Consider the following 57,671-nt stretch of genomic DNA (forward strand, 5'->3'; position numbering starts at 1 on the left):
GGTCGATGACATGAAGTCTGGAGTCTTCCGGGACGTTGTCGCTAAATTGAGCTATCAAGGACGCCACGGCAAGTGTGGTGATCACATCCAACAGCAAATTTTTCAAGATCACTACAAAACCAATGTGGGAGGGGGCTTGCTCCCACATTTTTACTGCTTTGTGTCAGGCGTATTGCGCGGCTGCGTAGCCCGACGCCCAGGCCCACTGAAAGTTGAACCCGCCCAAGTGACCGGTCACATCCAGCACTTCGCCGATGAAGTACAGGCCAGGGCTTTTCAGTGATTCCATGGTCTTGGACGACACTTCCCGCGTGTCCACTCCACCTAAGGTTACCTCGGCGGTGCGATAGCCCTCGGTGCCGGCCGGTACGAGTTGCCAGCTCCCAAGCTTTTGCGCGATATCGGCAATTTCAGCATGGGTGTACTGCTTCATCGGTTTGGATTCGAACCAGCTTTGGGCCAGCAGGTTGGCCATCTTCTTGGTGAAAATCTCCCCCAGCAGGGTCTTCAGCTCGCTGTTGGGATGCTCGGCCTGTTGCTGTTGCAGCCAGTCATGGGCGTCATGATCGGGCAACAGGTTGATTTCCACCGTGTCGCCGGATTCCCAGTAAGACGAGATCTGCAAAATCGCCGGCCCGCTCAGGCCGCGATGGGTGAACAGCATGTTCTCGCGAAAGCTCTGGCCGTTGCAGCTCACCAGGCAATCCACTGAAGTGCCGGATAACTCACTGCACAATGGCTTGAGCTGGTCGGTGATGGTAAACGGCACCAGCCCGGCGCGGGTTGGCAGCAGTTCGTGGCCAAATTGCTTGGCCACTTGATAGCCAAAACCGGTGGCGCCCAATGTGGGGATCGACAAGCCACCGGTGGCAATCACCAGCGACTCGCAGTGCAACTCGCCGAGCGTGGTCTGCAATTGGTAGCCGCTATCGAGCCTGGCGATTTCCTCGATGGAGGTGTCCAGGTGCAGGCTCACGCCGGTCTGGATGCACTCATCGAGCAACATGCCGAGGATGTCGCTGGACTTGTTATCGCAGAACAGCTGGCCGAGTTTTTTCTCGTGGTACGGCACGCCGTGCTTGGCCACCAGCCCAATGAAATCCCACTGGGTGTAGCGCGCCAGGGCCGACTTGCAGAAGTGCGCGTTATGCGAGAGGAAGTTGGCTGGCTCGGTGTACATATTGGTGAAGTTGCAGCGGCCACCACCGGACATCAGGATCTTTTTGCCGGCCTTGTTGGCGTGGTCGATCAGCATCACTTTGCGCCCACGCCCGGCGGCAGTCAGCGCGCACATCAAGCCTGCCGCGCCGGCGCCAATGATCACAACTTCGGTCGAGCGCAAAACGGTGTCCTCATACAAATTCTGAATTGAAATACAGTCAAATGTGGGAGGGGGCTTGCTCCCGATGGCGGTGGTTCAGTCACATCTATATTGACTGAGACTCCGCTATCGGGAGCAAGCCCCCTCCCACATTTGAATCTCCATTGGTGTGCGAGATATTTACAAGATCCGCACACGCAACGAACGGCCTTTGATCTTGCCGTCATTCAAGCGCTGCAACGCCTGCTTGGCGATCCCGCGTTCCACGGCCACGAATGCCTGGAAGTCAAAGATCGCAATCTTGCCGACCTGGGCGCCCGGAATGCCGGCTTCACCGGTCAATGCACCCAGAATGTCGCCTGGGCGGACTTTGTCTTTACGCCCGGCGGCGATGCACAGGGTGCTCATCTGCGGCAGTAGCGGGCCACCGCTTTGCGGCTTGAGGTTGTCCAGTTGGTCCCAGTTCAGCGGCGACTTCTGCAGTTGCTCGATGGCCTGGGCGCGGTGCGCTTCGGACGGCGCCACCAGGCTGATGGCGATACCGGTCTCGCCAGCACGACCGGTACGGCCAACGCGGTGGATGTGGATTTCCGAGTCGCGGGCCAGTTCGACGTTGATCACCATGTCCAGCGAGTCGATGTCCAGGCCACGGGCAGCCACGTCGGTAGCTACCAGCACCGAGGTGCTGCGGTTGGCGAACATCGCCAGTACCTGGTCACGGTCGCGTTGTTCCAGGTCGCCGTGCAGGCCGACGGCGGAAATGCCTTTGGCTGTCAGGTGGTCGACAGTTTCCTGCACTTGCTGCTTGGTGAAGCAGAACGCCACGCAGGAAGCCGGGCGGAAGTGCGCGAGCACCTTGGTCACCGCGTCCATGCGCTCTTCCGGCGAGATTTCGTAGAAGCGCTGTTCGATCTGGTCATCGGAGTGGAACGCCTCGGCCTTCACCTGCTGCGGCGCACGCATGAACTTGGACGCCAGCTGCTTGATGCTCACCGGGTAGGTGGCCGAGAACAGTAAAGTCTGGCGGCGTGGTGGGGTCTTGCTGATGATGTCTTCGATGGCGTCGTAGAAGCCCATGTCGAGCATACGGTCGGCTTCGTCGAGGATCAGGGTGTTCAGGCCATCCAGTACCAGCGAGCCTTTGCGCAGGTGCTGCTGGATGCGGCCCGGAGTGCCGACGATGACGTGAGCGCCATGCTCCAGGGAGGCGATCTGCGGGCCGAGGGACACGCCGCCGCACAGGGTCAGCACCTTGATGTTGTCTTCGGCACGGGCCAGGCGACGGATTTCCTTGGCGACCTGGTCGGCCAGTTCACGGGTGGGGCACATCACCAGCGCCTGGCAACCGAAGTAACGTGGGTTGATCGGGTTCAACAGGCCGATGCCGAAGGCGGCGGTCTTGCCGCTGCCGGTCTTGGCCTGGGCAATCAGGTCCAGCCCTTTGAGGATCACCGGCAAGCTTTGCGCCTGGATCTGCGTCATCTCGACGTAACCCAGCGAGTCGAGGTTAGCCAGCATGGCGGAGGACAGGGGCAAAGTATTAAAAGCGGTGGCGATGGTAGTCACGGGACTGGCTCTGCAAAACAAAATGTCGCGCAGTGTACCAGCCCTGTGGGATTTTCCCCGCAAGTTCTCGACGAGAAGCCCGTCAGTGCTCGATATCGTGCTCGCGGCTGACCACCCGTTTGCCGTCTTTTGGCGACAATTGCAGGAAGATCGCCGCCGCCAGCATCGCCATGATGCCCACGGTGAGGAAGGTCAACTGGAACGCGCCGAGGACACTCTCCACACCATCATTGCCGGCTTCGGCAGTAAACCCGCCAAGCAACGCGCCGGCACAGGCCACGCCGAGGCTGAGGGACAACTGCGCCACCACCGACAACAAACTGTTGCCGCTGCTGGCCTGGGCGTCGTCGAGGTCGATCAGGGTCACGGTGTTCATCGCGGTGAATTGCAGGGAGTTGATCGCCCCCAGCACCGCCAGCATTGCCAGCAGCAGCGGGTAGGGCGTGTGCTCGCTGACCAGGCCCATGCTCGCCAGCATGATGCCCAGAGCCAAGGTGTTGCCGGTCAGCACGATGCGATAACCGAGGCGCTCGATCAGCGGCCTTGCCACGGACTTGGCAAACATCGCCGCCGCCGCAAGCGGCAACATGCTCATCCCGGCTTCCGATGGCGAGTAACCCAGTGCCACCTGCAACAGCAGCGGTACCAGGAACGGCAGTGCGCCGCTGCCCAGCCGCGCAAACAGGTTGCCCAGAATGCCGACGGCAAAGGTGCGGGTCTTGAACAGCACCGGCGAGAACAATGGGTTATCAATATGCCCGGCGCGCAGCCAGTACGCCGCCAGGCAGGCGAACCCGCCGAACAGCAGCAATATGACCCGCAGGTGCGGCAGGTGCAGTTCGCCCAGGCCCTCCATGGCGATGGTGATCAGCACCATTGCCGCGCCGAACAGCAGGAAACCCAGGCCGTCGAAGCGCGTGCGTTCGCTGCCGCGCAGGTCGGGAATGAATTTCCACACGGCATAGCAGCCGATCATGCCCACCGGCAGGTTGATCAGGAAGATCCAGTGCCAGGTCAGGTATTGCACCATCCAGCCGCCCATGGTCGGGCCCAGTAATGGGCCGAGCAGGCCGGGGATGGTGATGAAGCCCATGATGCGCACCAGCTCGGAGCGTGGATAAGCGCGCAGCACTACTAGCCGCCCGACCGGCAGCATCAGCGCACCGCCCAAGCCCTGGATCACCCGTGCGCCCACCAGCATGGTCAGGCTGCTGGACAACGCGCACAGCAGTGAGCCGAGGCTGAACAGCATGATCGCGCCAAAGAAAATCTTCTTGGTGCCAAAGCGGTCGGCGATCCAGCCCGATGCGGGGATCAGCAGGGCGACGGTGAGCATGTAGGCGATCACCACCCCCTGCATGCGCAGCGGGTTCTCCGCGAGGTCCCGGGCCATGGCCGGCAGAGCCGTGTTGAGGATCGTCCCATCCAGCGATTGCATGAAGAAGGCAATCGCTACCACCCAGGGGAGCCAGCGGGCGGTCTTGGCATCGAGAGGGGCACGATTCGGCATGGGGACCCTTTTATTAGCAGGCTATGTGTTGGCGATTATGCGCCATTCGTCGCTCATTTTCCCACTGGCGGTTCGTCTAAGTCCGACAACGTTGCGTGCTCTCCGACCAGGAAATCCAGCAATGCACGGTGAACTGCCAGCGCCGCCTCCCGAGACTCCAGGTCCAGCAGGTGGCCGGTATGCTCGGCCACCGCAAAGCTGCTGCGGCCTACATATTGTTTGAACAGCTGGGCCTCGGCGGCCGGGGTGTATTCGTCCAGCGCACCGTTGAGAAAGTGCACCGGCGTCTCGATCTGTCGCAGCGCCGGCAAGTAGTTGCCATCGCCCAAGGCCAGGACCTGGTGAATGTGAAAGCGCGCCTGGCGGTACTCGGTAGTGGCCATGGTCGACAGGTGCCGATGGTTGTTGCGCTTGAGGCGCGGCGACAGGTATTTGCCGACCGTCTCGTTGAGCAGGTGGCCGACCGCAGATTTGTCATCGGCCTCGATCAACACGCGCACGCGCTCCACGTATTCGAGCATGGCCTGGTTGAGGTTGGGCGCCAGGGCCATCACCACCGAGCTTTCGATGGAGGGCGGGTTGTGCGCCAGGGTCAGCAGCGTAGAGATGCCGCCCCACGAGGCCGACACCAGATGGTTGACCTCAAAGCGTTCCACCAGGGCACGCAGGATTTGCACCTCGTCGTCCTTGGTGACCAGGTCAAGGTCGTTGTTGTGCTCGCGCGAGTAGCCGGAGAACGGCAAGTCGAACAGCAGCACATTGAAATGCTCGGCCAGGCATTTGCTGGTGCGGGCAAAGGAGCGCGTGGTGGACAGCGCGCCATTGACCATCAATACGGTTTTTCTATGCGGATGGTTACCGAGCTGCTCTACGTGAACGTTGTAGTGTTTGAACAGCTTCTCTATGACAAAACTTCCATGGTTCATCTGAAGGCTCCAGCTTGCCCAGTCCAGGCAAGGTCATGCATCACGTGCGGGCACGTGGGTGGGGTGGCGGGATGCCATCAAGCCTTATAACGAGGAATCAGGGAGGGGACAATAGGCGGATTCGCCAAATGAGAGCACCGCAGAAAGTTTACCAGTGGGAAGGGATTTGCCTGACAGATGAGTCCACTTACAGGCAAGTCAGGCAAAGATTGATTTAAGCCAACACCAATACGGTATTTTCTTTACTGTCGAATGGTGAGTCGCCAAGAGGAACTTTGATACTCCACAAGTCGATATGGCCATCAATGACGGCGACAGAATGGCTGGAGTTGGCAAGGGTACCTATCGCTCCATTTTTTAATTCCTCAAGAGTGCCGCTGCGCATAGAGTGCTTGAGCCCAAGGCGGGTTAACGCTTCACCAGGGTGTTCTCCGTCGTTCAAGGTGTCCATTGCGGTCTTAAAGTTCTGGCTGGCCCGGTGGTCATTGTTTTCGTTCTGCGCCCGCTTTGCGCTGGCCGCATATAGAAAAACGGCATGTCGCAAGACCTTGCCGCTACCAGCGAATCCTGTGTGCTCCATGGCTTGAAGCAGTTCTTGATGGGTCAGGGTGATGCGGACATCGTCGCGCATCACTACGTCATAACCTTCAGGTGTCCGGGTTATCTTTTTATAAATACCCTCTGGATGGCTGCCGAACTTGGCCATCGCCGCCTTGATGGCTGACACCGTGACACAGTTACCTTCGGTGACTTGAAAGAAATCTCGCCATATGTTTTTTGGTCTGATGCCCGAGTCGGTGGTCGAGCAAACAATTGTACGGGCGGGGGCATCATCTTTGCGGGTGTAGGCAGCATTGAATTCGCCTTTTTCCAAGTGGCGATTGTTGATGCGACTATTATCGTAAGGGGTTGGATAGTTGAGGCCATTCAGTGGAGAGAAACCGATATTCATAGTAATTGACTCGGGGTGCATAAAGGGGACTGTCGGTGAACAGGTTGTCTGAGAACTGACGGTGAGGATTTATTATTATGCGAGTTGATATCCGTGGGTGTGTACCTTCTCATCCCCAGGAAGGTTTTTACCTTCCTTTATGAGCCTGCCGTTGTAGAACAGCCCACCAGCGTTACTGCCGATCAACACGGTCAGGCCATCGGCATCGCCTGCTCTTTCCATGTATTTAATAGATGAGCTCACGCCCATCCCTTCCAGAACATTTTTTACCGTACGGCCATCAATGTTGCCAATCAATGCTGCTTCGAAACTCTGCCCAAAGGAACGCACGGGGGGCTGGAGTTGTTGACGTTTGATGTAGGCTGCGAAGATGAAGTTGGCGTCCTTTATCATGCCATCATCGTGCCCGATGAATAAGGAGTGTTGTTGGGCTTGCTCAAGTTCGTCCCGCGAGAGGGTCAATTCAAATCCGTCCCTAAAGGTGACCTGATAGGCGTTATGGGCGAATTTTACATTTGAAAAAACATCGGTTGGGCTCTGCCCGAACTTGGACATCAGCAATTTTATGACATCGGCGTGGGTTGAAGTCTCACCTTGAAAGACAAAAGGTCTTTGCGTGTAAAACCCGGTGACCAGGTTATCTGGTTTCTGTCCATTTCGTTTGGCAGAAAGCTCCGGGAGTTCATGGTCGGCCTGAATATCACCTTCAGGGGGAAGGGGTTCGAGCGTGAAGGTGGAAGGTGTTGATATCTGAGGGACCGCAATAGGCGTCGGCATGGAGGTGTGGGGGGCCTTAAGGACAATAAAGCTTTCTATCCATTGTGGTACCTTTTTCTTGTGCCCGTAGTTTTCCATAAAGCCGTCATTAATCATGCCGCGCTTACTCGAAAATACCTTCATTGCCGGTACGGCTACCTGGTTCCCTACGTCCTGAGACCACACATGCTGTAGTTGGTAGTCAAGCCCTAAAAGCTTTAAACCCTCGTACCCGCTGATCCCGTAATCAGAAGAACTCAGAACAGCACCAAAGCTGTGTTGGTGAATATGGGTGCGATAATCGATTTTTCTGTAGTTGTATTGTGCTTCAAGGTGCTTGCGTTTATTCATGATCGCAAAAATAAAGCGTGCATCTTTTAGCATGCCCTCATCGTCGCCCGCAAACTTGGCATGGTGGGTAGCCAGTGCTAGTTCATCGTTGGATATATGCAGTTTGAAGCCGTCTTTCATGGTGATGTTGTAGCCGTTTCCGGTGTCCTTGACTTCATCAAAAATACTCAAGGGGCTCTGGCCGAGGCCCGACATGGCGGCCTTAATTACCGCCACCCAGTCATCGTGGTCATAACGGCCAAAGTAGGGGTATTTTTCATAGGTGGCATACAAGCCAGTCCACAAGTTACTGGGTGGGGCGCCTCTATCTTTTCCTGACATGACATGTGTTGCGGATGTTTCGGTAGGCACGGCGCGGAGGAGGTGTGAAGACAATAGATTGTTTTCAGCACTCGACGTGTTATTTGCGGATTTGCCCCTTGTTTGTGAATAGCTATTTACGCTCGACCGATGACTGCCGGTGGGCGTCGAAATGCTCAGGCTCATAAGTATGCTCCGCAGTTGATAGTGGGTTGCCCGCAAATGAATCACTGTTGTAAGTGTCCTGTTGCTGCAATGCGTTCCCGCTATAGGTGAGAGGATAGGTTACAGAGAGTGACCTCGATTGGTTTTGGATGCAGGATAAATCCGGCCTTGGGTCGGTTTGTACGCAGGAAGGGAAATAGCCGGACACTTATATAACTAATGGCAGCCGGAGCGGCTGCCATTAGTTTTTACGCGGGCTGTGAAAGTTTCACAGCGTCAAGGTCAGGCGCTTGACCAAGGCACCCGGCAGCAGGTTGGAGGCGGTATTGCGCTGGCTGTAAGTGCTGGCCGAGAGCAGTAACTCCCGGTCAGCGGTCAGGGCCTCAAGTTGCGAGCCGAGCAACTGATAGACACTGTCATCAAAACGCATGGTGCTGACCGGCGCCTTGATTTCGCCGTTTTCCACCCAGAACGTGGCGAAGCGCGTCATGCCGGTCAGGCGCGCCGCTGGCAGGTCGGAATAGTTCAGGTACCAGAGGTTGCTGATATATAACCCGGTGCCCAACTGCTTGAGGATATCGGCCTGGGCCAGGCTGCCTGCCGCCATTTGCAAGGCGCTGGGCGACTCGTCGCTGCTGGCGCCGTTGGTGCTCAAACCGTATTCGGCGGCGCTGCGAGAGTTGATCAACTGACCCTCGGCCTTGCCTGCCCGGATCAGGGGCACATCCCCGCGCGGGTAGCCTTCGGTGGAAAACGCCTGGCTCAGGGAACCGCTGATCTGTTCATTGATTGTCACCAGCGGGCTCAGTGATTGTTCACCGGCATACAGGCGCTGCAACGAACTGCCTTTGCTGGCGATGGCCTGGGCCGAAAAACCACCCCAGGTAATGATGCTGATGATTTCTTCCAGCGCTGGCGGTGCAAGGTAGGCACGGTATTGGCCGGGCGCCAGCTTGTGCAGCGGCCGCCCCAGAAACGCCAGTTGCTCGCGGGCCTGTTGAAAGCGTGCGGCAAATTCGGCGCTGTCCCAGGTGTGCCCTGCGTAGCTGGCCTTGACCGCTTCGCCATTGGCGTGGAACAGGCTGAAATCGAAGTTGAAGCTGTTGGCGCAATGCCAGCCGAACGCGCCCGAGGAACTGGCGAAACCACGGCTGATGGGGCCGGCGGCGTAGAAACCGACCAGGTCGACGCCGTCGGCAGCCTGGCTGATATCGTCCAGCACCTGGGCCAGCGCCGGCAGCGGCCGTCGCTGTTCGTTGCTGCTTTGCCAGGCGTTGTGGTTGAGCAGCAGGTACGGATCACGTGGCAGCAGCGGCAAGGTTTCACGCAGCTGTTGCAGGGCATCGGCCAGACGCTGGCGATCCAGTGCCGCCTCGCCGGACAGGGTGATGCCCAGGTCGGCGTGGCGGCCATCGTTGATCAGCTTGAGGTTCAGGCTGGCCTGTTGCACTTGGCCGGCCTGGCGCACCTGTGCGTGGTTAAAACGCACGAACTCGGACGATTCATCCGCGTAACCCAGGTGGAACTGCTCCTTGTCGGTGACGGCCTGCTTGAGCCAGTCCACCAGTGCCTTGAAGTGGTTCATCAGGCATCGCCCCCAAATACGTCAATGTTACTGAATACACAGGCCGGCGACGCATGGCCAACGCGGATCACCTGGTTGGGCTCGCCCTTGCCGCAGTTGGGCGTGCCCAATACCTTGAAGGTGCTGGCGTCGCCGACCGCGCTGAGGTTGCGCCAGAATTGCGCGGAAATTGCCCGATAGTTGGGGTTCTTCACCACGCCCTTGAGTTCGCCGTTTTCAATCAACTGGCCCCACTCGCAACCGAACTGGAACTTGTTGCGCGCATCGTCGATGGACCACGAACGGTTGGTCGACATCAGGATGCCGTTTTCAATGCCACCCACCAGTTGCTCCATGCTTTTATCGCCGGCCTCGATATTCAGGTTGGCCATGCGGTCGATGGGCGGGCGGTTCCAGCCGCAGGCGCGGCTGTTGGCAACGCCTGGCAAGTCGGCGCGAAATTGCGACAACGCACCGCCCAGGGGCTTGAGCAGCAGGCCATCGCGGATCAGGAATTGCTTGCTGGCGCGGGTGCCGTCGTCGTCATGGCTGTAGCTGGCGAGCTGTTCGGGGATGTCCGGGTCGAAGGTCACGTTAAGCAGCGGTGAGCCGTATTGCAGATGGCCGAAGTCGCTGGTCTTCACAAAACTGGTGCCGGCGTAGTTACGCTCGTCACCCAGGATGCGGTCGAGTTCCAGCGGATGGCCGATGGACTCGTGGATCTGCAGGATCATCTGGTCGGGCATCAGCAGCAGGTCACGTTGGCCGTGGGGCGTATTGGGTGCGAGCAGCAATTGCAGGGCTTCGTCGGCCACCTTGCGGGCGGCGCCCACCAGGCCAAAGCGCTGGATCACACCGGCACTGCCTTGCTGGCCGAAGTTGGTACCGCCCAGGGTGCGGGTCTGGCTGTCGTTGCCGTCGAAGGCGGTGACACTCAGGCCAGGAAAGACGAAGCGCTGGGCCTGACGTAGTTGCGCGCCGGCGCTGTTGAGGTAGATCTGCTCAACATGGGTGGTGCCCAGGCTGACTTCCCAAGTCACCAGGCGTTCATCCTTGGGCACGGCGGCAGATTCATCGCCGAGCAATTGGTAGCAGTCGCTCAGGGACGGGAAGGGCTGATCAAGGTCCGGAGACAGGTAGTCGGCGACTTCATTGGAAACCGGCTGCTGGTGCAGGTCGAGCAGGGTGTGGGGCTGGATCAGCCGGGCTTGCTGTTCGGCGCGCTCAAGGGCCGCTTGCAGGCCGGTAAGGGAAATGTCGTTGGTCGCGGCATAGGCTTCCACGCCATTGAGACGCACGGTAAGCATGGCGCCTTCATCGTGGCTCAGGTGTGGTGGTTCGGCGACGTTCTTGCGTACCGACAGGTACTGACCGGATTCGCGTACGTAGCGCAGGGAGAAGAATTCGGCACGGGTGCGCAGGGCACTGAAGTGCTGTTTGAGGGTGGCGTGGTGTTCGAACATGGGGCCTTCCTTGTGGGCGGCTCGGCGCGCGGCAGGCCAACAGAGTAGGCCGGGGCTGGGAGCTGATCAAGGAAAGTGTAGAGGGGGAGGTTTTGTGGTGTCTGTCAGGGCCTCATCGGGGGCAAGCCCCCTCCCACACTGACTGTGTTCACAAATTCAGATGTGCAAATACAGTCAAATGTGGGAGCTGGCTTGCCTGCGATATCAGGCGCCGCGGTGTATCAGTTACTGCGCAGTAGGCCCTACTTCACGCATCGGCTTGCCACGAACCGGCGCATCGCCTGCCACGTAGTAGTCGGCGGTGCTGCGCGGCAGTGGCTTGCGGCCACGGATCTTGTCGGCGATTTTTTCGGCGATCATGATCGTCGGCGCGTTCAGGTTACCGGTGGTGATGATCGGCATGATCGACGCATCGACTACACGCAGACCCTGCATGCCATGCACGCGGCCTTCGCCATCCACTACGGCCATCTCGTCGGTGCCCATCTTGCACGAGCAGGACGGGTGGAACGCGGTTTCGGCGTGCTCGCGGATGAACTTGTCGAGCTGCTCATCGGTTTGCACTTCAATACCCGGGCTGATTTCGCGGCCACGGTATTGATCCAGTGCCGGCTGCTGCATGATTTCACGGGTCAGGCGGATGCCATCGCGAAACTCCTGCCAGTCCTGCTCGGTGGCCATGTAGTTGAAGAGGATGCTCGGGTAGTCCCGTGGGTTCTTCGACTTCAGTTGCACGCGGCCACGGCTTGGCGAACGCATGGAGCCCATGTGTGCCTGGAAACCGTGCTCTTTCACACCGTTGCTGCCGTTGTAGTTAATCGCGACCGGCAGGAAGTGGTACTGGATGTTCGGCCATTCGAATTCCGGACGCGAACGGATAAAACCGCCGGCTTCGAACTGGTTGCTGGCGCCAATGCCAGTGCCGTTGAACAGCCACTCGGCACCGATGGCTGGCTGGTTGTACCAGAGCAGCGACGGGTACAGCGACACCGGCTGGGTGCACGCATATTGCAGGTACAGCTCAAGGTGATCCTGCAGGTTTTCGCCGACGCCCGGCAGGTCGTGGACCACCGGGATGTCGAGGCTTTCCAGCAGCTTGGCCGGGCCGACACCGGAGCGTTGCAACAACTGCGGCGAAGCGATTGCACCGCTGCACACCAATACTTCTTTACGCGCACGGGCTTCAACGCGCTCTTCGGCGGCACCGATCAGGTAGCGCACGCCAACGGCACGCTTGCCTTCGAACAACACTTTGTCGGTAAGGGCATGGGTGACGATGGTCAGGGTCGAACGCTTTTTAGCCGTGTCCAGGTAACCGCGTGCGGTGCTGGCGCGACGGCCATTCGGCGTGACGGTACGGTCCATCGGGCCGAAGCCTTCTTGCTGGTAACCGTTCAAGTCTTCGGTACGCGGGTAACCGGCTTGTACGCCGGCTTCGACCATGGCGTGGAACAACGGGTTGTTGCCCGCTTTCGGCGTAGTCACGCTGACCGGGCCTTCGCCACCGTGGTAGTCGTTCGGGCCAATATCGCGGGTTTCTGCCTTGCGGAAATACGGCAGGCAATCGAGGTACGTCCAGTCTTCCAGACCGGGCAGCTTCGACCAGTTGTCATAGTCCATGGCATTGCCACGGATATAGCACATGCCGTTGATCAGCGAAGAACCACCCAGGCCCTTGCCGCGACCGCACTCCATCCGGCGACCGTCCATGTGTGGCTCTGGATCGGTTTCGTAGGCCCAGTTGTAGCGGCGGCCTTGCAGCGGGAAAGCCAGGGCGGCGGGCATCTGGGTACGGAAGTCGAGGCGGTAGTCCGGGCCACCGGCCTCCAGCAGCAGGACGGTGACGCCTTCGTCTTCGGTCAGACGGGTCGCCAGGGTGTTACCGGCGGAGCCGGCACCCACAATGATGTAATCGTATTCTTGGGACATTGGATGCACCCTCTTTGAAGTCTAGTCAGGTCGGGCCTCATCGGGAGCAAGCCCCCTCCCACATTTGATCGGGTTCACACAGTCAAAGGTGGGAGGGGGCTTGCCCCCGATGGCGGCCTTACAGGCAATACAAGGCTCGGGTGTTAGAACACCGAGGCGTAATCGCCCAGCTCAACCTGTACCGATTTGATGCGGGTGAAGTTGTTCAGCGAGCTGATCCCGTTCTCACGGCCCACACCGGATTGCTTGTAGCCACCGACCGGCATCTTGGCGTCGGACTCGCCCCAGGCGTTGATCCAGCAGATACCCGCTTCCAGTTGATGAATCACGCGGTGGGCGCGGTTCAGGTCCTTGGTCACCAGGCCGGCAGCCAGACCGAAGTCGGTGTCGTTGGCGCGACGGATCACTTCTTCTTCGGTCTCGTAGGTGAGGATGCTCATCACTGGGCCGAAGATTTCTTCACGCACGATGGTCATCTCATCGGTGCAGTCGGTGAACACGGTCGGAGCCACGAAGGCGCCTTTGGCGAAGTCGCCGTCGGTCAGGCGATCGCCGCCGCACAGCAGGCGGGCGCCTTCTTCCTTACCTTTGGCGATGTAGCCCAGCACGCTTTCCATGTGGGCGAAGCTGACCAGCGGGCCGAAGTTGGTGTTGTCGTCCTGCGGGTCGCCGACACGGATGCGCGCAACGCGCCCGACAATCTTGGCTTCAAACGCAGCTTGCAGATGCTTGGGCACGAACACACGAGTGCCGTTGGTGCAGACCTGGCCGGAGCTGTAGAAGTTGGCCATCATCGCGATATCGGCGGCGCGATCCAGGTCGGCGTCTTCGAACACGATCAGTGGCGACTTGCCGCCCAGTTCCATGGTCACTTCCTTGAGCGACGAGCTCGAGGCGCTGGCCATGACTTTCTTGCCGGTGTCGGTGCCGCCGGTGAACGAGACTTTCTCGATGCGCGGGTGCTCGGTCAACCAGGTGCCGACTTCACGGCCGCTGCCGGTCAGTACGTTGAACACGCCAGCCGGAACGCCGGCTTCGGTGTAGATCTCGGCCAGTTTCAGGGTGGTCAGCGAGGTGACTTCGCTTGGCTTGAAGATCATCGCGTTGCCTGCGGCCAGGGCCGGGGCGGATTTCCACAGGGCGATCTGGATCGGGTAGTTCCACGCGCCGATACCGGCGACTACACCCAGCGGCTCGCGGCGAGTGTAGACGAAGGAGGTGTCGCGCAGCGGGATCTGCTCGCCTTCGATGGCTGGCACCAGGCCTGCGTAGTATTCCAGCACGTCGGCGCCGGTGACGATGTCGACGTACTTGGTTTCGGAGAAGGCTTTACCGGTGTCCAGTGTTTCCAGGGCGGCCAGTTCATCGTTGCGCTCGCGCAGGATGTCGACAGCACGACGCAGGATGCGCGAACGCTCCATGGCGGTCATGGCAGCCCAGATTTTCTGGCCCTTTTCAGCGCTGACCACGGCACGCTCGACGTCTTCTTTCGTGGCGCGTTGCACTTGGGCGAGAACTTCACCGTTAGCCGGGTTGATGGCTTCGAAGGTGGCATCGCTGCCAGCGTCGCTGTAGCCGCCGTCAATGTAGAGTTTTTGCAGGTCGAAACGGGCCATAAAGTCCTCGCAAGTGCATAAGTGGTTGGCGTTACCCGCCGTACAGTGGGCCATGGAGTTGTGGCAACACTGAGCGGCGGACGTTCAGGGGTTGAGCGTTTATAAGTGCTCTAACTCACCTGCTTGGCCAATTGGAAATCCATGTATTCGTAAGCGATCCGTTGCGCTTGCTCCGTGTCGAAAGCGTCTCCCGACAGGGCGCCGCGCAACCACAAACCGTCGATCAAAGCCGCCAGGCCGCGGGCTGCGCTGCGTGCCTCGGGTAACGGCATCGCACGGCGGAACTGGCAACACAGGTTGGAATACAGACGGTGATCGTTGATCCGCTGCAACCTGTGCAATGACGGGTGGTGCATGCTGGTGGCCCAGAAGGCCAGCCAGGTTTTCATTGCCGGGCCATTGACCTGGCTGGCGTCGAAGTTGCCTTCGATGATCACCTGAAGGTGTGCCCGTGGGCTGTCTTCCTTCAAGGCACGCCTGCGTTCGTGGACGTTCTCGATCAACGCATTCATCAGGTAGCGCATGGTCGCTGCGATCAGGCCGTTCTTGTCCTGAAAGTAGTGACTGATGATGCCGTTCGAGACGCCGGCCAGCCGCGCAATCAGCGCAATGCTGGCATCTCCCATTCCGACCTGATCGATGGCCGTCAAGGTGGCTTCGATCAACTGCTGGCGGCGTATGGGTTGCATACCGACCTTGGGCATGTAGCACCTCTCCTTAGGCCTGCCGATGGACGATCCACGTCCGTCGGCTTGAGGGCCAGTCTATTTTGTTTTGATTGAACGTTCAATCAACAAAGAATAAGATCTGCGACAAATGGTCGCTGCCTACAGATATTTCCTACCTGCGAGCTGCAACCTCTGACACCTGCAAAAACCCTTGAAACAGGCCACTTCAGAGCCTGATCACCGCTTCGGCGGGCTCAAGAATTTTCGGGGTGTCTTTATAACACCCGTCCGTCGACTGCCGAAAAATCGATGTCCCGGGATAACCGTTGCCTTGTGTTTCTCTCTCGCACTGCCTGGAGCATCTGCGCCATGAGTTCTGCCTCTCTTATAAAGACCCCGCCGGAAAAGGTCCGGGTCAACGGTTGGGTGTTCTACACCTCCACCGCGCTGATTCTGATATTGACCGCCATTCTGATCATCGCCCCGCAGGAGGCCGGGCGCCTGCTCGGCGTAGCCCAGGCGTGGCTGTCGAAAAGCTTCGGCTGGTACTACATGGTGGTTATCGCCGCCTACCTGGTGTTTGTGGTCGGCCTGGCGTTTTCGTCCTACGGGAAATTGAAACTGGGTAGTAAGGACGACACCCCGGACTTCAGCTACGGCGCCTGGGCCGGCATGTTGTTCTCGTCGGGCATCGGCATTTCGCTGTTGTATTTCGGTGCGTCCGAGCCGCTGGACCACTACTTCAACCCGCCCGAAGGCGCAGCGGCCAGCAATGGCGCGGCACGCCAGGCGCTGCAACTGACCTTTCTGCACTGGGGCCTGCACGGCTGGGCGATCTATGCCCTGGTCGGTTTGGCCGTGGCGTACTTTGCCTACCGCCATAACCAGCCGCTGGCCTTGCGTTCGGCGCTGTACCCATTGGTGGGCGAGCGTTGGGTGAAGGGCGCGGCCGGCCATGCGGTAGACGGTTTCGGCATGTTCGTCACCTTGCTGGGGCTGGTGACCAACCTGGGTATCGGCTCGATGCAGGTGTCGTCGGGGTTGGAAAACCTGTTCGGCATGGAGCACAGCAACACTAACTTGCTGATCGTGATCATCGTGATGAGCACCGTAGCGACCATCGCTGCTGTATCGGGCGTGGAGAACGGCATTCGCCGCCTGTCCAACCTCAATATCGTGCTGTTCAGCGGCTTGCTGATCTTCGTGCTGCTGTTCGGCCCGACCCTGCACCTGCTCAACGGCCTGGTGCAGAACACCGGCGATTACCTCAACGGCATCATTCTGAAAACCTTCGACCTGTATGTGTACGAAGGCGACGCCGACAAGACCGAGCGCTGGATGGGCCTGTGGACCCTGTTCTACTGGGCCTGGTGGATTTCCTGGGCGCCATTTGTGGGCATGTTCATCGCGCGTATTTCCCGTGGCCGTACCGTGCGTGAACTGGTGGCGGGCGTACTGCTTATCCCGCTGGGCTTTACCCTGGCGTGGCTGTCGATCTTCGGTAACTCGGCCCTGGACCTGGTGTTGAACCACGGGGCGGTGGAGTTGGGCAAGACGGCTCTGGAGCAGCCGTCCATGGCCATCTACCAACTGCTTGAGCATTACCCGGCATCGAAAATTGTCATCGGCGTATCGATCTTCGTGGGCTTTGTGTTGTTCCTGACCCCGGCGGATTCCGGCGCGGTGATGATGGCCAACCTGTCCTGCAAAGGCGGCAATGTGGACGAAGATGCGCCGCACTGGTTGCGGATCTTCTGGTCGGCGGTCATTACGCTGGTGACGATCGGCCTGTTGTTTGCCGGCAACTTCGAAGCCATGCAAACCATGGTAGTGCTGGCAGGGCTGCCGTTCTCGGTGGTGCTGATCTTCTTTATGTTCGGTTTGCACAAGGCGATGCGCCAGGACGTGGCCATCGAACAGGAGCAGGCGCAACTGGCTGAACGCGGGCGTCGTGGGTTCAGCGAGCGCTTGACGGCGCTGGACCTTCAACCGAGCCAGGCCACCGTGCAACGCTTTATGGACAAGCACGTAACGCCGGCGCTGGAAGAAGCGGCGGTTGCGCTGCGTGAGCAAGGTTTGGAAGTGCAGACACTGCTGGGCAAATCCAAGCGCTGCATTGGTGTGCGTATCGAGATGGAAGAGGGCAACCCGTTTGTCTACGAAGTGAGCCTGGATGCTTACTCGTCGGCGCCGGCTGACTTGCCTGAAGAAGAGCGCACCCGTTATTACCGTGCCGAGGTGTACCTGCACAACGGGCCTCAGGAATACGACCTGATGGGCTTCACCCAGGAACAGATCACCCGGGATGTGCTCGATCAGTTTGAAAGCCATCGGCAGCTCCTTGGCCGTGTCTATAGCTGATAGTCGAGGCCTGGTGGTGCTTTGAATGTGGGAGGGGGCAAGCCCCCTTCCACATTTTGCTTTGCAGTGTTTGCTAGCCCAGGTTCTTGCCTAAGAGGGCATGGTAGAGCTCACTGTCACCCAAGATCCCCACCACCTGGTTGTTGTCATGCAACACCAGCTTGTTCCCCGTCTGGTAGCGAATCTGTAACGCATCGCGCATACCGATGTTGGAGTCCACCAGCGTCGGCACCCGGCCCAGACCTTCCACCGCTTGCCCCGGCGCCCAATTCTGCAGGTTCATCGCCACGCCATTCTGGCGTGCGCCCTGGATGGTGTTGCCTTCGGCCAGGTCCAGCCACGAGTCACCACCCGGATCAAGGCACACCGAACCGTTCACGCGCTTGCAGTTGTCCAGCGTGCGCATCAGGCTGCGTCCGCACAGCACGTTCAGTGGGTTGGTGTGGGCGACGAAGGTGCGCACATAGTCGTCCGCCGGGTTCAGCACGATCTCTTCCGGCACGCTGTACTGGATGATCTTGCCGTCTTTCATGATCGCGATACGGCTGCCCAGTTTCAGCGCTTCATCCAGGTCGTGGCTGACGAACACGATGGTCTTGCTCAACTTGCGTTGCAGCTCCAGCAGCTCATCCTGCAAACCTTGGCGAATCAGCGGGTCGAGGGCCGAGAAGGGTTCGTCCATCAGCAGGATATCGGCGTCCATCGCCAGGGCGCGGGCCAGGCCGACGCGTTGCTGCATACCGCCGGACAGCTCATCGGGCTTCTTGTTGCGCCATTGGCTCAGGCCCACCAGTTCAAGCTTTTCATCCACCAGCGTGCGCCGTTCCTTCTCCGGACGGCCCTGCATTTCCAGGCCGAAGCTGATGTTCTCGCGTACCGTCAGCCAAGGCATCAGGGCGAACTTCTGGAACACCATGGCGATGCGTTTGGTGCGCATCATTTTCAACTCGGCGGGGGTGCAGGAGGCGATGTCGATCTGGCGACCTTCATGCTCTACAAACAGTTGGCCACGGCTGACGGTGTTGAGGCCGTTGATGCAGCGCAGCAGGCTTGACTTGCCGGAACCCGACAAGCCCATCAGCACACAGATCTCGCCTTTCTCGATATCCAGGCTGGCCTTTTCAACGCCGACAATCTGCCCGGTCTTCTTCAGAATTTCGTTACGGCTCATGCCCTGGTCCAGCAGCTTGAGCGCTTCGCGTGGGTCTTTGGAAAAGATCACGTCGACATTGTCGAATCGGATAATGCTCATGCATCACCCCCTACTTTAGCGTCGGGTTGTTTGCAGATACGGTCGAGCATGATGGCCAGCAAGACGATCGCCAGGCCCGCTTCAAAGCCCAGGGCGATGTCAGCGGTGTTCAGTGCGTTGACCACCGGCTTGCCGAGGCCGTCGGCACCCACCAGGGCGGCGATCACCACCATCGACAACGACAGCATGATGCATTGGGTAATGCCGGCGGCGATGCTCGGCATGGCGTGGGGCAACTCGATGCGCGAGAGTAACTGGCGGCGCGAGCAGCCAAAGGCTTTACCGGCGTCCATCAGCTCTTGCGGCACATCGCGGATACCTAGGTAGGTCAGGCGGATCGGCGCGGCAATCGCGAACACCACCGTGGAAATCAGCCCGGGCACCACACCCAGCCCGAAGAGGGTCAGGGTAGGGATGAGGTAGACGAAGGTCGGTACGGTCTGCATCAGATCGAGCACCGGCCGCATCATGGTGTAGAACATCGGCTTGTGCGCGGCAACAATACCCAGCGGCACGCCGATGACCACGCAGACCAGGGTGGCGAACAGCACCTGCGCGAGGGTTTCCATGGTTTCCTGCCAGTACCCCAGGTTGAGGATCAGCAGGAAGGAGGCAATGACAAACACCGTCAGGCCCCATTTGCGTTGAATAAAGTGAGCCAGCAGCGCAATCAGACCGATCAATGCCAGCGGATTGAACCAGGTCAGCGCAAACGTCACGCCGTGGATCATCGTTTCCAGTGTCGATGCGATTGCGTCGAAATAGTTGGCACCGTGTTGGGTCAACCAGTCGACGAAGGCAGCGATGTACTGGCCTAGAGGGATTTTCTGTTCAGTCAGCATGGTAGTGAATGTCCACATGCGAAGGGGAAAACATCCCGGGCCAGCGCACCGGCCCGGGGTCAGCGGGTGCTATTTGGCGAGGTAAGCTTTGACGGCATCGAGCCCTGGTTTGCCATCGACGGTGGTGACACCGGCGAGCCAGGTGTCGAGCACTTGCGGGTTCTTCTGCAGCCAGGCCTTGGCGGCGGCGTCGGCCTTCATCTTGTCGTCCAGGACGTTACCCATCAGGGTGCTTTCCATGTCCAGCGTGAACACCAGGTTTTTCAGCAACTGGCCGACGTTGCTGCATTCCTGGGTGTAGCCCTTGCGGGTGTTGGTGTAGATGGTGGCCTGGCCATAGTTGGGGCCGAACGAATCGTCGCCGCCGGTCAGGTACTTCATCTTGAAGCGGGTGTTCATCGGGTGCGGTTCCCAGCCGAGGAACACAATGGCCTGGTTGCGCTTGGAGGCGCGTTCAACCTGGGAGAGCATCCCGGCTTCGCTGGACTCGACCACCTTGAAGCCGGCGGTCTTGAGGCCGAAGGCGTCTTTGTCGATCAGTGTCTGGATAGTGCGGTTGCCGTCGTTGCCCGGCTCGATGCCGTAGATCTTGCCGCCCAGCTCATCCTTGAATTTGGCGATATCGGCGAAGTCTTTCAGGCCCTTGTCGTACAGCGCCTGTGGGACCGCCAGGGTGTACTTGGCGTTTTCCAGGTTGGCGCGCACGGTTTCCACGGTGCCGGCATCACGGTACTGCTTGATGTCGTTTTCCATGGTCGGCATCCAGTTGCCGAGGAAGATGTCCATGTTCTTGCCGTCGGCCAGGGACTTGTAGGTCACCGGTACCGAAATCATCGTGGTGCGCGGCTTATAGCCCAGGCCCTTGAGGATTTCGCTGGTGGTCGCGGTGGTGACGGTGATGTCGGTCCAGCCGACATCGGAGAAGTTGACGGTCTTGCACTGTTCCGGTTCTGCGGCGTGTGCCATGACGGGCAGACTCAGCATGGCGGCCAACAACAACGAGGGTGAACCTTTCATCGGGGTAGACTCCTGTGTCTTTTCTGGCGGCATTCGCCGCGCTTTATAAGTGTTGCGGTTGGAGCGTGCGACAACAGCTCTGGCGCGATGCCTTGCAAACGAGTCGAGACTGATCATGTACCAGTGAAAATCTGACGCCTACAGGGGGCGTCGTATCCAGTACAGGGAGGGTCGCATCCAGTACCGATGACGTCGCTTACAGCTTTTTCCCAAGGTAAAACTGCTGTTTTTACCCATCTGCACCGCAAAAAACGGCCAAAACAGGCGTTCGCACGCGAGCGACGCTGGTGAGCATGGATGCGTCGGTGTGAGACGCCGAGGCGAGCAACAAAAGCTTGATGATGCCGCCATCTGGGCGATCTGAGCGTAGCACCTCGTTCAAGCCCGACCCGCGCTTATCGAGGAGTTACACGTTAATGGCTATCAGCGTTTTCGACCTGTTCAAGATCGGCATCGGGCCTTCGAGTTCTCACACTGTGGGCCCCATGCGCGCCGCGGCGTTGTTCGTGCAGGCGTTGCGTGAGCGTGAACTGTTGGAACGGGTTCGGCGTGTCGAAGTGCAACTGTACGGCTCGTTGTCTGCCACTGGCATCGGCCATGGCAGTGACACCGCAACCATCATGGGCCTGATGGGCGAGTGGCCGGACGCAATCGACCCCTCGCAAATCGGCGTACGCATTCAGACCTTGCGTGAAACCGACACCCTGTTGCTGGACAGCCGTTTGCCGGTGCCATTTGTGTGGGCGCGGGACATGCGCTTGCTCGACGAGAACCTGCCGTTCCACCCCAACGCCATGACCCTGGTGGTATGGGGCGATGACGGCGAACTGCATCGCGATACCTACTATTCGGTCGGCGGTGGCTTTGTGGTGGATGAGGCCCAGGCCCAAAGCGGCGTGGCCGATATGGACCGCACCGAATTGCCTTACGATTTTTCCAGTGCGGTGGAGCTGTTGCAGTTGTGCAAGACCCACAACCTGCGCGTCGCCGAACTGATGCTGGCGAACGAAAAGACTTGGCGCTCCGAAGAAGAAATCCGCAGCGGCCTGATGAAACTCTGGCGCGCCATGCAGGATTGCGTGGAGCAGGGCCTCAAGCACGAAGGCATCCTGCCCGGCGGCCTCAATGTGCGCCGTCGCGCCGCCAAGTTGCATCGCAGTTTGCAAGAGCTGGGCAAACCCAATGTGATCGGCTCGACCTTGAGCGCCATGGAGTGGGTCAACCTGTTCGCCCTTGCGGTCAACGAAGAAAACGCCGCCGGTGGGCGCATGGTGACGGCGCCGACCAATGGCGCGGCGGGGATCATCCCGGCAGTGCTGCACTACTTCATGAAGTTCAGTGAGGAGGTCACCGAAGCCAACGTGGTCGACTATATGCTCGGCGCGGCGGCGGTAGGTATCTTGTGCAAGAAGAACGCTTCGATCTCCGGTGCTGAAGTCGGCTGTCAGGGTGAAGTAGGCTCGGCTTGCGCGATGGCCGCAGCTGGCTTGGCGGAGATTCTAGGTGCCACGCCGGAGCAGGTGTGCAACGCCGCTGAAATCGGCCTGGAACATAACCTCGGCCTGACCTGCGACCCGGTCGGCGGCCTGGTACAGGTGCCGTGTATCGAGCGCAATGCGATTGCGGCGGTGAAGGCCATCAACGCGGCGCAAATGGCCCTGCGTGGCGACGGCCAGCACTTTATCTCCCTGGACCGGGTGATCCGCACCATGCGTGATACCGGGGCCGATATGCATGACAAGTACAAAGAGACATCACGCGGTGGGTTGGCGGTGAGTGCGGTTGAGTGCTGAGACCCAGTCGCCTGCATCGGGGCTTGCCCCCTCCCACACTTGATTTGTGAACACCTTCAAAATGTGGGAGGGGGCTTGCCCCCGATAGCAATAGTGCAGACACAATTGCTCATAAAGTGAACACCAGATTAAAAAACGCCACCTTTTAGCGCGTCGCAAACAGATAAGTAGCTACCAAACGATTTCCCTCTCGTCACCTGCGCATTGTGCTTTGGGTGACAGACATGTCCTATGCCCGCAAAGCGCCTTCCCACAAGTGCTACCGATTTGCTCACACGCTTTGAGTAGCACCCTTCTCACTTCATATCCCGCACCCCACGCGCGGGCTTATATAGACGCATCAACAGGTCGTTTTCAGGAGTTATTGAATAGCCATTCAATTTTAGGCACGGCATTTGCTCTATCAATTCAAAGCCTCTCCTTTTCAGGGAGCGCGCAATAACAAGAGCCTCGCCTGAGGCCATCACCCGCTTTGTGTGAGGAGATACCGCGATGACGTCGTTCAACTCCGGGGGCCAACCCCAGAACCGTGCGCCTCAATCCATCGGCTTTCTGCTGCTGGACAATTTCACGCTGATTTCCCTGGCTTCGGCAGTGGAACCGCTGCGTATGGCCAACCAGTTGTCCGGCCGCGAGCTGTATCGCTGGACCACTCTGAGTGTCGACGGTAACCAAGTGTGGGCCAGCGACGGTCTGCAGATCACTCCCGATGCCTCCATGCACAAAGCCCCGGCCCTGGACACCGTCATCGTGTGCGGCGGCGTGGGTATCCAACGCACTGTCACTCGTGAGCATGTGTCGTGGCTGCAAGGCCAGGCGCGCCAGTCCCGGCACCTAGGCGCGGTGTGTACCGGCAGTTGGGCCTTGGCCTGCGCGGGTTTGCTCGATGGTTTTGATTGCAGCGTGCACTGGGAATGCCTGGCGTCGATGCAGGAAGCCTTTCCGCGCGTCGCGATGAGCACGCGTCTGTTCACGCTCGACCGCAACCGCTCCACCAGCTCCGGCGGCACTGCGCCGTTGGACATGATGCTGCACCTGATCAGCCGCGACCACGGCCGTGAATTGTCGGCTGCCATCTCCGAGATGTTCGTCTACGAACGCATCCGCAACGAACAGGATCACCAGCGCGTGCCGCTCAAGCACATGCTCGGCACCAACCAGCCGAAGCTGCAGGAAATCGTCGCGCTGATGGAAGCCAACCTGGAAGAGCCGATCGACCTGGATGAACTGGCGGTGTATGTCGCCGTGTCGCGCCGCCAGTTGGAGCGGCTGTTCCAGAAATACCTGCACTGCTCGCCGTCGCGTTATTACCTCAAGCTGCGCCTGATCCGTGCACGGCAGTTGCTCAAGCAAACACCGATGTCGATCATCGAAGTGGCGTCGGTGTGCGGGTTCGTGTCGACGCCGCACTTCTCCAAGTGCTACCGCGAATACTTCGGCATACCGCCACGCGATGAACGTGTTGGCTCCAACACCACCCAGCAAGTAGCGATGATGTCGATTCCGCAGGCACTGGTGTTGTCACCGTTGTCGGGGCCGATGTCGGCGTTGAGCCAGGCCAGGAACGAGTCGACGTTTGCCAGTGTAAGGCTCTAAACCGAGTCGTCTGCATCGCAGGCAAGCCAGCTCCCACCTTGGAATGCGTTCTCCTGTGGGAGCTGGCTTGCCTGCGATAGCGGTATTTTCAGGCGCCGGAGTTCTGTTTGAATTGCATCAGCGCCGGCAACAACTGCTTGTCGATCGCCTGGCGTACCGCCGGCAAAATCGTCGCACTGCCGCTGTACATTTTTTCAACCATGCCCTTGAGCGCCTTGGCCCGCGCCTCGCTCAAACCGCGCACCGCACATTCACACGCCTGCTCGGCGGTGGTACCGCTGGATACTTCAAAACCCAGCGAGCGCAGTTGGCTCAGCAGGTCATCCTGGTCAATCAAATCCGCGTGCATCATGACGTTTATCCTGGTGTAGGGAACAGGGATTGACCTGGATTCTGGTTGGCCCCCGCTGGGTGGGCAAGAGCAGAATCGAGCAATGGCTTGGATGGCTATGAACAGGTCGTTTTCGGGTCACTTGGCAATACGGTTAATAGGCACACTGATCCCAGGCACGCAGCTTGACGGTTTGGTCACCCTCCAGATGCACAGCTCACACAAGGCCCCTCTGCCCCGATCCAGTCACGGCTGGCTCGGGGCTTTTTTTGCCGGCAAACCGATGACACGGCCAAGCAGGGCGGGCCTTGGCAGCTCGGCCTGTGCAGCGCTGATCGCGTCGAGCCGTTGCAGCGTGGCCTCGGTGAACGGTGTAGCTTGCGGCCCGGCCAGATCGACGTGCAGCAGCATCTGTTCATTGCCGGCCAGTTCCTTGTCATCGCCCACCCGGTGCAGGCTGTGATACAGGTGCAGGCGCTTGGCGTCATGGGCGATCAGTTGGGTGTGCACTTCAACCTCGGCGCCCAGTTTCACTTCGTGCAGGTAGTTCAGATGCAGCTCCAGGGTGAACAATGAGTGGCCGCTGGCTTCACGGTTGTCGCTGTCCAGGCCCAGGGTGTCCATCAGCGCGTCGGTGGCGTAGCTGAAGATCAGCAGGTAGAACGCGTCGCGCAGGTGGCCGTTGTAGTCCACCCAGTCGGGAAGGACTCGGGTGGTATAGGTGGTCAATGCGGGCATTATCGGTTCCCTTTATTCGGCGAAGGTCATGCCGTGCCGGGCCTTGGTGGTTTTCACCGCCTCAAGCACTGCCAACAGGCAATCATCACGATAGCGTTCCAGCGCCGAAATGCTGTGTTGGCCTAACTGATCGCTAGTGCCATCGACGACGTCGTCAATCAGCTTGTCGGTCAGCTCCGGTGCTGGCAGGTAGGTCCATGGTAACTGCAACGCCGGGCCGAATTGCGCCATGAAGTGCCGCATACCGGCATCACCGCCTGCCAGGGTGTAGGTGAGGAAGGTACCCATGAACGACCAGCGCAAGCCGGCGCCAAAGCGAATCGCGTCATCGATTTCGCCGGTGGTGGCCACGCCGTCATTGACCAGGTGCAGCGCCTCGCGCCACAACGCTTCGAGCAGCCGGTCGGCAATAAAACCGGGCACTTCCTTGCGCACATGCAGCGGGCGCATACCGAGGGATTCATACACCTTGATGGCCGCCTGGATCGCTTCAGGCGCAGTGCGCTTGCCGCCCACCACCTCCACCAAGGGCAGCAGGTAAACCGGGTTGAACGGGTGGCCGACCACGCAGCGTTCCGGGTGGGTCGAACCTTCATAGAATTCGCTTGGCAACAGCCCGGACGTGCTCGAACCGATCAACGCATTCGGCTTGGCCGCCGCGCTGATCTGGCTGTGTAACTGCAGCTTGAGCTCCAGGCGTTCCGGGGCGCTTTCCTGAATGAAGTCGGCGTCCTTGACGCACTCCTCGATGGTGCTGACAAAGCGCAGCCGATGCTGGGAGGCACCCGCTGCCAGGCCTTGTTTTTCCAGCGCGCCCCAGGCATTGGCGACGCGTTTGCGCAAGGCTGCTTCGGCACCGGGGGCAGGGTCCCAGGCGACCACATCCAGGCCGTGGGCGAGGGCACGGGATACCCAACCGCTGCCGATAACACCGCTGCCCAAGGCAGCGAAGGTTTTGATGTCAGTGATAAAGCTCATTGGCACATTCCTAAAGAGTTCGGGGATCCCCTCCCACATGTTTAACCGCGTTTGGTCAGGCCCATCTTGATTCGGCCCTCGGCCGGGGTCATGACCCGCGCACCCAGCCGGCTGAGGATTTCACGGGCGCGTTCCACCAACTGGCCGTTGGTGGCGAGCACGCCTTTGTCCAGCCACAGGTTGTCTTCCAGGCCCACCCGTACATTGCCGCCCAGCAGCACCGCTTGCGCGGCCATCGGCATTTGCATGCGACCAATCCCGAACCCTGCCCACACCGCGTCGGCGGGCAGGTTGTCGACCATGGCTTTCATGGTGGTGGTGTCGGCCGGCGCGCCCCAGGGAATGCCCAGGCACAGTTGGAACAGCGGGTTATCGAGCAGCCCTTCCTTGATCATCTGCTTGGCGAACCACAGGTGGCCGGTGTCGAAAATTTCCAGCTCGGCCTTTACGCCCAGGGCCTGGATACGCTTGGCGCCGGCCCGCAGTTGCGCCGGGGTGGACACGTAAATGGTGTCGCCGTCGCCGAAGTTGAGGGTGCCGCAGTCCAGGGTGCAGATCTCCGGCAGCAGTTCCTCCACATGCGCCAGGCGGGTCAGTGGGCCGACCAGGTCAGTGTTGGGGCCGAAGTCCATCGGGTTCTCGCCGCCACCGATTTCCAGGTCGCCGCCCATGCCGGCGGTGAGGTTGACGATGATGTCGATGTCGGCCTCGCGGATGCGTTCCATCACTTCACGGTACAGGGCTACATCGCGGCTGAATTTGCCGGTGTGCGGGTCGCGCACATGGCAGTGCACCACGGTGGCGCCGGCCTTGGCGGCTTCTACTGCGGCGGCGGCAATTTGTTTGGGGGTGACCGGCACGTGCGGGCTTCTGGCGGTCGTGTCGCCAGCACCGGTGAGTGCGCAGGTGATGATGACGTCGTGGTTCATGAGGCGGTTCCTTACAGGCGTGGTGGTGCCGTTCGCGGTCGCAAGTGGCCGCGAAACGGTGATTCGGAGAAGGTTATTTGCTGGTGAGTTTCAGGTTGGCGGCCGCGGGTTTGCCATCGAACGTGGTCACGCCCTCCAGCCAGCGCTGCTGGTCTTGAGGGTGATCCTTGAGCCACTGCCTGGCGGATTCCAGGGCATCCTTGTGATCGAGCAGCGGCTGCATCATGCGGCTCTCGTCGGCGGCGGTGAACGTCAGGTTGGTCAGCAGCGTGTGCACGTTGGGGCACTGCTCGGCGTAGGTTGGCGACGTGACGGTCCATACGCTGGCCCGGCCTTCGTTCGGCCCCAGGGCGTCTTCGCTGCCGGTGAGGTAGGTCATCGCCACATTCACGTTCATCGGGTGCGGCGCCCAACCAAAGAACACCACGGCTTCCTTGCGGCGCACGGCGCGGTCCACGGCGGCCAACATGCCGGCTTCGCTGGACTCCACCAGTTGGAACTTGCCCAGGCCAAACTGGTTCTTGGCAATCATCGCCTTGATCTGGGTATTGGCACCCGAGCCAGGCTCGATGCCGTAGATCTTGCCGCCCAGCTCTTTCTGGAACCTGGCGATGTCAGCGAAGGTCTTCAGGCCCTTGTCCGCCAGATAAGTCGGCACCGCCAGGGTGGCGCGCGCGTCTTCCAGGCTGGGTTTATCCAGGACCTTGACCTGCCCGGCCTCGACAAACGGCGTGATGGTCTGGGTCATCAGCGGGTTCCAGTAGCCCAGGAACAGGTCCAGGCGTTGGTCGCGGATACCGGCGAAGATGATTTGCTGGGAGGCGCTGGTTTGTTTGGTCTTGTAGCCGAGGCCGTCGAGCAGCACTTGAGTCATGGCGCTGGTGGCGATCACGTCGGTCCAGTTCACCACGCCCATGCGTACGTTCTGGCATGAAGCGGCATCCGCTGCCATGGCGTTAGTGCTCAAAACGGCGCTGGCGCTGAGTGCAAGTACGCAACGGCGGATCAGTCGGTTCATGGTGGGTCCCTCGGCAGGTCGTTATTGTGGGGGCCGGTGTCTTTGTGCACCGTGACGCCACGTTACGCAGCTTGGCGAACCACAAAGCGCACGACGGCGACCGGCTCTTGCACTGCAGCGACCTGTCCCCTTGAATCCGTGCATGAACGGGAGTATCACAGTGCCACGCTGCCCGCCCCACGAGAGCGCCACCATGTCCCAGGATTTCTACTTCTTGCTGATGCCGGGTTTTTCGGCCATCGGTTTTATCTCGGCCTTGGAACCGTTACGGGTCGCCAACCGCTTTCGTGGCGAGTTGTACCGCTGGCACATATTGAGTGCAGATGGCGGTGCGGTGCTGGCGAGCAACGGTATGTCGGTCAACGCCGACGCCGCGCTGGAGCCGCTGGAAAAAGGCGCCACATTATTAGTGGTGGCCGGTTTCGAGCCTTTGCAATGCTCCACCCCGGCGCTGGAGCATTGGCTGCGTCGCCTCGATCACGACGGCGTGACCTTGGGCGCCATCGACACCGGCGCCTGTGTGCTGGCCGAAGCGGGCCTGCTTGACGGCCATCGCCTGACCCTGCATTGGGAAGCCATCGACGCCTTCAAGGAAGCCTATCCGCAGTTGAGCGTGACTCAGGAACTGTTCGAAATCGACCGCCGCCGCATCACCTGCGCCGGTGGCACCGCGTCCATCGACCTGATGCTCGATCTGATCGCCCAGGCCCACGGCTCGGAACTGGCGGTCCAGGTCTCGGAGCAATTTGTGCTTGGCCGTATACGCCCACGCAAAGACCACCAGCGCATGCAGATCGCCACGCGCTACGGCATCAACAACAAGAAACTGGTGCACGTGATCGGCGAAATGGAGCAACACACCGAACCGCCCCTGAGCACCCTGGCCCTGGCCGACGCGATCAAGGTCACCCGGCGTCAACTGGAGCGGTTGTTTCGCCTGCACCTGAACGACACGCCAAGCAACTTCTACCTCGGCCTGCGCCTGGAAAAAGCCCGCAAACTATTGCGCCAAAGCGATATGAGCGTGCTGGAAGTGAGTATTGCGTGCGGGTTTGAGTCCCCTTCGTATTTCACCAGGAGCTATCGCGCAAGGTTTGCCAAATGCCCGCGGGAGGATCGCCGGCGGGAGGTGGTTTGACGGGTAATTAGAGTCAATTATGCTGGGAACTATAATTTATAGTTCGTTCAATAATTGAGTATAAAACCATGTTCGCGCACAGCGGTTTTGTGTTCCGTCGTCCCGTCCCGTCCCGTCCCGTCCCGCCGAGCTGATTGCCAATGCCATTGCCACACACTTCCAATGTGGGAGGGGGCTTGCCCGCGAAGACGTCGGCCCAGCAAACATTGAGGTGTGGTGTGGCTTACTTTTTCAGCAGCGCCGAGCACGCTGCCTTGTAAGCCTCATGCTGATATTTGTTCAGCGTGGCCGGCAATTCAACGTTGTGCTTCTTGTTCTGCGCATTGATGGTTTGCGGCGACAGCAGCGTCACCTCCACCCCGTCCAGCAACTGAAAGATCCCCTCAATCTTGAACGTCGTCGGGCCCCCGGCGAACTCGCCTTTTTTACTGCGCTTTTTGATCGCGATACGGGTAATGGCGTTCGCCTGCACGAACGCCTTCACCTGGGCGGCGAAGGCTTTTACGTTGGCTGCTTCGTCGTCGTCTTCAAGGGCGATTTTCTTGGTGGCCAGGGCGATGTGGGTCAGTGCCTGGTTGTCCAGAGCGGCGAGGGCGATGATGGCTTCGCTGCCTTTGATTTCGATGCCGCAAGTAGTCATGGAATGCTCCGCGCCCCAGAAAATGCTCATGGGTAAGTTATTTATCGGGGCACATGATACCGCCAAGCTCAAACAGCTTCTTTACGGTTTCGCTCATGGGCTGCATTTGAGAGATCTCAATGTGCAATTTCAACAAACTGGCTTTCTTGATTTCTTCGTCGAGTTCATTCTGACGCTCGTTTGACTCGTGGATTTTTTTGCGCCAGCCGCTTAGGCCAAATACGGTTAGCGATGATGCGACGATGGCGTATATGACGAGGGCGATCAATGAAAGCGCCTCTCGAGCACTTACGAAGTTAAATACAAGATCGAGCGTGTCAGGATCAGCAGGTTTGTAGCCGGCCTTCAGCTCTGACTGGATTTTCAATGCCGCTGCTAAAAAATCCGGATCGCTATTTAATTTCTTTGAAAGCTGCGGGATATAGTCTTTCTCGGTGTCACCCTCTTTCAGAGCGCTGATGCGGTTTTCGAATAATCTCTGATTATGCTGGCTTGAAAAGTTGTCCAGAGACGCGTTGGTCTGTACCTCGATTCGATAATCCAGGTAAACCAATGACAGGATGGCAAACAGCGCACCGCCGAGCATCAGCAAGCCGCAAACAGCGGCAAATTTGTACAGGTTGTCGGTGGGAGGGGTAGGAAACCATTGCATTGTTCAGTACTCATCCTTGAGAGGGAAAGCATCGTTAAATTTGACGAGCGCGCAAAAGCAGCGTGGGACTTGCTTGGCCAATAGGGTGCGCAAATCACTCCTGCCCAATCGACTCCAAAAACTCCGACCGCTCATCACTCATCCGCGCCAGGCAATCATTCTGCGCAATCGCATACTCCTTGCTGCCATTGACCGCCGGGAAGGTGTCCACCGCGCAATCGGCATCGCGCAGTTTTTCCCATTTCTGCTGGGCGTCCTTCAGACGGGCGGTAATGTCGGCCAGTTTGGTCTTGTCGCTGCCGTAGGTTGAAGCCATGCGCTCCAGCAGGCCCTGATAGTTATCCTTGAGCAATTGCTCGGCGGTGGTTTTGTTGTAGGCGGCGCAGGCCAGGGTCTGTTTGTCGTTTTCGATGCCGTCGCACGGCGTGCTGTCGGTGTCTTCGGCTGCGTGAACGCCGGTTGCGATGAGTGCCAAAGCCAGGAAAATCGATTTCATTGCGCCGTCTCATATCACGTGATGCGCAATTCTGGCTCAAGCGTAAGACAAAGAACAGTCGCCCGTCAGGCATGTCTGCACAGCCTTTGTCGTGGATTGACGCTTTCGGCAATTCCCCTGTCGTTTTTGCACCCGGCTCGGGTTGTCCCTGGGCATATGCTGGCCCCAAAGCGCCGGCAGACGATTCGGCGCATGAATCGCCAATAAGGGGACGCCTGATGAGCCCAGCCGAGTTGCACGCCGACAGCATCGTTATCGACGGTCTGATTATTGCCAAGTGGAACCGCGACCTGTTCGAAGACATGCGCAAAGGCGGCCTCACCGCCGCCAACTGCACGGTGTCGGTGTGGGAAGGCTTCCAGGCCACGATCAATAACATCGTCGCCAGCCAGACCCTGATCCGCGAGAACAGTGACCTGGTGATCCCGGTGAAAACCACCGCCGACATCCGCCGTGCCAAGGAACAGGGCAAGACCGGCATCATCTTCGGCTTCCAGAATGCCCATGCGTTTGAAGACCAGCTCGGCTATGTCGAGATCTTCAAGCAGCTCGGCGTTGGCGTGGTGCAGATGTGCTACAACACCCAGAACCTGGTGGGCACCGGCTGCTACGAGCGCGATGGCGGGTTGTCGGGCTTCGGGCGCGAAATCGTCGCCGAGATGAACCGTGTCGGCATCATGTGCGACCTGTCTCACGTCGGTTCCAAGACCAGCGAAGAAGTCATCCTCGAATCGAAAAAGCCGGTGTGCTATTCACACTGCCTGCCGTCCGGGCTCAAGGAACACCCGCGCAACAAGTCCGATGAAGAACTCAAGTTCATCGCCGACCACGGTGGGTTTGTCGGCGTGACCATGTTCGCGCCGTTCCTGGCCAAGGGCATCGATTCGACCATCGACGACTACGCCGAAGCCATCGAATACACCATGAATATCGTCGGTGAAGACGCCATCGGCATCGGCACCGACTTCACTCAGGGCCATGGTCAGGATTTCTTCGAAATGCTGACCCATGACAAGGGCTACGCCCGCCGCCTGACCAGCTTCGGCAAGATCATCAACCCGCTGGGCATCCGCACCGTGGGTGAATTCCCCAACCTCACCGAGACCCTGCTCAAGCGTGGCCACCCCGCGCGCGTGGTACGCAAGATCATGGGCGAGAACTGGGTCAACGTCTTGAAGGACGTCTGGGGCGAATAAGCCAGACACCTATCGGCAACACCACAACGAATTTTTCTGGAGTTAAGTTTCCATGGCCAAGATCGCCCCGCAATTGCCAATCGAAGTCGACAGCGAAACCGGTGTCTGGACCTCCGACGCCCTGCCCATGCTGTACGTGCCGCGCCATTTCTTCGTCAACAACCACATGGGTATCGAAGAAGTGCTGGGCGCTGATGCCTACGCCGAGATCCTCTACAAGGCCGGCTACAAATCCGCCTGGCACTGGTGTGAAAAGGAAGCCGAGTGCCACGGCCTGGAAGGCGTCGCGGTGTTCGAGCACTACATGAAGCGCCTGTCGCAGCGCGGCTGGGGCCTGTTCAAGATCCAGGACATCGACCTGGATAAAGGCACCGCCAGCGTCAAGCTTGAGCACTCGGCGTTCGTCTACGTGTACGGCAAGGTCGGGCGCAAAGTCGACTACATGTTCACCGGCTGGTTTGCCGGTGCCATGGACCAGATTCTTGAGGCCCGTGGCAGCAAGATCCGCACTGTCGCCGAACAAGTCTACGGAGGCTCCGAAGAGGGCCACGACGATGGCCTGTTCACCGTCAAACCGTTGTAAGCCGAGGACCGTGCCATGGCTTTCGAAGCAATGTTTGCGCCGATCCAGATCGGCAAGCTGACCATCCGCAACCGCGTGCTCAGTACCGCCCACGCCGAGGTGTATGCCACCGACGGCGGCATGACCACCGACCGCTATGTGAAGTACTACGAAGAGAAAGCCAAGGGCGGTATCGGCCTGGCGATCTGCGGCGGCTCCTCGGTGGTGGCCATCGACAGCCCCCAGGAGTGGTGGAGCTCGGTGAACCTGTCCACCGACCGCATCATCCCGCACTTTCAGAACCTGGCCGACGCCATGCACAAGCATGGCGCCAAGATCATGATCCAGATTACCCACATGGGCCGTCGCTCACGCTGGGACGGCTTTAACTGGCCGACCCTGATGTCGCCGTCCGGCGTGCGTGAGCCGGTGCACCGTGCCACCTGCAAGACCATCGAGCCGGAAGAAATCTGGCGCGTGATCGGCAACTACGCCCAGGCGGCGCGTCGTGCCAAGGCCGGTGGCCTGGATGGCGTCGAGCTGTCTGCCGTGCACCAGCACATGATCGATCAGTTCTGGAGCCCGCGGGTCAACAAGCGTACCGACGAATGGGGCGGCAGCTTTGAAGGCCGCATGAAGTTCGGCCTGGAAGTACTCAAGGCCGTGCGTGCCGAAGTGGGCGATGACTTCTGCGTGGGCATGCGCCTGTGCGGTGACGAGTTCCACCCGGACGGCTTGTCCCATGAGGACATGAAGCAGATCGCCAAGTATTACGACGACACCGGTATGCTCGACTTCATCGGCGTGGTGGGCTCGGGGTGCGACACCCACAACACCCTGGCCAACGTGATCCCGAACATGAGTTACCCACCGGAGCCGTTCCTGCACCTGGCAGCCGGGATCAAGGAAGTGGTCAAGGTTCCGGTGCTGCACGCGCAGAACATCAAGGACCCGAACCAGGCCACGCGCATCCTCGAAGGCGGCTATGTGGACATGGTCGGCATGACCCGTGCGCACATCGCCGACCCGCACCTGATCGCCAAGATCAAGATGGGCCAGATCGACCAGATCAAGCAATGCGTGGGCGCCAACTACTGCATCGACCGCCAGTATCAGGGCCTGGACGTGCTGTGCATCCAGAACGCCGCGACCTCCCGTGAATACATGGGCGTGCCGCACATCATCGAGAAAACCACCGGGGCCAAGCGCAAAGTGGTCGTGGTGGGCGCAGGCCCCGCTGGTATGGAGGCTGCACGTGTCGCCGCCGAACGCGGCCACGACGTGACCCTGTTGGAGAAAAAAGAGTTCATCGGCGGGCAGATCACTACCGCTTCGAAAGCGCCGCAGCGCGACCAGATCGCTGGTATCACTCGCTGGTACCAGCTGGAGTTGGCGCGCTTGAAAGTTGACCTGCGCCTGGGCGTGGCGGCGGATGCCGAGACCATTCTGGACCTGCGTCCGGACGTGGTGGTGCTGGCGGTGGGCGGGCATCCGTTCATCGAACAGAACGAACATTGGGGCGCCGCCGAAGGCTTGGTGGTGAGCAGTTGGGATGTGCTCGACGGCAAAGTCGCGCCGGGCAAGAACGTGCTGGTGTACGACACCATTTGCGAGTTCACCGGCATGTCGGTGGCGGACTTCCTGGCGGACAAAGGCTGCCAGGTGGAAATCGTCACCGACGACATCAAGCCCGGTGTGGCAATTGGCGGTACGTCGTTCCCGACTTACTACCGCAGCATGTACCCCAAGGAAGTGATCATGACCGGCGACATGATGCTGGAAAAGGTCTATCGCGAGGGCGACAAGCTGGTGGCAGTGCTGGAAAACGAATACACCGGCGCCAAAGAAGAGCGGGTGGTCGACCAGGTGGTGGTGGAGAACGGTGTACGCCCGGACGAGGCCCTTTACTACGGGCTCAAGGAAGGCTCACGCAACAAGGGCCAGATCGACGTCGAAGCCTTGTTTGCGATCAAACCGCAGCCGTGCTTGAGCGAGGCGGGCGAAGGGTACTTGCTGTTCCGCATTGGTGACTGTGTGGCCCAGCGCAACACCCACGCCGCAATCTACGACGCCCTGCGCTTGTGCAAGGATTTCTAAGCCGACACCGAACCAAAAAGTGGACTCGGTTCAAATGTGGGAGGGGGCTTGCCCCCGATAGCGGTGGGTCAGCTACAACAGTATCAACTGACACTCCGCCATCGGGAGCAAGCCCCCTCCCACATTCAAGGCCAGTTTCACAGTAGACCTGTGTGGTCTGTGGGAGCTTCATCATGTTGAACACCTTGTTGCCAATTCTCTTGTTTGCCGCTTTGGGGCTCGCCGTCCTCGGCGCCTTGCGCCGCATGAGCATGTGGCGCCGTGGGCGTGCATCCAAAGTCGACTTGCTTGGCGGTCTTTTGGCCATGCCCAAGCGCTACATGGTCGACTTGCACCACGTGGTCGCCCGCGACAAATACATTGCCAATACCCACGTCGCCACGGCGCTGGGCTTTGTGCTGTCGGCGCTGCTGGCTGTTGCGGTGCACGGCTTCGGCCTGCAGAACCGCATTCTCGGCTATGCCTTGCTGCTGGCTTCGGCGTTGATGTTTGTGGGCGCGATCTTCATGTACCTGCGCCGCCGCAATCCGCCTGCGCGCCTGTCCAAGGGCCCATGGATGCGCCTGCCGAAAAGCCTGATGGCGTTCTCGGTGAGCTTTTTCCTGGTGACCTTGCCGGTGGCCGGGATTCTGCCCGCTGACTTTGGCGGCTGGCTGCTCGCTGCGCTGCTGAGCGTGGGCGTGCTGTGGGGCGTATCGGAAATGTTTTTCGGCATGACCTGGGGCGGGCCGATGAAGCACGCCTTCGCGGGTGCCCTGCACCTGGCCTGGCACCGCCGCGCCGAGCGCTTCGGCGGTGGCCGCTCCACTGGTTTGAAGCCGCTGGACCTCAGTGATAAAACCGCGCCGCTTGGCGTGGAAAAGCCCAAGGATTTCACCTGGAACCAGTTGCTCGGCTTCGACGCCTGCGTGCAATGCGGCAAGTGCGAAGCAGCGTGCCCGGCGTTCGCTGCCGGCCAGCCCCTGAACCCGAAAAAGCTTATCCAAGACATGGTCGTCGGCCTGGCCGGTGGCACCGATGCCAAGTTCGCCGGTAGCCCATACCCAGGCAAACCGGTGGGCGAACACGGCGGTAACCCGCATCAGCCGATCGTCAATGGCCTGGTGGATGCCGAGACGTTGTGGTCGTGCACCACATGCCGCGCCTGCGTGGAAGAGTGCCCGATGATGATCGAGCACGTTGACGCCATCGTCGACATGCGCCGCCACCTCACCCTGGAAAAAGGTGCCACGCCGAACAAGGGCGCCGAAGTCCTGGAAAACCTGATTGCCACCGACAACCCTGGCGGTTTCGCACCGGGCGGTCGCCTCAACTGGGCGGCGGACCTGAACCTGCCGTTGCTCAGTGACAAGGGCAGCTGCGAGGTGCTGTTCTGGGTCGGCGACGGTGCCTTCGACATGCGCAACCAACGCACCCTGCGGGCGTTTGTCAAAGTGCTCAAGGCGGCGGGGGTGGACTTTGCGGTACTTGGCCTGGAGGAACGCGACAGCGGTGACGTAGCGCGGCGTCTGGGCGATGAAGCAACTTTCCAATTGTTGGCCTCGCGCAATATCCAGACGTTGGGCAAATATAGCTTCAAGCGCATTGTTACCTGCGACCCGCACAGTTTCCATGTGCTGAAAAACGAGTACGGCGCCTTCAACGGCAATTACGTCGTACAGCATCACAGCACCTTCATGGCCGAGTTGATCGGCGACGGCGCGCTCAACCTGGGCCAGCACAAAGGCAGCAGCGTGACCTACCACGACCCTTGTTACCTGGGCCGCTACAACGGCGAATACGAGGCACCGCGCCAAGTGCTGCGGGCGTTGGGCATCAAGGTCAAGGAAATGCAACGCTCAGGCTTCCGTTCGCGCTGCTGCGGCGGTGGCGGCGGCGCGCCGATCACTGACATTCCCGGCAAGCAACGTATCCCCGACATGCGCATGGAAGACATCCGCGAAACCGGTGCCGAACTGGTGGCCGTGGGCTGCCCGCAATGTACGGCGATGCTTGAAGGTGTGGTCGAGCCGCGGCCATTGATCAAGGATATTGCCGAGCTTGTGGCCGACGCTTTGCTTGAAGACCCCGTGCCGGCAAAAGCGCCTAAACGTGAACCCGCGGAGGTGCATTGATGAGCGACATTATTCGCCGTGACCCTCGGGCCGAATGGATCGCCCGTAACCGTCTTCACCCCTTGCACGCGGCCATGCAGCCCGTGCAGCAGAGCTGGATGGGGCCCAACGGCATCATTCGTAAAAACGTGCACGGTGTCGGTTTTATCGGCCCCAACGGCATCAAGCGTATTGACCGCAGCGGTGCCCAGCAGGGCGGTGCGGCCAAGCGTACGGCGGCGGTGGAGGTACAGTTGCCACTGCATCAGGTGCCAACGCCCGCGTTCTACATCAGTGTGGTGCCGGACATGGTCGGTGGCCGCTTGAGCAGCCACGACCGTGACTTGCTTGGCCTGGCCAGGCAACTGGCTGGCAGCGACGGCGCGGTGCTGGCCGTGGTGTTTGGTGAACACAAGGAAAACGCCTTCGCCACTGCCGGTGTCGATCGCCTGCTGGTACTGGACGGCCACGCGTTCGACGGTTATTCACCGGAGCAACGCGTACAAGGCCTGCGCGCTGTGGATAACCAGTTCAATCCGCGCCACTGGCTACTGCCGGACAGCCGCAGCGGCGGCGGTGAATTGGGTCGGCGCTTTGCCGCCAGCCTCAAGGAACGCCCGGCGACACGCGTTTGGCAAATCAAGGGCGATGAGTGCATCGGCCGTGCGGGGGCGGGCCAGCAAGATTTGGCCCGGCCGCTGCCGCGCCTGATCCTGGCGGCCGTTGAGTGTGCCGACCCGGTCAGCGAGACCCGGCATGAGGTACTGCCCGTAGAGTTATCCACAAGCCTGGCGCGCAGTTTGTCGCGTATCGAGGACCTGGGGGCGGTGGCGGTGGATCCTGCGGCGATTCCCATGGCCGAAGCGGAATTCATTTTCTCCGGTGGCAATGGCGTGAAGGACTGGGCGCTGTTCCACCAGACCGCCGCAGCCCTGGGCGCCACCGAGGGCGCGTCGCGGGTGGCGGTGGACGATGGCTTCATGGCGCGTGATCGTCAGGTCGGCGCCAGCGGCACCTGGGTCACGGCGCGGGTGTACGTGGCCGTGGGTATTTCCGGGGCGATCCAGCACCTGCAAGGCATCGGGGCCTGCGACAAGGTGGTGGCGATCAACCTCGACCCGACCTGCGACATGATCAAGCGTGCCGACCTGTCGGTGATCGGCGAAAGCGCCGCGATTCTGCAAGCCTTGATCGATGCGGTGCAGGCCTACCGCAACGGCGCCAAGCGCGATGCAGCTTAGGGACATGACCATGACAACCACTGTAATCAGCTTGGTATCCATCGGCGCCCACCCCACTTCCGGGCGCCCGCGCCGTGCGGAGCAGGACGCCCGCGCTGTCGAGCTGGGCCTGCAAATGGCTGGGGATAAGTTGCAGGTGCTGCACGCCGGCGATATCAACGAGCCGACCTTGCGCAGCTACCTTGGGATGGGGCTGGCGCAACTGCATGTACTGGAACAACCGCCCGGCGCCGATGCCTTGCCGGTACTCAGTGAATACCTGCATGACGCCGGCGCCCAGGTGGTACTCACCGGCAGTCAGGCGGAAACCGGTGAAGGCTCGGGCATGTTGCCGTTTCTGCTGGCAGAACAATTGGGCTGGCCCCTGGTTGTAGGGTTGGCCCAGGTGGAATCCATCGACGCCGGCGTGGCCCATGTACTGCAAGCCTTGCCTCGCGGCCAGCGGCGGCGCCTGAAAGTGCGCCTGCCGTTTCTGGCCACCGTGGATAACGCTGCGCCCAAACCGCGCCAGAGTGCATACGGCCCGGCGCAACGTGGCGAACTGGCGGCCCATGAGGTGGAGATCGAACAGGACGAGTTATTCACAGGCGCCCTGCTGCAACCGGCCAAGCCAAGGCCCAAGCGTCTCAAGGTGATCAAGGCCAAGAGCGGCGCCGACCGTATGAAGGCTGCCACGGCCAAGGCCAGTGGCGGTGGTGGGCAGGTGCTCAAGGGTGTGAGTGCTGAAGAGGGCGCTCAGGCGATTCTCAAGCTGTTGATTGAAGAGGGTGTCGTACGCTGATCCGCTGTGGGAGGGGGCGTGCTCCCTCCCGCATGAGTTCTGCGGTTTACCCACAATCGCTGTTGATCCGCTTGTGGATAACCTGTTCGCGGTTGTCCACACCCCCTATGTATCAAGCCTTGCAGCCCTCTGTACGAAAAATAGCCAGCCTAAACTGCGGTTTTTCCAGGAGTTTTCCCGGTTGGCAGTACTGACTTGCCCCCAAAGTCTGTTGGCGCATCTGTGGATAAGATGTTCGCTATCTTCTGTAAGCCATGTAAACAAAGGCTTTCAGGAGGTTGATCGAAATTCGATCAGTTTCGGCTTTTTTCTGCATTGAAACCCCGGGAAGCCCGATTTATGCAGGGTTTGTGCGCTTTTCCACAGGTTGGATAAAGTTGCCCCCAAAGTCTGTTGGTGCATCTGTGGATAAGGTGTTCGCTTAGTGCTGTAGGCCATATGAATCAAGGTCTGCACAGATATGATCAATAAATGATCAGGTAAGGATGGATCCCTTGGTTTCAAATAAGTCACGGATTTTCTTGATTTAATTTAAGCCGCACACCGACTTGCCCACAATTGCTGTGGGTGGCTTTGTGGATAAGTTGTTGGACAAAGGCTGGAGGGCAGGGTGTTAGCGGTCTGCGCGAGAGTTGATCAAATAGTAGGCAGCGTCTGCTTGAAGTGTGGGAGGGGGGGCTTGCTCCCGATAGGGATGGCTCAGCTTGCACATGCATTGGCTGATACTCCGTTATCGGGAGCAAGCCCCCTCCCACATTTTTGATCCATAGGGCGTCAGTTACTCGTGTGCAGCCACACCTTTGAGGTACGGAGCAGGCGCGGCACCCAAGTTGTTCAACATGCGCTCGCTGTACCAGTCCACAAAGTTCACCACGCCAAACTCATAGGTCTTGGAGTACGGGCCAGGCTGGTAGGCTGTTGAGTTGATGCCGCGCTGGTTCTCCTCGGCCAGGCGACGGTCCTGGTCGTTGGTCGCGTCCCACACCTGGCGCATGCGCTCCACATCGTAGTCCACGCCTTCCACGGCATCTTTGTGCACGATCCACTTGGTGGTGACCATGGTTTCCTGGGCGCTGATCGGCCACACGGTGAACACGATGATGTGATCGCCCATGCAGTGGTTCCACGAATGAGGCAGGTGCAGGATGCGCATCGAGCCCAGGTCCGGGTTCTTGATGCGGCCCATCAGTTTGGCGCAGCCCTGCTTGCCGTCCAGGGTCATCGACACTGTGCCCTTGAGCAGCGGCATACGCACGATGCGGTTACGCAGGCCGAAGCTGGCGTGGGCGTAAGGGATCTTCTCGGCATCCCAGGCGGCGGCGGAGGCGGCTACGTGGTCCTTGAACGCCTGGTCGGCGCGCGGGTCGGTGACGTCGTCCCATTCCAGCAGGGTTTTGAGCAGTTCCGGGTGCGACGCGTTGCAGTGGTAGCACTCGCGGTTGTTTTCCAGCACCAGCTTCCAGTTGGCTTTTTCGAACAAGGTGGTCTGGATCGCCACCTTGGTGTTTTCCATGTCGTAGGGTTCCATGTAATGGCTGAGCGTCGACAGGAAGTCATCGATGGCCGGCGGGGTCTCGGCCAGACTGATGAAAATGTAGCCGCCGGCGGTCTTCACGTTTACCGGTTTCAAGCCGTACTGCTTCATGTCGAAGTCGGCGCCCATCTCGGTACCGGCGAACAACAGGCGACCGTCCAGTTCGTAGGTCCATTGGTGGTAGTGGCAAACCAGTTTGGCGACCTTGCCCTTTTCGCTGGTGCACAAGCGCGAACCACGGTGGCGGCAGACGTTGTGGAATGCATGCACCACGCCTTCGGCGCCACGGATCACGATGATCGGGTTCTTGCCCACTTGCAGGGTCAGGTAGTTGCCCTTGGTGGGAATTTCGCAGGTCATGCCGGCAATCAACCACTCTTTCTGGAAGATCTCCTGCATGTCGATATCAAACAGCCGCTCATCAGAGTAGAACGGCTGCGGCAGCGAAAAGGTGCGCTCGCGCTCGTGCAGCATTTGCGCGGTGGCCTTGCGTGCGGGTTCCAGCGGATCGCCCAAGCTTAAGGTTGCGGTGACGTCCATCGTGTGTGTCCTCATGGCCATTCTGTGTGGCCGGCGAATAGTGGCTGATCAGGTTTGCAGCAAGGCGTAAAGAACGCGTCTTTGTTGGGAGCGAGTGTGGGCCCGGCGTTGGGTCGAACCTTATCCATGGGCGACATGGCCCAATCTGATCCCGACGCGCAAGGCCCTGTCTTTGGGGGCTGGTCGCCGTAAGTATGTGAATGTCGCAGATAGGTAAATGGGTGGCCCCGGCGTTACGCAGAATCGCCACCATAAGGCCGACGTCGGCGGTGGAGAACAACATGTCTAGCAATTTCCTGAATCCGGTAACCACCCAGACCTGGGCCAATGGTCGGCACATCGTCCGTTGCGTCAAAGTCATCCAGGAAACCTGGGACGTGCGCACCTTCTGTTTTATGGCTGACCAGCCGATTCTGTTCTTCTTCAAGCCCGGGCAATTCGTCACCCTGGAGCTGGAAATCGAAGGCCAGCCGATCATGCGCTCCTACACGATCTCCAGTTCACCGTCGGTGCCTTACAGCTTTTCGGTAACCATCAAGCGTGTACCGGGCGGGCGTGTGTCCAACTGGCTGCATGACACGCTGCACGAGGGCCAGGAGCTGGCGGTGCACGGACCTGTCGGGCTGTTCAACGCGATCGACTTCCCCAGCCCGAAAGTGCTGTACCTGAGCGGCGGGGTGGGGATCACCCCAGTCATGTCCATGGCGCGCTGGTTCTACGACACCAACGCTAATGTGGACATGACGTTTGTTCATAGCGCGCGTTCACCCAAGGACATCATCTACCACCGCGAGCTGGAGCACATGGCGTCGCGGATCGACAACTTCAGCTTGCACCTGATTTGCGAAAAGCATGGCCTGGGTGAACCCTGGGCCGGCTACCGCGGTTATCTGAATCACAAGATGCTGGAACTGATGGTGCCGGACTTCCTGGAGCGCGAAGTATTCTGTTGCGGCCCGACGCCTTACATGAGCGCAGTGAAACGCCTGCTGGAAACCGCCGGTTTCGATATGGCGCGTTATCACGAAGAATCCTTTGGTGCGACGCCGCCGGAAGCGCGGGCTGACGCCGTGGAGCAGGCCGAGCAAGCGGCGGATGCGCCGGAAATCGACCTCGCGGATCTGCACCAGGTGGAGTTCATCGCATCGGGCAAAAGCATTCGGGTGGCCCCCGGCGAGACTGTCCACGCAGCAGCTGCCAAGCTTGGCCTGTTGATCCCCAAAGCCTGCGGCATGGGTATCTGCGGCACGTGCAAGGTGATGAAGCTGGGCGGGGAGGTGGAGATGGAACACAACGGCGGGATCACCGAGGAAGACGAAGCCGAAGGTTACATCCTGTCGTGCTGCAGCGTGCCGAAGGGCGATGTGCGCATCGAGTTCTAATACCTCGCACATTCCCACGCAGGAGCGTGGGAATGTGCGGTCGGCTGTGCGCCGAGGGTCATGAGTCTTCGGCGCGGGCTTCCAGGAGTAACGGTTACTGCGCGTAGATATGCACGACGAAATGCTGGCCTGATGCTGTCAATTCATAGGCTTTATCGTAGATCCTCAACGTCCTCGAAGGTTCGCGGATGGTGTCCCCGACTTTGGCGTACTTCCTGAACTCATCCCAGTCAATCACCGTGGTGCTGATAGTGCCATCGCTTTGCAGGGTGTTGCCGTTGCTTTGATATTCCATGATTAAGCTCTCCATTGGATTTACGCTTCCAGCCGATTATTCAGCGGGTAGCGAACCCGGAAAGTGGCGGTTATGACTGCGTTTTCCTTCCGGGTACCAAGAGGCTAGTCAACGAATATCCAGCGCGCAGCTGTCAGAAATATCAAAAAACAGACTCGGCAATCGGCCAGTATTCGCTGGCCGAATTCCCACGTTAAGCCCTCATGACTTCCCTGATATCGGCGGCTAATTCTCGTACACGCTCTTCTTCTGTGTCCCACGCACACATGAATCGCGCCCCACCTTTACCGATAAAGGTGTAGAAGCGCCAACCCTTGGCTGTAAGCCCCGCAATGGCTGGCTCCGAGAGTTGCAGAAATACGCCGTTGGCTTGCACAGGGAACATCAATTCCACGCCGGGGATGTCCGCAACCAGGCTGCTGAGCAATTGCGCGCAGTGGTTGGCGTGGCGTGCGTGCTTGAGCCAGGCATCGTTTTCCAGCAAGCCTACCCACGGGGCGGACAGGAAGCGCATCTTTGATGCCAACTGGCCAGCCTGTTTGCAGCGGTAGTCGAAGTCTTCGGCCAGCTTGTGATTGAAGAACAGGATGGCTTCACCCACCGCCATGCCGTTCTTGGTGCCGCCAAAGCACAGCACGTCCACCCCGGCTTTCCAGGTCAGGTCGGCCGGTGAGCAACCCAGGAACGCACAGGCGTTGGAGAAGCGGGCACCGTCCATGTGCAGGTTCAGGCCCAGCTCTTTGCAGGTGGCGCTGATGGCGCGGATTTCTTCCGGGGTGTACACGCTGCCGACTTCGGTGGCCTGGGTCAGGGTGACCACGCGCGGTTTGGGGTAGTGGATGTCCTGGCGCTTGAGGGCGATCTCGCGGATCGATTCCGGGGTCAGCTTGCCGTTCTCGGTGCGTGCAGTGAGCAGCTTGGAGCCATTGGAGAAAAACTCCGGTGCGCCGCATTCGTCGGTTTCAACGTGGGCGGTTTCCGAGCAAATCACGCTATGGTAGCTCTGGCACAGCGAGGACAGTGCCAGGGAGTTGGCGGCGGTGCCGTTGAAGGCGAAGAACACTTCGCAGTCGGTTTCGAACAAATTACGGAAACCGTCGGCGGCGCGGTGGGTCCACTCGTCATCACCGTAGGCGCGTTGATGGCCGTGGTTGGCTTGTTCCATGGCGGCCCAGGCTTCCGGGCAGATGCCGGAATAGTTGTCGCTGGCGAATTGTTGGCTCTTGTCGGTCATGGCCCATTCCTGTGGTCGATGTTGGTGCGCACTTTAACCAAGATTGTCAGGGGCGCGCACGCTCTGTAAATGCAAAGTCGTTGGGGAATTATGCACGGTACTCACACCTTGCCTGTCGGACGTGTCCGAGATGGCGCTTTGGACTTACTCAAGTGGCTGGCGCTGCTGAGCATGGTGCTCGATCACCTGCGCTATGTGGGGTTGAGCCTGGATGGGCTGTATGTGCCTGGGCGCCTGGCGTTCCCGTGGTTTTGCCTGGCGATTGCGGCCAATTTGCACAGGGCCCGGACCGCTCCGGTGACCGGCCATTGGCGCTACCTGGGGTGGTTGCTGCTGTTCAGCGTGATCAGCGAAGTGCCTTATCGGATGTTCATCGAAGATGCCGATACCTTGAACGTGTTGCCGACTCTGGCGCTGGGCCTGCTGGTTGCCCGAGGTTGGCAGCAGAAGGCGTTGGTTGATCGAGGATTGGCGCTGATCGCTGTCACAATAGCAGCTGTGTTTTCAACCCAGTTGATGTTCGGTTTCTTTGGTGTATTGCTGCCACTGGCGATGCTGTTGGTGTTTCGCCGGCCTTGGTATTTCAGCGTGCTGCCGGGGCTGGTCTGTGTCGCCGCGAATCAATGGCAGATTCTGCTGAATAGCGGCACGCCTGTGGCGCAGTTGGGGTTGGCTGCATGTCTGATTGCGCCGCTGGCAGGATTGGTCTTGTTGCGACATGGCAAAAACGCCAAGCCACCCGCCATGCGGCGCTGGGCCTATGCCCTGTATCCCATGCATTTTCTTCTGTTGCTACTCGTTCGCAAGCTCATCGCCTGACCCCTGTGGGAGTTGGCTTTGCACATTCTTCAGTCCATGTCGTAAACGCACCTTTGCGTGGCGTGCGCAGGCATTTGACCTGTACGCGCCAGCCCTACCATCGCATCAAAGGGCCCTGCGAGGGCTTCAACAATACGAAAGGCTGGGAGAGACGCGATGTTCAGCAAACAAGACCAGATCCAGGGATATGACGACGCACTGCTGGCAGCCATGAATGCCGAGGAGCAGCGTCAGGAAGATCATATCGAGCTGATCGCGTCGGAGAACTACACCAGCAAACGCGTGATGCAAGCCCAAGGCAGCGGCCTGACCAACAAGTACGCCGAAGGCTACCCGGGCAAGCGCTACTACGGTGGCTGCGAGCACGTGGATAAAGTCGAGGCCCTGGCCATCGAGCGCGCCAAGCAGCTGTTCGGCGCCGATTACGCCAACGTGCAGCCGCACTCCGGTTCGTCCGCCAACAGCGCGGTGTACCTGGCGCTGATCAATGCCGGCGACACCATTCTGGGCATGAGCCTGGCCCACGGCGGTCACCTGACTCACGGTGCCAAAGTGTCGTCCTCGGGCAAGCTGTACAACGCAGTGCAATACGGCATCAACACCGACACCGGCCTGATCGACTACGACGAAGTCGAGCGCCTGGCGGTCGAGCACCAGCCGAAGATGGTGGTGGCCGGTTTCTCTGCCTACTCCAAAACCCTGGATTTCCCACGCTTCCGTCAGATTGCCGACAAAGTGGGCGCGCTGCTGTTCGTCGACATGGCCCACGTCGCCGGCCTGGTGGCTGCCGGCCTGTACCCGAACCCGCTGCCCTACGCCGACGTGGTCACTACCACTACCCACAAGACCCTGCGCGGTCCACGGGGCGGCCTGATTCTGGCCAAGGCCAACGAAGCGATTGAAAAGAAGCTCAATGCTGCGGTGTTCCCCGGTGCCCAGGGCGGCCCGCTGATGCATGTGATCGCCGGCAAGGCGGTGTGCTTCAAGGAAGCGCTGGAGCCCGGCTTCAAGGCGTATCAGCAACAAGTGATCGACAACGCCCAGGCGATGGCCGAGGTGTTCATCAAGCGTGGCTACGATGTGGTCTCCGGCGGCACCGATAACCACTTGTTCCTGGTCAGCCTGATCCGTCAGGGCCTCACCGGCAAAGACGCGGACGCCGCCCTCGGTCGCGCCCACATCACCGTCAACAAGAACGCCGTGCCGAATGACCCGCAGTCGCCGTTCGTGACCTCGGGCCTGCGCATCGGCACTCCGGCGGTGACCACCCGTGGTTTCAAGGTGCCGCAGTGCATCGAGTTGGCTGGCTGGATCTGCGACATCCTCGACAACCTCGGCGACGCCGATGTCGAGGCCAACGTGGCCAAACACGTGTCTGCCCTGTGCGCTGATTTTCCGGTTTATCGCTGAGCGCGGTTTTGGAGTAATGACTATGCAACGCTACTCAGGCTTCGGCCTCTTCAAGCACTCCCTCAGCCATCACGAAAACTGGCAGAAAATGTGGCGCACGCCCACCCCGAAAAAAGTCTACGACGTGGTCATCGTCGGTGGCGGCGGGCATGGTCTGGCGACCGCCTACTACTTGGCCAAGGAGCACGGCATCACCAACGTGGCCGTGGTCGAGAAAGGCTGGCTGGGCGGCGGTAACACTGCGCGCAATACCACCATCGTGCGTTCCAACTACCTGTGGGACGAGTCCGCGCATTTGTACGAACATGCGATGAAACTATGGGAAGGTTTGTCTCAGGACCTCAACTACAACGTGATGTTCTCCCAGCGCGGCGTGTACAACCTGTGCCACACCCTGCAAGACATCCGCGACTCCGAACGCCGTGTGAGCGCCAACCGCCTCAACGGCGTGGACGGCGAACTGCTCAATGCCCAGCAAGTAGCTGACGAGATTCCATACCTGGACTGCTCGAAAAACACCCGCTACCCCGTGCTGGGCGCCACCGTGCAACGTCGCGGCGGCGTGGCCCGTCACGATGCCGTAGCCTGGGGCTTTGCCCGTGCTGCCGATGCCTTGGGCGTGGACTTGATCCAGCAAACCGAAGTGATCGGGTTCCGCAAGGAAAACGGCGTGTGCATCGGTGTGGAAACCAACAAGGGCTTTATCGGCGCCAAGCGCGTCGGCGTCGTCACTGCCGGTAACTCCGGGCACATGGCCTCGCTGGCCGGTTTCCGCCTGCCGATCGAATCTCACCCGTTGCAAGCGTTGGTGTCGGAGCCGATCAAGCCGATTATCGACAGCGTGATCATGTCTAACGCCGTGCACGGCTACATCAGCCAGTCCGACAAGGGCGACCTGGTGATCGGTGCCGGTATCGACGGCTACAACGGCTACGGCCAGCGTGGTTCGTACCCGGTCATTGAGCACACCATTCAGGCCATCGTCGAGATGTTCCCGGTGCTGTCGCGGGTGCGCATGAACCGCCAGTGGGGCGGCATCGTCGACACCACACCGGATGCCTGCCCGATCATCTCCAAGACCCCGGTACCGAACATGTTCTTCAACTGCGGTTGGGGCACCGGTGGCTTCAAGGCCACGCCGGGCTCAGGCAACGTCTTTGCTGCCAGCCTGGCCAAAGGTGAAATGCACCCATTGGCCGCGCCTTTCTCCATCGACCGTTTCCACAACGGTGCGCTGATCGACGAACACGGCGCTGCGGCCGTCGCCCACTAACAGGAGAAATTCCCTATGTTGCATATCTTCTGTCCTCACTGTGGCGAACTGCGCTCTGAAGAGGAATTCCACGCGTCCGGCCAAGCGCATATCCCGCGCCCACTGGATCCGAATGCCTGCACCGATGAAGAGTGGGGCGACTACATGTTCTTCCGCGACAACCCTCGCGGCCTGCACCACGAACTGTGGATCCATGCCGCCGGTTGCCGCCAGTACTTCAATGCCACCCGCGACACCGTCACCTACGAAATTCTTGAAACCTACAAGATTGGCGAAAAACCCCAGTTCACCGCCAAGGCTTCTGGAGAGAAGGTATGAGCCAGATCAATCGCCTGTCCAACGGTGGCCGCATCGATCGCAACAAAGTCCTGACGTTTACGTTCAACGGCCAGAGCTACAAAGGCTTTGAAGGCGACACCCTGGCTGCGGCCTTGCTGGCCAACGGCGTCGACATCATCGGCCGCAGTTTCAAGTACTCGCGCCCTCGCGGCATCTTTGCCGCCGGCGCCGAAGAGCCGAACGCAGTGCTGCAGATCGGCGCCACCGAAGCCACCCAGATTCCCAACGTGCGCGCCACTCAACAGGCGCTGTACCAGGGCCTGGTTGCCACCAGCACCAACGGCTGGCCGAACGTTAACAACGACGTGATGGGCATTCTCGGCAAGGTCGGCGGCAAGCTGATGCCGCCGGGTTTCTACTACAAAACGTTCATGTACCCGCAGTCGTTCTGGATGACCTACGAGAAGTACATCCGCAAGGCCGCAGGCTTAGGCCGCTCGCCGACCGAGAACGACCCGGACACCTACGACAACTTCAACCGTCATTGCGACGTGCTGGTCGTGGGCGCAGGCCCTGCCGGCCTCGCGGCTGCATTGGCCGCTGCGCGCAGCGGTGCGCGGGTGATCATCGCCGACGAGCAGGAAGAGTTCGGTGGCTCGCTGCTCGATTCCCGTGAAAGCCTCGACGGCAAGCCGGCCACTGAGTGGGTTGCCAGCGTCATTGCCGAATTGAAAGCCCTGCCGGACGTGGTACTGCTGCCCCGCGCCACCGTCAACGGCTACCACGACCATAACTTCCTGACCATTCACGAGCGCCTCACCGATCACCTCGGTGACCGTGCGCCGATTGGCGTGGTGCGTCAGCGTATCCACCGTGTGCGTGCCAAGCGCGTGGTGCTGGCCACCGGTGCGTGCGAGCGTCCGCTGGTGTACGGCAACAACGATGTGCCGGGCAATATGCTGGCCGGAGCGGTCTCTACCTATGTGCGCCGCTACGGTGTGGCGCCGGGCAAAAAACTGCTGCTGTCGACCAATAACGATCATGCCTATCGCGTCGCGCTGGACTGGTTTGATGCGGGCCTTTCGGTGGTGGCGGTGGCTGATGCCCGTCACAACCCACGTGGCGCGCTGGTGGAAGAAGCCCGCGCCAAAGGCATTCGCATCCTCACCGGCAGCGCCGTGATCGAAGCGCGTGGCAGCAAGCATGTGACCGCTGCCCGCGTGGCCGCGATCGATGTGAAAGCGCATAAAGTCACCAGCCCCGGCGAGTGGCTGGACTGCGACCTGGTCGCCAGTTCAGGCGGTTACAGCCCGGTGGTCCACTTGGCCTCGCACCTGGGCGGCAAGCCGACCTGGCGTGAAGATATCCTCGGGTTTGTACCGGGCGAAGCACCGCAGAAACGCGTGTGCGTGGGCGGTATCAACGGTGTTTACGGCCTTGGCGATTCCCTCGCCGATGGTTTTGAAGGTGGCGTGCGTGCGGCCAGTGAAGCTGGTTTTGCGCCGGTGGAAGGTGTGCTGCCTAAAGCCTTGAGCCGTCTGGAAGAGCCGACGCTGGCGCTGTTCCAGGTGCCCCACGAAAAAGCCACTGCACGGGCGCCGAAGCAATTTGTCGACCTGCAAAATGACGTCACCGCAGCCGCCATCGAACTGGCCACCCGCGAAGGTTTCGAATCGGTCGAGCACGTCAAACGCTACACCGCGCTGGGCTTCGGTACTGACCAGGGCAAGCTGGGTAACGTCAACGGCCTGGCCATCGCCGCCCGTTCGCTGAACGTGACCATCCCGCAGATGGGCACCACCATGTTCCGTCCCAACTACACGCCAGTGACGTTCGGCGCGGTGGCGGGCCGTCACTGTGGGCACATTTTCGAACCGGTGCGCTACACCGCGCTGCAAGCCTGGCACGTGAAGAACGGCGCCGAGTTTGAGGATGTCGGCCAGTGGAAACGCCCATGGTATTTCCCGCGTAACGGTGAAGATCTGCACGCCGCGGTGAAGCGCGAATGCCTGGCGGTGCGTGACAGCGTCGGCCTGCTGGATGCCTCCACCCTCGGCAAGATCGATATCCAGGGCCCGGATGCGCGTGAGTTCCTCAACCGCATCTACAGCAACGCCTGGACCAAGCTCGATGTGGGCAAGGCGCGCTACGGTCTGATGTGCAAGGAAGACGGCATGGTCTTCGACGACGGCGTCACTGCCTGTCTGGCCGACAACCACTTCCTGATGACCACCACCACCGGCGGCGCCGCCCGCGTTCTCCAGTGGCTGGAAATCTACCAACAGACCGAATGGCCTGACCTCAAGGTGTACTTCACCTCGGTCACGGACCATTGGGCGACCATGACCCTGTCTGGCCCCAACAGCCGCAAGCTGCTGGCGGAAGTCACCGACATCGACCTGGACAAGGATGGCTTCCCGTTCATGACCTGGAAGGAAGGTTTGGTCGGCGGTGTACCGGCGCGGGTGTTCCGTATCTCGTTTACCGGTGAGCTGTCGTACGAAGTCAACGTGCAGGCCGACTACGCCATGGGCGTGCTGGAGAAGATCGTCGAGGCCGGCAAAAAGTACAACCTGACCCCGTACGGCACCGAGACCATGCACGTTCTGCGCGCCGAAAAGGGCTTCATCATCGTCGGTCAGGATACCGACGGCTCGATGACCCCGGACGACCTGAACATGGGCTGGTGCGTAGGCCGTACCAAACCGTTCTCGTGGATCGGCTGGCGCGGCATGAATCGCGAAGACTGTGTGCGTGAAGAGCGTAAGCAACTGGTGGGCTTGAAGCCGATTGATCCAAACGTATGGCTGCCGGAAGGCGCGCAGTTGGTGTTCGATCCAAAGCAGACGATTCCGATGAAGATGGTCGGTCACGTCACTTCAAGCTATGCGCACAACTCCCTGGGTTATTCGTTTGCCATGGGCGTGGTGAAGGGCGGCTTGAAGCGCATCGGTGAGCGGGTGTTCTCACCGCAGGCCGATGGCAGCGTGATCGAGGCGGAGATTGTGTCCTCGGTGTTCTTTGACCCGAAAGGTGATCGCCAGAACATTTGATAGACCGCGTCGCGGCCATCGGGAGCAAGCCCCCTCCCACATTTTGATTTGTGAATATCTTCCAATGTGGGAGGGGGCTTGCTCCCGATGAGGCCATCAGCCTCACAACAGAATTCAGGAAAGGTGCTTTATGACAGCAGCCAATGTTTACCAACAACGCCCCACCACCAGCGCCAAGGCCGAGTCGTCGCTGCACCATGCAGACCTCGCCAGCCTGGTCGGCAAGGGCCGCAAGAACGCCGGCGTGACCGTGCGTGAAAAGAAACTCCTCGGCCACCTGACTATCCGTGGCGATGGCCATGATGCCGCCTTCGCCGCTGGCGTACTCCAGGCCGTCGGCATTGAACTGCCCGGCCCGCTAAGCGTGACCGTCAACGGCGAGACCAGCCTGCAATGGCTCGGCCCGGACGAGTGGCTGCTGATCGTGCCGAGCGGCGATGAATTCGCCGCTGAACAAAACCTGCGTGCCGCCTTGGGGGATTTGCACATCCAGATCGTCAACGTCAGCGGCGGCCAGCAGATTCTCGAACTCAGCGGCCCTAACGTGCGCGATGTGCTGATGAAGTCCACCAGCTACGACGTACACCCCAATAATTTCCCGGTGGGCAAGGCGGTGGGCACGGTGTTCGCCAAGTCGCAATTGGTGATCCGCCATACCGCTGAAGACACCTGGGAACTGCTGATCCGTCGCAGCTTCTCCGATTACTGGTGGTTGTGGCTGCAGGATGCCTCGGCCGAATTCGGTCTGAGCGTTCAAGCCTGAGGAATCGCCCATGAGCCGCGCACCCGATACATGGATTTTGACTGCCGACTGCCCCAGCGTGCTCGGCACGGTGGACGCGGTCACCCGCTACCTGTTCGAGCAGGGCTGCTATGTCACTGAGCACCACTCGTTTGATGATCGTCTCTCGGGCCGGTTTTTCATTCGTGTGGAGTTTCGTCAGCCTGACGGTTTTGACGAGCAGGCGTTCCGCGATGGCCTGGCGACCCGTGGTGAAGCCTTCGGCATGATCTTCGAGCTGACGGCGCCGAACTATCGGCCGAAAGTGGTGATCATGGTCTCCAAGGCCGATCACTGCCTCAACGACCTGCTGTACCGCCAGCGTATCGGCCAACTGTCGATGGACGTGGTCGCGGTGGTGTCCAACCACCCCGATCTCAAGCCGTTGGCCGACTGGCACCAGATTCCCTACTACCATTTCCCGCTCGACCCCAACGACAAACCGTCCCAGGAGCGGCAGGTGTGGCAAGTGGTGGAAGACACCGGCGCCGAACTGGTGATCCTTGCGCGCTACATGCAGGTGCTGTCGCCGGAGCTGTGCCGCAAGCTGGATGGCAAGGCCATCAACATTCATCACTCGTTGCTGCCGGGGTTCAAGGGCGCCAAGCCGTATCACCAGGCGTACAACAAGGGCGTGAAACTGGTGGGAGCCACGGCGCATTACATCAACAACGATTTAGATGAGGGGCCGATCATCGCCCAGGGTGTGGAGGTGGTTGATCACAGCCACTATCCCGAGGATTTGATCGCCAAGGGGCGCGATATCGAAGGGCTCACATTGGCGCGTGCGGTGGGGTATCACATTGAGCGGCGGGTGTTCTTGAATGCCAATCGCACCGTCGTTCTTTAGATCGCTATCGCAGGCAAGCCAGCTCCCACATTCCAGGATGTGTGAACCCGATCCACTGTGGGAGCTGGCTTGCCTGCGATGAGGCCCTTACAAGCAACACAAGAAACAGCATCTGTACCCGAGCACTAACGCGCTGCCCACCCAAACGGCAACGCAGTTCCATAAAAACAACAGCGAGGTGAAAGCATGTCTGGTAATCGTGGTGTCGTGTATCTCGGCAACGGCAAGGTCGAAGTACAGAAAATCGACTATCCCAAAATGCAGGACCCGCGCGGCAGGAAGATTGAGCACGGCGTCATCCTGCGCGTGGTCTCCACCAACATCTGCGGCTCCGACCAACACATGGTGCGTGGCCGCACTACTGCCCAGACCGGCCTGGTGCTGGGGCATGAAATCACCGGCGAAGTGATCGAGAAGGGCAGCGATGTCGAGAACCTGAAAATCGGTGATTTGGTTTCCGTACCGTTCAACGTCGCGTGCGGGCGCTGCCGCTCGTGCAAGGAGCAACACACCGGCGTGTGCCTGACCGTCAACCCGGCGCGTGCCGGTGGTGCCTACGGCTACGTCGACATGGGCGACTGGACCGGCGGCCAGGCCGAGTACGTGCTGGTGCCGTACGCCGACTTCAACCTGCTCAAACTGCCGGACCGCGACAAGGCCATGGAGAAAATCCGTGACCTGACCTGCCTCTCCGACATCTTGCCCACCGGCTACCACGGCGCCGTCACTGCCGGCGTTGGCCCGGGCAGCACCGTTTACATTGCTGGTGCCGGCCCGGTCGGTCTGGCCGCTGCTGCCTCGGCTCGGCTGTTGGGTGCAGCCGTTGTAATCATTGGCGACGTCAATTCCATCCGCCTGGCCCACGCCAAGGCCCAGGGTTTTGAAATCGTCGACCTGTCCACCGATACGCCGCTGCACGAACAGATTGCTGCGTTGCTGGGCGAACCGGAAGTGGATTGCGCCGTCGACTGTGTAGGCTTTGAAGCACGCGGCCATGGCCACGACGGCGTCAAGGCCGAAGCCCCGGCCACCGTGCTCAACTCACTGATGGGCGTGGTGCGTGTGGCAGGCAAGATCGGTATCCCTGGCCTCTACGTCACCGAAGATCCGGGTGCTGTCGATGCCGCCGCGAAAATGGGCAGCCTGAGCATTCGCTTCGGTCTGGGTTGGGCCAAATCCCACAGCTTCCACACCGGGCAGACGCCGGTGATGAAGTACAACCGCCAGTTGATGCAGGCGATCATGTGGGATCGGATCAATATCGCCGAAATCGTCGGTGTGCAGGTGATCAGCCTGGACGATGCGCCACGCGGGTATGGCGAGTTCGACGCGGGTGTACCGAAGAAGTTTGTGATTGATCCGCATAAGTTGTTCAGTGCGGCGTAAGTGGAAAATGAACGGCGACCTTCAGGTCGTCGTTCTTGTTTGATATTCCAGGCATTCGGTGCAATTACACTATTGCTGCACCACGCTGATCAATTGAAGGTGCAGCCTGACGGTTCCTTGGCCTGGCAATCAACAGTCCAATTGCCTTCAACTGGGAGCAGTGCTTTACCTGTCTTTAGCACCATGACGGTGTTGGCTTCGCCATCCCTGCTGTTTTCTCCGGTTCCCTCGTATCGGCAGATGACAGCTGAGTCTTTGCTCTTCTTAGTGACCGGGTCGAAGCTTGCTTTTTGAAGGCGTACCGATGTGAAGACGTAGCTTGATAGATCGTTTTTTTCAGTCCATTTATCTCCGCCCACCCACTCGTTTCCGTCTGGCCCTGCGGCGGTGTAGCTGAAACCACCTCCGACCATCGGCGTTTGCTCAATTTTGGAAACTTCCGGGCAGGTAGTGGCGTACGCGGTGTTCGCAAGGAGAAAAAGTGTCATCAGACAAAGGGTGTTGTAGGTGTTCATTTTTCATACTCCTTTATGTCGTTTCGGAAAGAGTATGAGAAAGAGAAGGAGGAGGATACTGTGAAAGATGACAGTTTTTAGAAGTCGTTCTGATTAACCAATCCGAGGTTATTTCGAAGGATGATAAAAGTCGCCCTATTTGTTTTTGGAATTTACGCCTGCAAACGTCGGCTGATCACATCCAGCAAATCACACCATCATGCAACGGAAAGTTTTCCCATCGAGCTTCGCAAACAGCGCGCGGTGTTTGACCAGGAATTCATTTCTCGCAGTTGTGGTGCCCTTGCTCAAGTACTGCTATGCAAATCATCGATTTCCTTGAGGGCTGTTTCGATTTGCGTCAAGTGCCTGCTCCAGGCGCTGCTTGCACCACCAATGCCAAGCGAAGCAAGGGACATGATGGCCTTCAACTGATCATAACGTACGGTGGTGTGAGAGGACGACGGATCTGAATCCACCTCCTTCTATATACTTCCGCTCTCTACAAGGAGACCGGTGATGCAGAGGCCTATAATGGCGAGGAAGGTGACGAGTGTGGGTATGACCATCCAGTACTTGAGATTCCTTGGTATTTTCTCAACGTCCTCAACAAGTACCATGCCCCTCCATTGAATGACTTTTGGGATGAGAATAACGGTTGCCATGGCAAATACGCGTTGAGGTCTTCCTTCAAAGTGAAAATGACGAAAAGTGTGCCGGCATCCGACTATATAGGTACTGTATTGCATATAGCGCTCAGCGGCATCGAGCTTTTTGTACATGGCAGAAAAGAGGATAGGGAAACTTAATAGCAGGAGGGAGAATGAGCCCACCGCAAAATATTCCAAGTACATTCAACCCTCCACAGCTTGATAGAGCGCGTCACCTACCCATTCCCCACCCTTGCTTCCGAGCTTGCCAACGGCGAGTCCGCCCGCAGCACCGCCGATGATGGCGCATGCCAAAGCTCCGGCACCCGCCGTGGGTAGGCCGAAAGCAATCATGCAGGCAGCGGTACTGACATAGACGCCTGCAAGACCGCCCGCAGATGCGCCACCCACGGCACCCACTAACTTCCCTCCTTCGACATATTTCGCTTGCGTACATTGTTGCTCACGCCCTGTGGAGCATGCCTCCACTATCTCCAGCGCTGTCGCGCCTACATCCAGCGCGATTCCAATGTAAGTGCCTTTCTTCAACATCTGCGCAGTCTTGGCTACGCGCTTGACGTTTGCTTCGTATCCCCGGATTTCCCCATGTTGCCAGTAACTCTTACTGGAAATTCCTAACATCTTTTTGATCGAACCTTCGTTTTTCAGTCCCGTACCAAAACGCGCCATTCCTGACAGTTGCCCATCCAGTTTCGCAAACAGCGCCCGGCGTTTGATGAGGAACTCATCTCTCGCAGCCGTGGTGCCCTTGCTCAAGTACTGCTTATGCAAATCATCGATTTTCTTGAGGGTTGTCTCGATTTGCGTCAAGTGCGTGGTCCAAGCGCTGCTGGCACTACCAATGCCAAGCGAAGTATGGGACATGATGGCCTGCAACTGATCATAGTTTTTGATCAGGAATTGATCGGCAGCAGATTGCGCCATCAGGTCATGTTTGACGCTCTGCGCTGAACGCATCAGCCAGGCCTCTTCAGTGGTGCAAGATGCTGTGCGTGGGTCAGGGATGATCACCAACTGCCCAGGCAACACCACGGTGTTGCGGATATGCTGGTTAAGGGTGTCGAATTTGGTTTGCGTATGAGGATTGAGAGAAAGGCTTTGCTTGAGTGTCGGATAAGGCTGCTGTTGATCGTTGATAAATGCATAGGGTCCCTGCATCGCGTACACCTCCTAAGTAGCTGAGTCGCTCGACTATAAGAAGGCGCTACAAGCGAGGTAAGACGCGTGCAGGGGCGTTTTTAACGTTTCAGAAATGGACTACTTAAGTCCAGGCTCATGCCTACGACTGTAACCGCCTGCTGATCACATCCAGCAAATCGCATCCATCGCGTAATGGAATGGCGCACAGCAGGGCGAAGTCCTGGAGGACGATGTTGTCGGTTTGCAGGCCCTCGCGAAACGCCAGGTTTTCCATGACTTGGGTGACCGCGCGGATGCGGTAGACGGCGGCGTCGTGGAGCACGTCGAGCGGGACTTGGGTGTCGATGAGTAGGGAGGGAGTGGTGGCGTCGTGGCCGGTGAGCGGCATGTATCGGTTCATGTTTTAAAACCCATTCAAGTAGAGGTGGGCTACACACTTGTTCGTCGCCAAACGAACTGGGTGGCAGCTGTACGCAGGTTGGCGAACCGGGAATGGAACCGGCAGACCCGAAGGTCTCCCGCGCACAGCCACCATGAAGGCAGCTATTGCGGACGCAAAAGAACCTGCAAAAAAGCAGAAGCTTTTGCACCATTCACCGGGTCGCCAAACCCGTGTCGCCATGTGGACGACGGCCGAACTATAAGCGCCATCCCTTGCCATGAGCAAGCCACCCAGGCACTGAATATCAAAATGTGGGAGGGGGCTTGCTCCCACAAGGGTTTTATGGTTTTTAGGAATCAGCGAGTGGCCAGTGCGCCCTGGTATACAGTCGGGCCTGTCGGTTGTTTGCTGATGGAGCCACCCTTGGTCTCCGAACTCACCATCAACTCCACCGGCTTGCTGATGGTTTCCTGCTGACGCGGGTTCAGGCCGATGATGCCCTCGCCGTCTTCCGGCAACAGGCCCAGCGACACCGGTGTGCCATCTTTAGGGATTGCCCACAGCTCCAGGCTTTGGTCTGGCGCCGGCGCCGTGGAGGCAATCGGCTGCACTTCAAGATAATCCTTGTGGGCCATGATTTGCGCGGCCGGCTGCTGGGTAGTGTTCACCAGCGTTGCCGCGGATTTGACGCTGTCCTGGGTGTAGAGGGCGCCGCCGATACCGGCAACCACCACCACACAGGCGCCGATGAACAGGCGTGGGCGGCTCCAGAATGGAGGCTTTTGCTCAATCACTTGGGGTTGGATCGCAGTCATAAGTCTCTTCTCGACAAATTTTGTAGTCTGTCCATGGACCCGATTATCCCGATTGGGTTCCGGGCAGGGCTTGGAACAACCGACGGGATACCTAGTCCAACGCTTGCTTTTGCATCCATCTCCTGAGGTTGTATTGATGAAGATTTCACGCGGTTTTGCCCTTTCCTGCCTGCTGTCCATGGCCGCCGGCCCGGTGTTCGCCGCAGGTTTCAGCCTTGGCGATGCAGCCAACGCGATTTCCGGTATGCAGGGTGGCAACAACAAAGCCGCTGCCGCCGCACCCTCGTCCGAGACGGCCGGCCTGCTGAGCGCCCTGACCTCGCAACTGAACATCACCCCCGAGCAAGCGGTGGGCGGCACGGGCGCCATGCTGGGCCTGGCCAAGAACAAACTGAGCGGCAACGACTATTCGCAACTGGGCAACAGCGTGCCGGGCCTCGATCAATTGTCGGGTAACAACGCATTGGGCAGTCTCGGCGCTTTAAGCGGGATGCT

At 59.6% G+C, this 57,671-nt stretch carries 51 protein-coding genes (2 of these 51 cut by a window edge); 21 read left to right on the forward strand and 30 right to left on the reverse strand.

The genetic code is table 11. From position 1 onward, the window contains the following. The 12 genes from yccS to betI all read right to left on the reverse strand — a co-directional run. Positions 1-12, reverse strand: the 5' end (the start) of a protein-coding gene (gene yccS, locus E4O97_RS11895) for a YccS family putative transporter (protein WP_078822535.1). It extends 2,172 nt beyond the left edge of the window; the window shows 12 of its 2,184 coding nt (coding positions 1-12); its start codon is at positions 10-12; its stop codon lies beyond the left edge, outside the window. A 151-nt stretch (positions 13-163) separates the two neighbouring features. Continuing rightward, positions 164-1,342, reverse strand: coding sequence for an NAD(P)/FAD-dependent oxidoreductase (locus tag E4O97_RS11900; protein ID WP_032879024.1), 1,179 nt, complete (start codon positions 1,340-1,342; stop codon positions 164-166). Between the two features lie 159 nt (positions 1,343-1,501). Beyond that, positions 1,502-2,839 carry an ATP-dependent RNA helicase DbpA gene (gene dbpA, locus E4O97_RS11905; protein ID WP_232289440.1) on the reverse strand — a complete coding sequence of 446 codons (1,338 nt, stop codon included), beginning with the start codon at positions 2,837-2,839 and terminating at the stop codon, positions 1,502-1,504. A 130-nt stretch (positions 2,840-2,969) separates the two neighbouring features. Beyond that, a complete protein-coding gene (gene mdtD / locus E4O97_RS11910) occupies positions 2,970-4,397 on the reverse strand; it encodes a multidrug transporter subunit MdtD (RefSeq protein WP_032879027.1) in 1,428 nt (475 codons plus the stop codon). A gap of 53 nt (positions 4,398-4,450) precedes the next feature. Further along, positions 4,451-5,323: an alpha/beta hydrolase gene (locus E4O97_RS11915; protein ID WP_078822533.1), complete on the reverse strand. Its 873-nt coding sequence runs from the start codon at positions 5,321-5,323 to the stop codon at positions 4,451-4,453. Between the two features lie 214 nt (positions 5,324-5,537). Next, complete coding sequence (locus tag E4O97_RS11920; RefSeq protein WP_248161396.1) at positions 5,538-6,275, reverse strand: hypothetical protein; 738 nt, start codon at positions 6,273-6,275, stop codon at positions 5,538-5,540. Positions 6,276-6,350: 75 nt separating this feature from the next. Continuing rightward, positions 6,351-7,868 (reverse strand): hypothetical protein, encoded by a 1,518-nt coding sequence (locus E4O97_RS11925; RefSeq protein WP_248161397.1) that lies wholly within the window; start codon positions 7,866-7,868, stop codon positions 6,351-6,353. Positions 7,869-8,115: 247 nt separating this feature from the next. Further along, complete coding sequence (locus E4O97_RS11930) at positions 8,116-9,432, reverse strand: TldD/PmbA family protein (protein ID WP_032879031.1); 1,317 nt, start codon at positions 9,430-9,432, stop codon at positions 8,116-8,118. Continuing rightward, positions 9,432-10,874, reverse strand: coding sequence for a TldD/PmbA family protein (locus E4O97_RS11935; protein WP_248161399.1), 1,443 nt, complete (start codon positions 10,872-10,874; stop codon positions 9,432-9,434). The genes E4O97_RS11930 and E4O97_RS11935 overlap by 1 nt, the downstream gene beginning before the upstream one ends. Positions 10,875-11,099: 225 nt before the next feature. Beyond that, positions 11,100-12,803 (reverse strand): choline dehydrogenase, encoded by a 1,704-nt coding sequence (gene betA, locus E4O97_RS11940; protein ID WP_005792174.1) that lies wholly within the window; start codon positions 12,801-12,803, stop codon positions 11,100-11,102. Positions 12,804-12,946: 143 nt separating this feature from the next. Further along, entirely contained in the window at positions 12,947-14,419 is a 1,473-nt protein-coding gene (betB, locus tag E4O97_RS11945) for a betaine-aldehyde dehydrogenase (protein ID WP_248161401.1), read from the reverse strand. A gap of 110 nt (positions 14,420-14,529) precedes the next feature. Continuing rightward, positions 14,530-15,123 carry a transcriptional regulator BetI gene (gene betI / locus E4O97_RS11950; RefSeq protein ID WP_032879040.1) on the reverse strand — a complete coding sequence of 198 codons (594 nt, stop codon included), beginning with the start codon at positions 15,121-15,123 and terminating at the stop codon, positions 14,530-14,532. Positions 15,124-15,513: 390 nt separating this feature from the next. On the opposite strand from betI, the gene E4O97_RS11955 reads away from it, so the two are divergent. After that, positions 15,514-17,448: a BCCT family transporter gene (locus E4O97_RS11955; RefSeq protein WP_228309931.1), complete on the forward strand. Its 1,935-nt coding sequence runs from the start codon at positions 15,514-15,516 to the stop codon at positions 17,446-17,448. Between the two features lie 73 nt (positions 17,449-17,521). On the opposite strand, the gene choV is transcribed toward E4O97_RS11955, so the two are convergent. The 3 genes from choV to E4O97_RS11970 all read right to left on the reverse strand — a co-directional run bounded on the left by choV (position 17,522) and on the right by E4O97_RS11970 (position 20,559). Beyond that, positions 17,522-18,700, reverse strand: a complete 1,179-nt coding sequence (gene choV / locus E4O97_RS11960; RefSeq protein ID WP_078822526.1) for a choline ABC transporter ATP-binding protein — start codon at positions 18,698-18,700, stop codon at positions 17,522-17,524. After that, positions 18,697-19,542 carry a choline ABC transporter permease subunit gene (gene choW, locus E4O97_RS11965; RefSeq protein ID WP_003194913.1) on the reverse strand — a complete coding sequence of 282 codons (846 nt, stop codon included), beginning with the start codon at positions 19,540-19,542 and terminating at the stop codon, positions 18,697-18,699. Before choW ends, choV begins: the two co-directional genes overlap by 4 nt. Before the next feature lie 69 nt (positions 19,543-19,611). After that, positions 19,612-20,559, reverse strand: a complete 948-nt coding sequence (locus E4O97_RS11970; RefSeq protein ID WP_032879044.1) for a choline ABC transporter substrate-binding protein — start codon at positions 20,557-20,559, stop codon at positions 19,612-19,614. A 416-nt stretch (positions 20,560-20,975) separates the two neighbouring features. Between E4O97_RS11970 and E4O97_RS11975 the strand changes: the two genes are divergently transcribed. Both E4O97_RS11975 and E4O97_RS11980 read left to right on the forward strand, forming a co-directional pair. Further along, positions 20,976-22,352, forward strand: a complete 1,377-nt coding sequence (locus E4O97_RS11975) for an L-serine ammonia-lyase (RefSeq protein ID WP_032879045.1) — start codon at positions 20,976-20,978, stop codon at positions 22,350-22,352. Positions 22,353-22,844: 492 nt separating this feature from the next. Beyond that, complete coding sequence (locus E4O97_RS11980; RefSeq protein ID WP_078822525.1) at positions 22,845-23,948, forward strand: GlxA family transcriptional regulator; 1,104 nt, start codon at positions 22,845-22,847, stop codon at positions 23,946-23,948. Positions 23,949-24,036: 88 nt separating this feature from the next. On the opposite strand, the gene E4O97_RS11985 is transcribed toward E4O97_RS11980, so the two are convergent. From E4O97_RS11985 to E4O97_RS12005, 5 genes are all read right to left on the reverse strand, one after another. Next, a complete protein-coding gene (locus tag E4O97_RS11985) occupies positions 24,037-24,300 on the reverse strand; it encodes a hypothetical protein (protein WP_032879047.1) in 264 nt (87 codons plus the stop codon). A 225-nt stretch (positions 24,301-24,525) separates the two neighbouring features. Continuing rightward, the gene (locus E4O97_RS11990; RefSeq protein WP_032879049.1) at positions 24,526-25,017 is read right to left on the reverse strand and encodes a thioesterase family protein; all 492 of its coding nucleotides are present in this window, start codon (positions 25,015-25,017) and stop codon (positions 24,526-24,528) included. Between the two features lie 12 nt (positions 25,018-25,029). Then, complete coding sequence (locus E4O97_RS11995; RefSeq protein ID WP_078822524.1) at positions 25,030-25,995, reverse strand: L-carnitine dehydrogenase; 966 nt, start codon at positions 25,993-25,995, stop codon at positions 25,030-25,032. 41 nt (positions 25,996-26,036) lie between these two features. After that, positions 26,037-26,924, reverse strand: a complete 888-nt coding sequence (locus E4O97_RS12000; protein WP_078822523.1) for a 3-keto-5-aminohexanoate cleavage protein — start codon at positions 26,922-26,924, stop codon at positions 26,037-26,039. Between the two features lie 73 nt (positions 26,925-26,997). Beyond that, positions 26,998-27,942, reverse strand: a complete 945-nt coding sequence (locus E4O97_RS12005) for a choline ABC transporter substrate-binding protein (protein WP_032879054.1) — start codon at positions 27,940-27,942, stop codon at positions 26,998-27,000. Between the two features lie 193 nt (positions 27,943-28,135). Here E4O97_RS12005 and E4O97_RS12010 point away from each other — a divergent pair, with 193 nt between their 5' ends. Further along, positions 28,136-29,080 (forward strand): GlxA family transcriptional regulator, encoded by a 945-nt coding sequence (locus E4O97_RS12010; protein WP_005792161.1) that lies wholly within the window; start codon positions 28,136-28,138, stop codon positions 29,078-29,080. Between the two features lie 223 nt (positions 29,081-29,303). Here E4O97_RS12010 and E4O97_RS12015 read toward each other — a convergent pair whose 3' ends face one another. The 3 genes from E4O97_RS12015 to E4O97_RS12025 form a co-directional block, all read right to left on the reverse strand. After that, a complete protein-coding gene (locus E4O97_RS12015) occupies positions 29,304-29,720 on the reverse strand; it encodes a DUF3010 family protein (RefSeq protein WP_216090407.1) in 417 nt (138 codons plus the stop codon). Positions 29,721-29,757: 37 nt separating this feature from the next. Further along, on the reverse strand, positions 29,758-30,372 hold the full coding sequence (locus tag E4O97_RS12020) for a hypothetical protein (RefSeq protein ID WP_078822520.1): 615 nt from the start codon (positions 30,370-30,372) through the stop codon (positions 29,758-29,760). A 94-nt stretch (positions 30,373-30,466) separates the two neighbouring features. Beyond that, a complete protein-coding gene (locus E4O97_RS12025) occupies positions 30,467-30,868 on the reverse strand; it encodes a lysozyme inhibitor LprI family protein (RefSeq protein WP_005792155.1) in 402 nt (133 codons plus the stop codon). 218 nt (positions 30,869-31,086) lie between these two features. On the opposite strand from E4O97_RS12025, the gene E4O97_RS12030 reads away from it, so the two are divergent. The 6 genes from E4O97_RS12030 to E4O97_RS12055 all read left to right on the forward strand — a co-directional run bounded on the left by E4O97_RS12030 (position 31,087) and on the right by E4O97_RS12055 (position 38,838). Beyond that, positions 31,087-32,064: a dipeptidase gene (locus tag E4O97_RS12030; protein ID WP_248161404.1), complete on the forward strand. Its 978-nt coding sequence runs from the start codon at positions 31,087-31,089 to the stop codon at positions 32,062-32,064. Positions 32,065-32,116: 52 nt separating this feature from the next. Next, complete coding sequence (locus E4O97_RS12035; RefSeq protein ID WP_005792152.1) at positions 32,117-32,647, forward strand: DUF5943 domain-containing protein; 531 nt, start codon at positions 32,117-32,119, stop codon at positions 32,645-32,647. A gap of 15 nt (positions 32,648-32,662) precedes the next feature. Beyond that, positions 32,663-34,723, forward strand: a complete 2,061-nt coding sequence (gene dgcA, locus E4O97_RS12040; RefSeq protein WP_032879068.1) for a dimethylglycine demethylation protein DgcA — start codon at positions 32,663-32,665, stop codon at positions 34,721-34,723. 173 nt (positions 34,724-34,896) lie between these two features. Continuing rightward, positions 34,897-36,837, forward strand: coding sequence for a (Fe-S)-binding protein (dgcB, locus tag E4O97_RS12045; RefSeq protein WP_248161406.1), 1,941 nt, complete (start codon positions 34,897-34,899; stop codon positions 36,835-36,837). Then, positions 36,837-38,057 (forward strand): electron transfer flavoprotein subunit alpha/FixB family protein, encoded by a 1,221-nt coding sequence (locus E4O97_RS12050; RefSeq protein WP_032879074.1) that lies wholly within the window; start codon positions 36,837-36,839, stop codon positions 38,055-38,057. The genes dgcB and E4O97_RS12050 overlap by 1 nt, the downstream gene beginning before the upstream one ends. Before the next feature lie 10 nt (positions 38,058-38,067). After that, positions 38,068-38,838 carry an electron transfer flavoprotein subunit beta gene (locus E4O97_RS12055; protein WP_005792147.1) on the forward strand — a complete coding sequence of 257 codons (771 nt, stop codon included), beginning with the start codon at positions 38,068-38,070 and terminating at the stop codon, positions 38,836-38,838. Between the two features lie 778 nt (positions 38,839-39,616). Here the strand turns inward: E4O97_RS12055 and gbcA are convergent. After that, a complete protein-coding gene (gene gbcA, locus E4O97_RS12060) occupies positions 39,617-40,912 on the reverse strand; it encodes a glycine-betaine demethylase subunit GbcA (RefSeq protein ID WP_032879076.1) in 1,296 nt (431 codons plus the stop codon). A 281-nt stretch (positions 40,913-41,193) separates the two neighbouring features. On the opposite strand from gbcA, the gene gbcB reads away from it, so the two are divergent. After that, positions 41,194-42,294 (forward strand): glycine-betaine demethylase subunit GbcB, encoded by a 1,101-nt coding sequence (gbcB, locus tag E4O97_RS12065; protein WP_032879077.1) that lies wholly within the window; start codon positions 41,194-41,196, stop codon positions 42,292-42,294. Positions 42,295-42,388: 94 nt separating this feature from the next. On the opposite strand, the gene E4O97_RS12070 is transcribed toward gbcB, so the two are convergent. Both E4O97_RS12070 and E4O97_RS12075 read right to left on the reverse strand, forming a co-directional pair. Next, on the reverse strand, positions 42,389-42,589 hold the full coding sequence (locus E4O97_RS12070; RefSeq protein ID WP_078822512.1) for a hypothetical protein: 201 nt from the start codon (positions 42,587-42,589) through the stop codon (positions 42,389-42,391). 193 nt (positions 42,590-42,782) lie between these two features. Further along, on the reverse strand, positions 42,783-43,823 hold the full coding sequence (locus E4O97_RS12075; RefSeq protein WP_032879081.1) for a low specificity L-threonine aldolase: 1,041 nt from the start codon (positions 43,821-43,823) through the stop codon (positions 42,783-42,785). Between the two features lie 90 nt (positions 43,824-43,913). Here E4O97_RS12075 and E4O97_RS12080 point away from each other — a divergent pair, with 90 nt between their 5' ends. The 8 genes from E4O97_RS12080 (at position 43,914) to fdhA (ending at position 53,674) form a co-directional block, all read left to right on the forward strand. After that, on the forward strand, positions 43,914-44,642 hold the full coding sequence (locus E4O97_RS12080) for a TraX family protein (protein WP_248161408.1): 729 nt from the start codon (positions 43,914-43,916) through the stop codon (positions 44,640-44,642). Between the two features lie 156 nt (positions 44,643-44,798). Beyond that, entirely contained in the window at positions 44,799-46,052 is a 1,254-nt protein-coding gene (gene glyA / locus E4O97_RS12085; protein WP_032879086.1) for a serine hydroxymethyltransferase, read from the forward strand. Positions 46,053-46,074: 22 nt separating this feature from the next. Next, a complete protein-coding gene (locus E4O97_RS12090) occupies positions 46,075-47,325 on the forward strand; it encodes a sarcosine oxidase subunit beta (RefSeq protein WP_003176546.1) in 1,251 nt (416 codons plus the stop codon). A gap of 15 nt (positions 47,326-47,340) precedes the next feature. Continuing rightward, positions 47,341-47,643, forward strand: a complete 303-nt coding sequence (locus E4O97_RS12095) for a sarcosine oxidase subunit delta (RefSeq protein ID WP_027605979.1) — start codon at positions 47,341-47,343, stop codon at positions 47,641-47,643. Then, entirely contained in the window at positions 47,640-50,657 is a 3,018-nt protein-coding gene (locus tag E4O97_RS12100; RefSeq protein WP_005792127.1) for a sarcosine oxidase subunit alpha, read from the forward strand. Before E4O97_RS12095 ends, E4O97_RS12100 begins: the two co-directional genes overlap by 4 nt. 130 nt (positions 50,658-50,787) lie before the next feature. Continuing rightward, the gene (soxG, locus tag E4O97_RS12105) at positions 50,788-51,420 is read left to right on the forward strand and encodes a sarcosine oxidase subunit gamma family protein (RefSeq protein ID WP_032879088.1); all 633 of its coding nucleotides are present in this window, start codon (positions 50,788-50,790) and stop codon (positions 51,418-51,420) included. A gap of 10 nt (positions 51,421-51,430) precedes the next feature. After that, positions 51,431-52,288, forward strand: coding sequence for a formyltetrahydrofolate deformylase (gene purU, locus E4O97_RS12110; protein WP_005792124.1), 858 nt, complete (start codon positions 51,431-51,433; stop codon positions 52,286-52,288). Between the two features lie 186 nt (positions 52,289-52,474). Next, positions 52,475-53,674 (forward strand): formaldehyde dehydrogenase, glutathione-independent, encoded by a 1,200-nt coding sequence (fdhA, locus tag E4O97_RS12115; protein WP_005792122.1) that lies wholly within the window; start codon positions 52,475-52,477, stop codon positions 53,672-53,674. Between the two features lie 89 nt (positions 53,675-53,763). Here fdhA and E4O97_RS12120 read toward each other — a convergent pair whose 3' ends face one another. Continuing rightward, entirely contained in the window at positions 53,764-54,189 is a 426-nt protein-coding gene (locus tag E4O97_RS12120; protein ID WP_078822509.1) for a DUF3757 domain-containing protein, read from the reverse strand. Positions 54,190-54,309: 120 nt separating this feature from the next. On the opposite strand from E4O97_RS12120, the gene E4O97_RS12125 reads away from it, so the two are divergent. After that, on the forward strand, positions 54,310-54,603 hold the full coding sequence (locus E4O97_RS12125) for a hypothetical protein (protein WP_179119853.1): 294 nt from the start codon (positions 54,310-54,312) through the stop codon (positions 54,601-54,603). A gap of 419 nt (positions 54,604-55,022) precedes the next feature. Here E4O97_RS12125 and E4O97_RS12130 read toward each other — a convergent pair whose 3' ends face one another. From E4O97_RS12130 to E4O97_RS12140, 3 genes are all read right to left on the reverse strand, one after another. Next, a complete protein-coding gene (locus tag E4O97_RS12130; RefSeq protein WP_248161410.1) occupies positions 55,023-55,997 on the reverse strand; it encodes a hypothetical protein in 975 nt (324 codons plus the stop codon). Between the two features lie 121 nt (positions 55,998-56,118). Further along, on the reverse strand, positions 56,119-56,367 hold the full coding sequence (locus tag E4O97_RS12135; RefSeq protein ID WP_078822506.1) for a hypothetical protein: 249 nt from the start codon (positions 56,365-56,367) through the stop codon (positions 56,119-56,121). Between the two features lie 350 nt (positions 56,368-56,717). Continuing rightward, positions 56,718-57,176 (reverse strand): anti-sigma factor, encoded by a 459-nt coding sequence (locus E4O97_RS12140; protein WP_005792120.1) that lies wholly within the window; start codon positions 57,174-57,176, stop codon positions 56,718-56,720. Between the two features lie 136 nt (positions 57,177-57,312). Here E4O97_RS12140 and E4O97_RS12145 point away from each other — a divergent pair, with 136 nt between their 5' ends. Beyond that, positions 57,313-57,671 carry the 5' portion of a DUF2780 domain-containing protein gene (locus E4O97_RS12145; RefSeq protein ID WP_032879089.1) on the forward strand. It continues 214 nt past the right edge of the window, so 359 of the gene's 573 nt are visible here — the first part of the coding sequence; its start codon is at positions 57,313-57,315; its stop codon lies off the right edge, out of view.

The sequence above is a fragment of the Pseudomonas sp. W15Feb34 genome, assembly GCF_023127765.1.
GTDB classification, from domain to species: domain Bacteria; phylum Pseudomonadota; class Gammaproteobacteria; order Pseudomonadales; family Pseudomonadaceae; genus Aquipseudomonas; species Aquipseudomonas synxantha_A.

Bases quoted from the DNA above. Each gene is read 5' to 3' on its own strand.
- dbpA (WP_232289440.1), bottom strand. From the start codon at position 2,839: ATGCTGGCTAACCTCGACTCGCTGGGTTACGTCGAGATGACGCAGATC.
- mdtD (WP_032879027.1), bottom strand. From the start codon at position 4,397: ATGCCGAATCGTGCCCCTCTCGATGCCAAGACCGCCCGCTGGCTCCCC.
- E4O97_RS11915 (WP_078822533.1), bottom strand. From the start codon at position 5,323: ATGAACCATGGAAGTTTTGTCATAGAGAAGCTGTTCAAACACTACAAC.
- E4O97_RS11920 (WP_248161396.1), bottom strand. From the start codon at position 6,275: ATGAATATCGGTTTCTCTCCACTGAATGGCCTCAACTATCCAACCCCT.
- E4O97_RS11925 (WP_248161397.1), bottom strand. From the start codon at position 7,868: ATGAGCCTGAGCATTTCGACGCCCACCGGCAGTCATCGGTCGAGCGTA.
- E4O97_RS11930 (WP_032879031.1), bottom strand. From the start codon at position 9,432: ATGAACCACTTCAAGGCACTGGTGGACTGGCTCAAGCAGGCCGTCACC.
- E4O97_RS11935 (WP_248161399.1), bottom strand. From the start codon at position 10,874: ATGTTCGAACACCACGCCACCCTCAAACAGCACTTCAGTGCCCTGCGC.
- betA (WP_005792174.1), bottom strand. From the start codon at position 12,803: ATGTCCCAAGAATACGATTACATCATTGTGGGTGCCGGCTCCGCCGGT.
- betB (WP_248161401.1), bottom strand. From the start codon at position 14,419: ATGGCCCGTTTCGACCTGCAAAAACTCTACATTGACGGCGGCTACAGC.
- betI (WP_032879040.1), bottom strand. From the start codon at position 15,123: ATGCCCAAGGTCGGTATGCAACCCATACGCCGCCAGCAGTTGATCGAA.
- choV (WP_078822526.1), bottom strand. From the start codon at position 18,700: ATGAGCATTATCCGATTCGACAATGTCGACGTGATCTTTTCCAAAGAC.
- choW (WP_003194913.1), bottom strand. From the start codon at position 19,542: ATGCTGACTGAACAGAAAATCCCTCTAGGCCAGTACATCGCTGCCTTC.
- E4O97_RS11970 (WP_032879044.1), bottom strand. From the start codon at position 20,559: ATGAAAGGTTCACCCTCGTTGTTGTTGGCCGCCATGCTGAGTCTGCCC.
- E4O97_RS11975 (WP_032879045.1), top strand. From the start codon at position 20,976: ATGGCTATCAGCGTTTTCGACCTGTTCAAGATCGGCATCGGGCCTTCG.
- E4O97_RS11980 (WP_078822525.1), top strand. From the start codon at position 22,845: ATGACGTCGTTCAACTCCGGGGGCCAACCCCAGAACCGTGCGCCTCAA.
- E4O97_RS11985 (WP_032879047.1), bottom strand. From the start codon at position 24,300: ATGATGCACGCGGATTTGATTGACCAGGATGACCTGCTGAGCCAACTG.
- E4O97_RS11990 (WP_032879049.1), bottom strand. From the start codon at position 25,017: ATGCCCGCATTGACCACCTATACCACCCGAGTCCTTCCCGACTGGGTG.
- E4O97_RS11995 (WP_078822524.1), bottom strand. From the start codon at position 25,995: ATGAGCTTTATCACTGACATCAAAACCTTCGCTGCCTTGGGCAGCGGT.
- E4O97_RS12000 (WP_078822523.1), bottom strand. From the start codon at position 26,924: ATGAACCACGACGTCATCATCACCTGCGCACTCACCGGTGCTGGCGAC.
- E4O97_RS12005 (WP_032879054.1), bottom strand. From the start codon at position 27,942: ATGAACCGACTGATCCGCCGTTGCGTACTTGCACTCAGCGCCAGCGCC.
- E4O97_RS12010 (WP_005792161.1), top strand. From the start codon at position 28,136: ATGTCCCAGGATTTCTACTTCTTGCTGATGCCGGGTTTTTCGGCCATC.
- E4O97_RS12015 (WP_216090407.1), bottom strand. From the start codon at position 29,720: ATGACTACTTGCGGCATCGAAATCAAAGGCAGCGAAGCCATCATCGCC.
- E4O97_RS12020 (WP_078822520.1), bottom strand. From the start codon at position 30,372: ATGCAATGGTTTCCTACCCCTCCCACCGACAACCTGTACAAATTTGCC.
- E4O97_RS12025 (WP_005792155.1), bottom strand. From the start codon at position 30,868: ATGAAATCGATTTTCCTGGCTTTGGCACTCATCGCAACCGGCGTTCAC.
- E4O97_RS12030 (WP_248161404.1), top strand. From the start codon at position 31,087: ATGAGCCCAGCCGAGTTGCACGCCGACAGCATCGTTATCGACGGTCTG.
- E4O97_RS12035 (WP_005792152.1), top strand. From the start codon at position 32,117: ATGGCCAAGATCGCCCCGCAATTGCCAATCGAAGTCGACAGCGAAACC.
- dgcA (WP_032879068.1), top strand. From the start codon at position 32,663: ATGGCTTTCGAAGCAATGTTTGCGCCGATCCAGATCGGCAAGCTGACC.
- dgcB (WP_248161406.1), top strand. From the start codon at position 34,897: ATGTTGAACACCTTGTTGCCAATTCTCTTGTTTGCCGCTTTGGGGCTC.
- E4O97_RS12050 (WP_032879074.1), top strand. From the start codon at position 36,837: ATGAGCGACATTATTCGCCGTGACCCTCGGGCCGAATGGATCGCCCGT.
- E4O97_RS12055 (WP_005792147.1), top strand. From the start codon at position 38,068: ATGACAACCACTGTAATCAGCTTGGTATCCATCGGCGCCCACCCCACT.
- gbcA (WP_032879076.1), bottom strand. From the start codon at position 40,912: ATGGACGTCACCGCAACCTTAAGCTTGGGCGATCCGCTGGAACCCGCA.
- gbcB (WP_032879077.1), top strand. From the start codon at position 41,194: ATGTCTAGCAATTTCCTGAATCCGGTAACCACCCAGACCTGGGCCAAT.
- E4O97_RS12070 (WP_078822512.1), bottom strand. From the start codon at position 42,589: ATGGAATATCAAAGCAACGGCAACACCCTGCAAAGCGATGGCACTATC.
- E4O97_RS12075 (WP_032879081.1), bottom strand. From the start codon at position 43,823: ATGACCGACAAGAGCCAACAATTCGCCAGCGACAACTATTCCGGCATC.
- E4O97_RS12080 (WP_248161408.1), top strand. From the start codon at position 43,914: ATGCACGGTACTCACACCTTGCCTGTCGGACGTGTCCGAGATGGCGCT.
- glyA (WP_032879086.1), top strand. From the start codon at position 44,799: ATGTTCAGCAAACAAGACCAGATCCAGGGATATGACGACGCACTGCTG.
- E4O97_RS12090 (WP_003176546.1), top strand. From the start codon at position 46,075: ATGCAACGCTACTCAGGCTTCGGCCTCTTCAAGCACTCCCTCAGCCAT.
- E4O97_RS12095 (WP_027605979.1), top strand. From the start codon at position 47,341: ATGTTGCATATCTTCTGTCCTCACTGTGGCGAACTGCGCTCTGAAGAG.
- E4O97_RS12100 (WP_005792127.1), top strand. From the start codon at position 47,640: ATGAGCCAGATCAATCGCCTGTCCAACGGTGGCCGCATCGATCGCAAC.
- soxG (WP_032879088.1), top strand. From the start codon at position 50,788: ATGACAGCAGCCAATGTTTACCAACAACGCCCCACCACCAGCGCCAAG.
- purU (WP_005792124.1), top strand. From the start codon at position 51,431: ATGAGCCGCGCACCCGATACATGGATTTTGACTGCCGACTGCCCCAGC.
- fdhA (WP_005792122.1), top strand. From the start codon at position 52,475: ATGTCTGGTAATCGTGGTGTCGTGTATCTCGGCAACGGCAAGGTCGAA.
- E4O97_RS12120 (WP_078822509.1), bottom strand. From the start codon at position 54,189: ATGAACACCTACAACACCCTTTGTCTGATGACACTTTTTCTCCTTGCG.
- E4O97_RS12125 (WP_179119853.1), top strand. From the start codon at position 54,310: ATGATAAAAGTCGCCCTATTTGTTTTTGGAATTTACGCCTGCAAACGT.
- E4O97_RS12130 (WP_248161410.1), bottom strand. From the start codon at position 55,997: ATGCAGGGACCCTATGCATTTATCAACGATCAACAGCAGCCTTATCCG.
- E4O97_RS12135 (WP_078822506.1), bottom strand. From the start codon at position 56,367: ATGCCGCTCACCGGCCACGACGCCACCACTCCCTCCCTACTCATCGAC.
- E4O97_RS12140 (WP_005792120.1), bottom strand. From the start codon at position 57,176: ATGACTGCGATCCAACCCCAAGTGATTGAGCAAAAGCCTCCATTCTGG.